Origin of the sequence: Dysgonomonas sp. UBA7710, from assembly GCF_002482385.1 — a bacterium.
In the GTDB taxonomy this organism is placed as follows: domain Bacteria; phylum Bacteroidota; class Bacteroidia; order Bacteroidales; family Dysgonomonadaceae; genus Dysgonomonas.
In genome coordinates this window covers 97,780-155,450 of sequence record NZ_DLFW01000045.1, presented here as the reverse complement: position 1 = coordinate 155,450, position 57,671 = coordinate 97,780, and the positions used below count along the sequence as shown (strand labels likewise).

General features: G+C 41.0%; 38 protein-coding genes and 1 tRNA gene (1 of these 39 running past the window's edge). 17 read left to right on the top strand and 22 right to left on the bottom strand.

Annotated features, from left to right (window positions below):
* From B3317_RS15290 to B3317_RS15275, 4 genes are all read right to left on the bottom strand, one after another.
* Positions 1-3,264: the 5' portion of a SusC/RagA family TonB-linked outer membrane protein gene (locus B3317_RS15290; RefSeq protein ID WP_291113156.1), read on the bottom strand. 42 nt of this gene lie to the left of the window's left edge; the window shows 3,264 of its 3,306 coding nt (coding positions 1-3,264); the start codon lies at positions 3,262-3,264; the stop codon falls past the left edge of the window.
* A 568-nt stretch (positions 3,265-3,832) separates the two neighbouring features.
* Complete coding sequence (locus B3317_RS15285) at positions 3,833-5,089, bottom strand: DUF2264 domain-containing protein (protein ID WP_291113154.1); 1,257 nt, start codon at positions 5,087-5,089, stop codon at positions 3,833-3,835.
* An 11-nt stretch (positions 5,090-5,100) separates the two neighbouring features.
* Entirely contained in the window at positions 5,101-6,255 is a 1,155-nt protein-coding gene (locus B3317_RS15280) for a glycoside hydrolase family 88 protein (protein WP_414647513.1), read from the bottom strand.
* A 188-nt stretch (positions 6,256-6,443) separates the two neighbouring features.
* Entirely contained in the window at positions 6,444-9,545 is a 3,102-nt protein-coding gene (locus B3317_RS15275; RefSeq protein WP_291113152.1) for a glycoside hydrolase family 2 TIM barrel-domain containing protein, read from the bottom strand.
* 341 nt (positions 9,546-9,886) lie between these two features.
* Between B3317_RS15275 and B3317_RS15270 the strand changes: the two genes are divergently transcribed.
* Complete coding sequence (locus B3317_RS15270; protein WP_291113150.1) at positions 9,887-13,897, top strand: hybrid sensor histidine kinase/response regulator transcription factor; 4,011 nt, start codon at positions 9,887-9,889, stop codon at positions 13,895-13,897.
* A gap of 171 nt (positions 13,898-14,068) precedes the next feature.
* Here the strand turns inward: B3317_RS15270 and B3317_RS15265 are convergent, their stop codons facing one another.
* Positions 14,069-15,970: a family 43 glycosylhydrolase gene (locus B3317_RS15265; RefSeq protein WP_291113148.1), complete on the bottom strand. Its 1,902-nt coding sequence runs from the start codon at positions 15,968-15,970 to the stop codon at positions 14,069-14,071.
* Positions 15,971-16,637: 667 nt separating this feature from the next.
* On the opposite strand from B3317_RS15265, the gene B3317_RS15260 reads away from it, so the two are divergent.
* The 11 genes from B3317_RS15260 (at position 16,638) to B3317_RS15210 (ending at position 28,153) form a co-directional block, all read left to right on the top strand.
* Positions 16,638-17,717 (top strand): substrate-binding domain-containing protein, encoded by a 1,080-nt coding sequence (locus B3317_RS15260; RefSeq protein ID WP_291113146.1) that lies wholly within the window; start codon positions 16,638-16,640, stop codon positions 17,715-17,717.
* Between the two features lie 107 nt (positions 17,718-17,824).
* Positions 17,825-18,640: an SDR family oxidoreductase gene (locus B3317_RS15255; protein WP_291113144.1), complete on the top strand. Its 816-nt coding sequence runs from the start codon at positions 17,825-17,827 to the stop codon at positions 18,638-18,640.
* Positions 18,641-18,729: 89 nt separating this feature from the next.
* Entirely contained in the window at positions 18,730-19,905 is a 1,176-nt protein-coding gene (uxuA, locus tag B3317_RS15250; protein WP_291113142.1) for a mannonate dehydratase, read from the top strand.
* A gap of 93 nt (positions 19,906-19,998) precedes the next feature.
* Positions 19,999-21,405, top strand: a complete 1,407-nt coding sequence (gene uxaC, locus B3317_RS15245) for a glucuronate isomerase (RefSeq protein ID WP_291113140.1) — start codon at positions 19,999-20,001, stop codon at positions 21,403-21,405.
* Positions 21,406-21,516: 111 nt separating this feature from the next.
* Positions 21,517-22,359, top strand: a complete 843-nt coding sequence (gene kduI / locus B3317_RS15240) for a 5-dehydro-4-deoxy-D-glucuronate isomerase (protein ID WP_291113138.1) — start codon at positions 21,517-21,519, stop codon at positions 22,357-22,359.
* 62 nt (positions 22,360-22,421) lie between these two features.
* Positions 22,422-23,576 carry a DUF4861 domain-containing protein gene (locus B3317_RS15235; RefSeq protein ID WP_291113136.1) on the top strand — a complete coding sequence of 385 codons (1,155 nt, stop codon included), beginning with the start codon at positions 22,422-22,424 and terminating at the stop codon, positions 23,574-23,576.
* A gap of 18 nt (positions 23,577-23,594) precedes the next feature.
* Complete coding sequence (locus tag B3317_RS15230) at positions 23,595-24,632, top strand: sugar kinase (RefSeq protein ID WP_291113134.1); 1,038 nt, start codon at positions 23,595-23,597, stop codon at positions 24,630-24,632.
* 97 nt (positions 24,633-24,729) lie between these two features.
* Complete coding sequence (locus tag B3317_RS15225) at positions 24,730-25,524, top strand: gluconate 5-dehydrogenase (protein WP_291113132.1); 795 nt, start codon at positions 24,730-24,732, stop codon at positions 25,522-25,524.
* A 76-nt stretch (positions 25,525-25,600) separates the two neighbouring features.
* Entirely contained in the window at positions 25,601-25,990 is a 390-nt protein-coding gene (locus B3317_RS15220; protein ID WP_291113130.1) for a four helix bundle protein, read from the top strand.
* 45 nt (positions 25,991-26,035) lie between these two features.
* Positions 26,036-26,701 carry a bifunctional 4-hydroxy-2-oxoglutarate aldolase/2-dehydro-3-deoxy-phosphogluconate aldolase gene (locus tag B3317_RS15215; protein ID WP_291113128.1) on the top strand — a complete coding sequence of 222 codons (666 nt, stop codon included), beginning with the start codon at positions 26,036-26,038 and terminating at the stop codon, positions 26,699-26,701.
* 21 nt (positions 26,702-26,722) lie between these two features.
* Positions 26,723-28,153: an MFS transporter gene (locus B3317_RS15210; RefSeq protein ID WP_291113126.1), complete on the top strand. Its 1,431-nt coding sequence runs from the start codon at positions 26,723-26,725 to the stop codon at positions 28,151-28,153.
* 93 nt (positions 28,154-28,246) lie between these two features.
* On the opposite strand, the gene xylE is transcribed toward B3317_RS15210, so the two are convergent.
* From xylE to proS, 8 genes are all read right to left on the bottom strand, one after another.
* Positions 28,247-29,803, bottom strand: coding sequence for a D-xylose transporter XylE (xylE, locus tag B3317_RS15205; RefSeq protein ID WP_291113124.1), 1,557 nt, complete (start codon positions 29,801-29,803; stop codon positions 28,247-28,249).
* Positions 29,804-29,889: 86 nt separating this feature from the next.
* Positions 29,890-31,218: a xylose isomerase gene (gene xylA / locus B3317_RS15200; RefSeq protein WP_291113122.1), complete on the bottom strand. Its 1,329-nt coding sequence runs from the start codon at positions 31,216-31,218 to the stop codon at positions 29,890-29,892.
* Between the two features lie 33 nt (positions 31,219-31,251).
* Complete coding sequence (locus B3317_RS15195) at positions 31,252-32,730, bottom strand: xylulokinase (RefSeq protein ID WP_291113120.1); 1,479 nt, start codon at positions 32,728-32,730, stop codon at positions 31,252-31,254.
* Between the two features lie 57 nt (positions 32,731-32,787).
* Positions 32,788-33,504 (bottom strand): NUDIX hydrolase, encoded by a 717-nt coding sequence (locus B3317_RS15190; protein ID WP_291113118.1) that lies wholly within the window; start codon positions 33,502-33,504, stop codon positions 32,788-32,790.
* A gap of 248 nt (positions 33,505-33,752) precedes the next feature.
* On the bottom strand, positions 33,753-34,595 hold the full coding sequence (locus tag B3317_RS15185) for a patatin-like phospholipase family protein (RefSeq protein WP_291113116.1): 843 nt from the start codon (positions 34,593-34,595) through the stop codon (positions 33,753-33,755).
* A 127-nt stretch (positions 34,596-34,722) separates the two neighbouring features.
* Positions 34,723-35,169, bottom strand: coding sequence for a DUF3836 domain-containing protein (locus B3317_RS15180; RefSeq protein ID WP_291113114.1), 447 nt, complete (start codon positions 35,167-35,169; stop codon positions 34,723-34,725).
* A gap of 302 nt (positions 35,170-35,471) precedes the next feature.
* Positions 35,472-35,876, bottom strand: coding sequence for a DUF3836 domain-containing protein (locus B3317_RS15175; protein ID WP_291113201.1), 405 nt, complete (start codon positions 35,874-35,876; stop codon positions 35,472-35,474).
* 245 nt (positions 35,877-36,121) lie between these two features.
* Positions 36,122-37,603 carry a proline--tRNA ligase gene (gene proS / locus B3317_RS15170; protein WP_291113112.1) on the bottom strand — a complete coding sequence of 494 codons (1,482 nt, stop codon included), beginning with the start codon at positions 37,601-37,603 and terminating at the stop codon, positions 36,122-36,124.
* 735 nt (positions 37,604-38,338) lie between these two features.
* Here proS and B3317_RS15165 point away from each other — a divergent pair.
* Entirely contained in the window at positions 38,339-40,201 is a 1,863-nt protein-coding gene (locus B3317_RS15165; RefSeq protein ID WP_291113110.1) for an alpha-L-fucosidase, read from the top strand.
* 346 nt (positions 40,202-40,547) lie between these two features.
* On the opposite strand, the gene B3317_RS15160 is transcribed toward B3317_RS15165, so the two are convergent.
* Positions 40,548-40,622: transfer RNA gene (locus B3317_RS15160), tRNA-Pro, on the bottom strand.
* A gap of 226 nt (positions 40,623-40,848) precedes the next feature.
* Between B3317_RS15160 and B3317_RS15155 the strand changes: the two genes are divergently transcribed.
* From B3317_RS15155 to B3317_RS15145, 3 genes are all read left to right on the top strand, one after another.
* Entirely contained in the window at positions 40,849-41,562 is a 714-nt protein-coding gene (locus B3317_RS15155; RefSeq protein WP_291113108.1) for a DUF5020 family protein, read from the top strand.
* 13 nt (positions 41,563-41,575) lie between these two features.
* Entirely contained in the window at positions 41,576-42,910 is a 1,335-nt protein-coding gene (locus tag B3317_RS15150) for an NCS2 family permease (protein ID WP_291113106.1), read from the top strand.
* 120 nt (positions 42,911-43,030) lie between these two features.
* Entirely contained in the window at positions 43,031-43,723 is a 693-nt protein-coding gene (locus B3317_RS15145; RefSeq protein ID WP_291113104.1) for a YjjG family noncanonical pyrimidine nucleotidase, read from the top strand.
* A gap of 153 nt (positions 43,724-43,876) precedes the next feature.
* Here B3317_RS15145 and B3317_RS15140 read toward each other — a convergent pair whose 3' ends face one another.
* The 3 genes from B3317_RS15140 to B3317_RS15130 all read right to left on the bottom strand — a co-directional run bounded on the left by B3317_RS15140 (position 43,877) and on the right by B3317_RS15130 (position 46,651).
* A complete protein-coding gene (locus B3317_RS15140; RefSeq protein WP_291113102.1) occupies positions 43,877-44,374 on the bottom strand; it encodes a flavodoxin in 498 nt (165 codons plus the stop codon).
* Between the two features lie 34 nt (positions 44,375-44,408).
* The gene (locus B3317_RS15135) at positions 44,409-45,704 is read right to left on the bottom strand and encodes an MATE family efflux transporter (RefSeq protein ID WP_291113100.1); all 1,296 of its coding nucleotides are present in this window, start codon (positions 45,702-45,704) and stop codon (positions 44,409-44,411) included.
* A 287-nt stretch (positions 45,705-45,991) separates the two neighbouring features.
* On the bottom strand, positions 45,992-46,651 hold the full coding sequence (locus tag B3317_RS15130; protein ID WP_291113098.1) for a hypothetical protein: 660 nt from the start codon (positions 46,649-46,651) through the stop codon (positions 45,992-45,994).
* A gap of 602 nt (positions 46,652-47,253) precedes the next feature.
* Between B3317_RS15130 and ung the strand changes: the two genes are divergently transcribed.
* Positions 47,254-47,916, top strand: coding sequence for a uracil-DNA glycosylase (gene ung, locus B3317_RS15125; protein ID WP_291113096.1), 663 nt, complete (start codon positions 47,254-47,256; stop codon positions 47,914-47,916).
* 122 nt (positions 47,917-48,038) lie between these two features.
* Here ung and B3317_RS15120 read toward each other — a convergent pair whose 3' ends face one another.
* The 5 genes from B3317_RS15120 to B3317_RS15100 all read right to left on the bottom strand — a co-directional run bounded on the left by B3317_RS15120 (position 48,039) and on the right by B3317_RS15100 (position 57,532).
* The gene (locus tag B3317_RS15120) at positions 48,039-50,306 is read right to left on the bottom strand and encodes a GH92 family glycosyl hydrolase (protein ID WP_291113094.1); all 2,268 of its coding nucleotides are present in this window, start codon (positions 50,304-50,306) and stop codon (positions 48,039-48,041) included.
* A gap of 334 nt (positions 50,307-50,640) precedes the next feature.
* Positions 50,641-52,203 (bottom strand): RagB/SusD family nutrient uptake outer membrane protein, encoded by a 1,563-nt coding sequence (locus B3317_RS15115; RefSeq protein ID WP_291113092.1) that lies wholly within the window; start codon positions 52,201-52,203, stop codon positions 50,641-50,643.
* 22 nt (positions 52,204-52,225) lie between these two features.
* Positions 52,226-55,558, bottom strand: a complete 3,333-nt coding sequence (locus B3317_RS15110; protein WP_291113090.1) for a TonB-dependent receptor — start codon at positions 55,556-55,558, stop codon at positions 52,226-52,228.
* Between the two features lie 365 nt (positions 55,559-55,923).
* Positions 55,924-56,889 (bottom strand): FecR family protein, encoded by a 966-nt coding sequence (locus B3317_RS15105; protein WP_291113088.1) that lies wholly within the window; start codon positions 56,887-56,889, stop codon positions 55,924-55,926.
* Between the two features lie 79 nt (positions 56,890-56,968).
* On the bottom strand, positions 56,969-57,532 hold the full coding sequence (locus B3317_RS15100) for an RNA polymerase sigma-70 factor (protein ID WP_291113086.1): 564 nt from the start codon (positions 57,530-57,532) through the stop codon (positions 56,969-56,971).
* Between the last annotated feature and the right edge of the window lie 139 nt (positions 57,533-57,671).

Sequence of the window (57,671 nt, the reverse complement as noted above, 5' to 3'; positions counted from 1 at the left end):
CAAACCTCCATTGTTGTTGGCTCCTGTTTCAGGATCACCATATTCCCAGTCTTTTTTCCATACGGCAACATTACGTACCGAACCAAAGATTTTCACATTTTGCACATCAAATCTTTGCAACCACGCTTTAGGCAATGTATAACCTACCGATATATTTTCGAGACGTATAAAGGAGCGGTCGTGAAGTCTACCGGCAGTAACTGCACCTGTAGGCCCTTGAGCATTTAAGCGCCCATATTTATTAGTCGGATTATCTATTGTCCAGTATTCTTTAGCATATGTATTCAATCCATTAGTTATCAACGAACCCGCATTGTCCTGATTCAAGTAATATGTTTCAAGCGATTTATGACCCATATAAGAATAGATGCTAAATGACAGGCTCAGGTTCTTCCATAAAGTAAAATCATTACGGATTGACCAATGAATAGGAGGAGATGTTTTTCCTAGGAATTGCTTATCGTTATCATTATACACCGGTGTAATAGAGCCATCTGCATTTACCTTATCATCGGCAGTATAGGAATTTTCCACTTTAGGATCGCCGGGTTTTTGTCCGTATCTGGCTGCTTCTTCAACTTCATCCGCCTGCCAGATTCCGGTTACTTTATAATCCCAGATTGTACCGATAGCCTGCCCGATAAACCAACCGTTTGTTTTATCGTCCATTTCTTTTGTTCCTACAACTTTTCCTGAAGCATCAAGAACATCTTCATATTGATAATAGAGATGTTTGATTTCATTCTTATTATAAGAAAAACCAAAAGTTGTGCTCCATTCAAAATTGTCATTCTTCATATTAAGTGAATTAATAGCAAGCTCTATACCACGGTTTTGCACCTCCCCTAAATTAGTCGCTATGGAAGAGAATCCGGTAAAGCCGGGCAAGCGCTGACTCATAATCATGTCATGAGTATTTATCGTATAATATTCAATATTACCTGTGATGCGGTCGTTAAGGAAGCCATAATCCAGCCCAAAGTTCCACGCTTCTGTTTTTTCCCATTGCAGTCCCGGATTTGCCATACGGTCGATTCGCAGGTAATTCATATTTACCAAATTACCGGAAGCATCGAGATAGCCTTGTTTTTTGTCTGTCACAAGATTCGCGATTGACACGTACGGATTTTCAAGCGAACGGTTACCGTTTTTACCCCACGATACACGCAATTTTCCTGTACTCATTGGGTGCCATTTGAAAAAGTCTTCATTTACAAATGACCATGCTAGTGCTACCGACGGGAAAGTAGCATGAGGATTGTTTTGTCCGAATGCAGAATATCCATCACGGCGAACCGAAGTAGTCAGCATATATTTATCGTCATACGAGTAGAATAAACGAGCTAAGAGAGCATCTGCCGTATAATGTGTATCTTCAGACGAATAAGAACTCTTCGTTTTATCGCCGTCCTTTGTATTATGGAAGCCCAATGCATCTGATGGTAAGATATTACGGGCTTCGATCCTGTCTTTCCAGTATCTTTGCTCTTCAGCTTCCTGCACCAAAGTAAGATTTACTTTATGTTTTTGGGCAAAAGTATAATCCCAATTGATTGTATTGTTTATAGACCAGTCGAAGCGTTTTGCCTGCTCACGGTTCACTAATCCGCCGGTACTTACCCAGTCCGGATGTTTCGAAGATTCGAAATAACGGTCAAAGAAATATTGATAGCGGGGAGCAGCATTAAAGGAATAAGTAATATTGAAAGGTAATTTCACTTTAGCAGTAAAAATACTGTTCAACACCTGGTAGCCTTTTTCCAGATCCATATACTGACGGTTATAATCATAGTTCCATCCATAATTCTGGCTGGCGCCCATCGGACGATACACTAAGTTTCCATCGCTATCGCGGTAGGAAGCATACGGACTAAGACGCACCTGATTGGCATCCCAGTAGTTATGTCCTAATCCGGGCTGAATATCTCCATCACTACGATCCTGGAAATTTACATTAGCGCTTATTTCAAGCCATTTGGTTACAGTTCCTGTAAGTTTCAGATTGGCACGGACAGATTGATATTCATTACCAACAACCGCACCCTCATTTTTAAGGTAACCAAGAGACATATAATAGTTCATCCGGTCGCTGGCTCCCGATACGCTGGCATTATAATCCTGATTGATACCTGTACGGAAAGTATGGTCGTACCAGTCGAAAGAATTACCATCGATATAGTTCTGAAGCACAATATCACTCAGGTTTAAACGCCTTCCATATATACTGGCATCGGATTCGCCCGTTGCATTGGTGGTATATCCCCGCCAGGTATCAAGCGAAACTCCGTATTGGGATAAATTATTTGGATTGTCATAATAACCGTATTTACCTTTAGTAGTACCTGACTGATAGGCTTCATATTTACCTGTTTCGGAGTTTACTCCGTAAGTACCCGTTTTGTACCAGTCTTCACGATATTGCATATAGCCATCGGGGCTGAAAACTTTCCGGTAATCGCTTTTTGTAGTGACACCGAAGTTCGCACTTACGTTTACTACCGGCTTGCCCATCTGCCCTTTTTTGGTAGTGATGATAATAACTCCACTCGCCGCTCTTGCTCCATAAACGGAAGCGGCTGAAGCATCTTTCAATACATCAATCTGCCCTATATCATCGGGGTTGATTTCCGACAATTCACCATAGAACATCATTCCATCAAGGATAATCAACGGATCGTTGTGTCCTCCTCCTGTACTAACCGAGCGCTGACCGCGTATCTGCATAGAACCTCCCCCTTTGGCATCTGCGCTATATCCGACTGATAAACCGGGCGTTCCACGAAGAATGTCCTGAACTGTCTTTGGATTTTCGTTCGCTAACCTGTCAGGACGAACCTGTACTATAGATCCTGTCAGGTCTTTCTTACGCATTGTGCCGTAACCGATAACTACGACCTCATCCAACATCCTGGAATCTTCTTCCAGCTTTATTAGAAAATTCGTTTGATTTTCAACTTTTACTTCCTGTTTGATATATCCTACATAAGATATTACAAGTGTAGAATTAGCCGCTGCCGACAATGAGAATTTTCCATCGATATCAGTTACAGTACCTACAGTTGTACCTTTCACTACAACGGATACACCGATAAGGGCTTCACCGGTATTTGCATCAGAAACCGTACCTTGCACCGTTCTGCCTTGCGCAAATATACCCGACGAAAAGGTTGTGAATACAAACAATAAGAAAAATGAGAAGAAAGATTTTGGTACTGCCTTTCCGCATACCTCACTTTGCTTTTTTAAATAAGTATATTTTCCCATAGTAATTAAGTAATTAAATAAGTAATAGGTTAGTTTTTTTGCTTACGATTTACGTGATATAGAATTCATTATGAGCCCTGTATGCTTAAATACAAATACAGGAAACTCTTATCCCGGATATTTTTCCCTATCCGGAATAAGAGTTTCCTGTATCGAATAATATAATAAGGTGTAATAATCCCGAGAAGAATTGTATCTCCGGATATAAATTCGTTTATTTTTATTATATTCTCTCTCTCTCTCTCTCTCTAGCAAAACACGGCTAATATCCAAATTTTCAGAAGAAAAAATGGAATAATTTGTTGTTATATTTTTTGTTTTATAATACATAAAATCAAAATTGTGTTTTACATAAAGAGTATTAATTAATTTATGGTATTTTCTGGATTCTAAACAGAGGTATCGCAATTCATCCGGTTTTAATCAGACAGGACTTTTGTTGTGAATTATTTTTCCCATGGTGATCTAGATAATAGTTAAGTAAGCAATAGCAAAATTGATAATTAATAAAGGTTTCTATAAGGGTAATTTCATTCAAAAAGGATGAAATTTGATTCTTTTCCACATTTTAATCCCTTATTGCATGGTCTTTAGGAAATGATTGCCCGCTCCAGGCTTTCTTTTCTGTCCAGTCCTGAGCAGGGGAAGTCCAGAAAGAATGGCTGGCAGGTAAACCTAAAGGAAGAAATACTTCAGCCGTCAGATATAAGCTTCCATTATTTGTGTACCAATCGGCCAAATCGGGTTGATGTCCCGCAAATCCCAATTGCAAAAAGCCGCCCTTATTAAAGTTTCCCTCCATAGAGAACATACGCTTCATAACACATGTTAACGCATTACGCACTTGCCCCTCCGGCAACTCTTCCGGTAAATATTCTTTCCACGATAATAAGGCCAGTGGTTGAAACGCGCCCATACGGTAAGTCATAGAACGTCCAAATACAGGGAATGTAGCCTCAGGCGAGATGAAACGTTCAAGTATGATACCAAAGCGTTGCATACGTTTTTTTGCTGTGTCAAGATTCTTTTGCACTACAGCCAGATTCTTGTCGCGCAACCTGATCTGCCGGTCAACAAGTACTTCCAATACCTGCACATACATAGGCTGAATAACAAAACTGTTATAATAGTCGAATGCAAAGTGTGAGCCATCCGAATACCAGCCATCTCCCACATACCATTCCTCAATCTTTCGAATAGCGCTGTGAATACGGTACATATCGCATTGCGCATCTACAGAGAGCAAAAATGACTCCACCATTGCCGAAAACAAAAGCCAGTTTGTATATGGAGGATCGATACGGCGCAATTGCTGAAATTCCTCAATATATCTTTTCTTCGTCAAGTCATCCAACGGTTCCCATAATTGCTTAGGCGCACGCAGGAAACTGGAAGCTATATAAGCGGCATCTACCAATGGCTGCCCCTCGTTCCGCCACAACAAATAATCGGGGCTGGCAGGATCAACAGCCTGCACATAACTTTTGAGAGCCCATTCCCGTAACTGTTTCCGTTGTTTACCTTCGGCAGTATCATCATCCGGTAAACTAAGCCATGGTGCCAATCCGGACATCAGACGGCCAAAGCATTCCATGTATGAAACACGTTTGTCACGTCCATCCCATGTCGGGCTTAATTCCAGTTCCATATTCTTGGACAACTCACCCTTGCTCATATTGCTAAGGACAGGTGAGGCTATTTTGTAAAGCAGATTTGTCCAGTAAGTACGATCATTTGGTTCTTCGTCTTTCTTATTCATATTTGCATATGATGGTAAAGAAAGGAGAACTGTAAGTGTCAGTAGTGTATATAATTTGTTTTTCATAAGTATAAAATTTATTTTAAGTACTTGGCCATTTCTGTAGCTGCCAGAAGAAAAGCACCCACTCCGAAATCGGCAGTTGTGTCCGGTCCAACATTTTTATGCTGATCGGCTCTTTCACCTATCGGCTGCACATATCCTATCGAGCCATCAGGTTGCAAAGCTGTTTCTGTCAGATACTTCCAGCTCTTGTCAATTACCGGTTTATAAGTATCCTTATCCAATATGTTATTATTCACTCCCCATAGAAAACCATAAGCAAAAAATGCCGTCCCACTGGTTTCTGCACCCGGCGCCTGTTCCAGATCGAGCATGCTACGGCTCCAGAAGCCTTCTTCCTGCTGACAGTCAGCTATAGCCTTCGCCATATCTTGATAGATTTGTATATATTCAGATCTGTGCGGATTGTCCTCCGGTAAATCTGCCAGCACTCTGGGGATAGCGGCGAAAACCCATCCGTTGCCCCTGGCCCAAAAGTCCTTCAGCCCTTTGTTTGTCTTATGCTTTGGATAGATATATTTAGCATCGCGGTAAAACAAGCTGCTTTCTTTATCATACATTAAGTCACGGGCATAGGCAAAATACTCGTATAACTTATCCAGATATTGCCGGTCTCCCGTAATCTTATACAGCCGTGTCATCACAGGCATCACCATATACAATCCGTCGGCCCACCACCAGTAATCTACATGAGGGGTAGACATCTGATATTTCATTACTTCTTTAGCGCGGGCTATTTTCGTTTCGTCTTTCCCTTCATCGAGATTGTATAAGTCTATGTACACCTGAAAACAGGTCTGAAAGTCTCCGAACAGCACATACTCATCTGTTTCTCCGTAAGAGTATTTCCATTCCGGTTTATTATCGGATTTTGCACCCTTCCATTCATTTATTTCCGACCATGCTTCTGAATATGCCTTATATTCTTCTATGCCGGTGACTTCATAGGCAACCATATTTCCTGTATGGTATGCAGCCCTGTGCCAAAAGGAATTTTCGTGCCCGGGGTGAGTAGACTGCCAGTGGCTGTTCACTTTCTTTATTAATTCTACTACTTCCGTTTCAGTCATTATATTGTCCGAGGTACTCTCATTTATTTTATTGGCATTCCCGATACATGATGCATATATAAAGAAGAATGGTAACAAGAGGTATAATTTTCTTTTCATGGTGTAATTATATACTTAGATTTTTCACACGTTTCATTAGTACAAAAGTGCCTAAGAATATTCTAACTAACAGGATTCAATTAGGTCAAAAAGGGGGGAGATTTAATTCAGAATTAAAATTCACCTATAAAAAAACCTTGCCTGAAAAGAATTTCGGGCAAGGTCGGTTATTTATTATTCCAATCCGTTTATTTTATAACGCTAATTGTGTAACCATATGTATATTCTTTTCCAAAGAACCTGTATGGTGCGAGCGGACTTGCGCCCCATGAATTCAATCCGGCTACTCCACGCTGGAATAAATCGACACACAACACAGTCTCGTTACGTGGCAGAATATCGGAAGCATGCTGCTGTTTCTTGGTCATGCCCGGGTCAAGATCTTCCGGCCTGTTATTGGTCGCGCTTACCGATAAAGGCTGTACTCCCGTAACTTTAATACCTTTACCGTCTTTATTCTTCAATGTCAGCCACCGAACATCTGTCTTATTACCTGTCTCTTGCGGACGATAATAAGCAAAAGCCTGCTCTTCTACTTTACCATTCCAGATACCCATAAATGTATCGTGATTACGGTCAATATAGTTCTCCCACGGGCCACGTCCATACCAGGTGAAGTCATCCATTTGTTTCGGAAGAGCCATAATCATACCGAAATGTACCATCTCAGGAAGATCGTCTGCCAAGGCTTTGTAATTAGCCATAGTAGTGAGGCTTCCGTCTTTATTCACAGTATAGGCCAAATCAACTTTGGCTTCAATACCTTTCAACTTGGCTTCGTAATTAACCGTAATGCCTCCATTAGCCTCTTGCAAACCCTTGAATATATATATAATATTATGTCCGGCAGCATCCCATAAACGAAGGTTATACTGAACCCATTCACCGAAGTCATTATCGGTAGGAGCACGCCAGAAGTTCAAACGAGGAAGTTCATTGAATACTTTCTTTCCGTCATTCGTCATAGAGAGTAAGCTACGACCATCCTTAGAAGAGAATTCATAAACCAGAGTTCCCGATGTCACGATGATCTTGTCGTCTTTTTTATCTATAGTCAAAGAACCCGATGCGTCCGATTGTGCAAAATAATTATTGGAAGCAAAAGCAAATTCACCTTTAGCTACTTCAAATCCGGCTTTGATAAACGGTGTATCTTCCTTGCTGTATGCAAACAATTGAAGATAATATTCTGTTCCGGCTTCTGCTTTTATCGCAGGGACGTTCAGTTTGATATCCTTTCGCGAGTCGGCGGGAATAGTAATATCGAATGTACCCTCGCCGGCATTCTCTCCGTTTCTCAGCAATACCCATTTATAAGTATAATTCTTATTGGTAAGGTCAGTAAACTTGAAGTCGTTGATTACAGTGATTATACCATTATTCAGATCTTTAGCTTCGAATAAGATATTCTGATATACCTTCTTCACTATGTGGGTATGTGGAATATAGTTCTGATCGGGACTTATAAGACCGTCGGCAACAAAGTTCCCGTCATTCATCTTATTATACCCTTTCAGGTCACCACCGTATGCCCAGTAGAAACGATCCTGTTCATCCTTAGCCGGGTATCCGTGATTGTACCATTCCCAGATGAAGCCGCCCTGCATATTTTTGCTTGAACGCATCAAATCCCAGTATTCCTGAAAATTACCCATACTATTACCCATTGCATGCGCATACTCGCACATGATATACGGACGTCCCAAATCTTTGGCTGCATCACGCTTCATATTTTCCCATGAAGGATACATGTGACAGATAATATCCGTGTTGCGGTCTTTCTGATAGGCCTGCTCATATTGTACCGGGCGGCTATTATCCCGGGCTTTAGCCCAATCGTACATATCGAAGAACGCTTTGCCGTTGCTGGCCTCATTACCCAGCGACCAGAAGATAACCGAAGCATGATTCTTATCACGTTCTACCGCACGGATAATGCGATCCATATGCGCGGCATGCCATTCAGGAAAGTTCGATACATTATCGGGGCCATAGCCCAGACCATGCGATTCAAGATTTGCTTCGTCTACCAGATAAATGCCATACTCGTCACAAAGCTTGTACCAAAGCGGTTGTTGCGGATAGTGGGATGTACGCACAGCATTTATATTCAGTTCTTTCATCAGTTGCAGGTTACGCATCATTTCTTTGCGGGTAACTACCTGTCCTGTATTTGTGTTGAACTCATGCAGGTTCACTCCTTTAAAGAACACTTTTTTACCGTTGACAAAAAGTTGCCCGTCTTTTATTTCAATCTTACGGAATCCTATTTTATGCGAAGTCGCCTCCACCACATTGCCTTTACTATCCTTCAATGTAATCAGCATAATATAAAGGTTCGGTGTTTCAGCCGTCCATTTCAACGGGTTCGATATATTTCCTGAAAATGACAAATCACTGGTATTCTCTGCCGGAATAGATGTTTTCTGAGACTTGCCGAATACTTTCTTTCCTGTATTATCTATTATCGCTACATCTACAGTCTGAACTTGCGCTGCATTCGTATAGTTCTTCAATTTTACATCCACACTGAATACCCCGTTCTTGTAATTCCTATCCAGATCGGGATGGGCAAAGAAATCCCAGATACGTGTTTGCGCGGTACTATATAAATATACGCTCCTGTTTATACCTCCAAGACGCCACATATCCTGATCTTCAAGGTATGAGCCGTCGCTGAATTTATGCACTTCGCAAGCCAGTATATTTTTTCCCTTGCGTATATATTTTGTAATATCGAATTCTGCCGGACTTTTGGCATTTTCGGTATAACCTACTTTCTGACCGTTTACCCATACATACATCGAATTCGTACCTCCGTCGAAATGAATGAATACCTTACGTCCGTCCCAATTATCTGGAATATTGAATTCGTGACGGTACGCCCCTGTAGGCGAATCTTCCCTATCGATATACGGTGGATTCTTCTTAAAGCCGAAGCCAGTATTTACATACATCGGAATACCGTAACCGTTGAATTCCCAATTGCCCGGTACAGGCATGTTCACCCACTTGCTCGCATCATAGTTTTCCTCATAAAATCCGTCCGGAACGTCCGCGATCTTAGGCACCCAGTGGAATTTCCACATTCCATCGAGTAATTGATAATAAGGAGAAGCCGCATAATCATCAGTCAATGCCAATTGATCGGATGGATAAGGCAATGATGTTGCACGGGTTTCTTCCTTATTTACTGCAAAAACTCCCGGATTTTCCCAATCAGGGACGTTATTCTGGGCAAAAAGACCTGAGCACAGAAACACAGAAAGTAAAAAGAGTGTTTTTTTCATGTTTTAGCTTTTGATTGTTATATATAAGAGATTATCTTACAATGTCACAAATTATAGTGAAAGCCGGAGGCAGAGGCAAAGTTTACTTTGAGCTATGCCGAAGCACATCCTATATTCTACAAATATAATGAAAACAGAACCGCACGAGGGTATACAAATCATTCATATAGGGTAAAAATAGTTCCATTTTCTTTAAAAAAGCACTTTTAACTATTTATTGGTGTAAAAATAACAATTATTATTTTTAATATTGTATTTCCTAAAACCTAATACCGAAATTAAATATGTTTTACTGCTTAAAACGATACCGGCTATACTTATTATTATTTGTTTTTGCGTTTATGAACATTGAGGCAAAACAAATATCCGTAAAGCCAATTCCTCTAATAAGTCAATTGCCATCAAATTCTGTCCGCAGAATACATCAGGACAAAGAGGGCTTTATGTGGTTCGGTACTTTAGACGGGCTGTGCAGATACGATGGATATCGCATACTGACCTTCCGTTCCAATCTTAACAACCCTGATTTAATCGCGAGCAATGATATTTCCTGCCTGGCTGAAGATAAAAACAACCGCTTATGGATCGGCACGCGAAGCGGAATAAATATTCTGGATAAAAAGACATATATAATCACGCCTCTGGAAGATAAGGAAGTCCTGAATCAAAATATTGAAACGATTCTGGTTGCATCCGACGGCAATATATGGGTAGGAACGCGAAGCACTGTTTTATGCTATAATCCGGATTTAACACTAAAGAAGAAATACAACAATGAACTCCCTTCCACAAATATCAATTCTATCTACGAAGCCCCCGACGGCAGTCTATGGATAGCATTATGGAGGAATGGTATATACAGGTACAATCCTAAAGATGATACATTCAAACATTATCCCCAGATTGGAAGCGGGAACAACCCCTTCAGAATATATCAGGACAACAGGAAACAATATTGGGTTTGTACATGGGGCAATGGATTGTATTTGTTCAATCCGGACAAAGAAGGAGATCAGATGTATGTCCGGCAAGAGGTCTTCAATAAGGAAAGACAACTGGCAGAAGATACATTTTTCAGTATTGTGCAGGACGATAAATACGGATACGTCTGGGTAATGTCGATCTCAGGCCTGCATGCTTTCGAATATGATAAGGATGGCAAGCTAACAAACATCGATGTATCTTACCTGTTCAAGGAATCTAATAATATATACAGCGAGATAATAAAAGATCGGACTGGCAACTTATGGATAGCAACGTTCAGTGAAGGCGTGCTTACAATCAATTTCGACCGTCCAGTCATTAAAAATTACTCTATCTTATCTATCAAGGAACGAACCGGAATAACTCCGAATATAACGGCTATCAGCGTAGACCGGGACGGGGATATCTGGGTAAATCAGAACCGATGGGGTTTAGGCATCTTCAATCCTGACAAAAACAGTATACGCTTCCATTCTGATTACCCACAATTAAGGAAGCTTCCGATGTTAAGTACAGTCAGTTGCATTTCTCAATTCCGTTCTATTCCGGATGAAATATGGGTGGGGCCTGAAAATGAGACAAGGATTTACTGTATGAAGAAGGATAAAGATAATATCGTCGTTTCCAGAAGTATCGACTTATCAACCATTGCTTCAGATGCAGGCAATCCACGCATATTCTTTGAAGACCGGAATAACAATATCTGGATAGTAACCACTACCGGGCTTCTCATTAAACCATATAATAAGGACAATATTGAAGCGGTCAGCTTTTCGCTCGGTACCATTTCCGGTATAACCGAAGACACAAGAGGTACGATCTGGATCAGTAGTAAAACATCCGGGATATCTCAAGTACCTATGACGGGAAACTATCAGGCCGGGAAACTCCAGATAAAGAATTTCAACAAAGAAGAAAACAATCTGCCGAGCAATAACATAGAGTCCATCTGTGCCGATATAAACGGTAAAGTATGGCTGGGTACTAAAGAAGGCAGCATCATAGCCTATGATCTCATCAGCCGGCAATTCAAAGATGTATCCGAATCGCTGAAGATGACCGGAGAAGCTATACTTAATATTGTCACGGACAACTTCGGCCACGTATGGGTATCTACCAATAAACGTATTACAGAGTACAATCCGGAAAACGGAGCCTCTAAGAATTATTCCGGTACCGACGGGGTTATAGTCAATTCATTCCTCATCAATTCTTATTTCAAGAATAAAGATGGTAAAATATTCTTTGGAGGCAATAAGGGTATATCAGTGTTTACGCCATCCGAAACTTTATCCGAACAGGCAAAACAAACACGGACTTTCATTACTGATATAAAGATCAACAACTCTTCTGTTTTTCAGGGCAATAAAAATCAGCGGTTCGATATAACTTCGCAATCCCTGACTTTCGAGCCTGACGACAAGAATATCGAGATTGACTTTTCTTCTCTCGATTACACATTCCCTTCCAAGATACAGTATGCCTATAAGATGGAAGGTGTAGACGACGACTGGGTATATACGGAGAACGACCGCCAGTTTGCAATATATAATCAATTAAGCAAAGGCTCCCACATATTTTACATCAAAGCCACCGACGAAAACAGGCTATGGAGCAGCGAGATTACCAAACTTATGATATATAAACGCCCCGCATTCTATGAAACATGGTGGGCATATGCCATCTATCTTGTGTTATTGCTCGCCGCAATCTACTGGACATACAGAATTATCAAGAACAGGATAAAACTTCGCAACGAACTGAAAATAGCGCAGATAGAGAAAGACAAGTCTGAAGAGCTCACACAAACCAAGCTCCGTTACTTTACCAACATCTCACATGACTTTCTTACGCCGTTGACCATTATATCCTGCCTGATCGATGATGCGGAAATCACATACAAAAGCAAGATTACCCAGTTCGACACCATGCGCTCGAGTGTAAACCGCCTGAAACGTTTGTTACAACAGGTTTTAGACTTCCGGAAAGTAGAAAGCGGGAATATGAAGCTCAAAATATCGCAAGGCGAAGCGGTTACATTCATCCGCGATATATGCTATACCAATTTCCTTCCACTGATGAAGAAAAAAGATATCGGGTTTTCTTTCAGCTCCCAGCCAAACCACATACAGGGATACTTCGATGCGGATAAAATAGATAAAGTAGTATTCAATATGTTATCCAATGCATATAAATACACACCCCGGAACGGAAAGGTGGAGATAAGCCTGAACAAATACCTGAGCAACAACCACCCGCACCTGCAAATCAGGATAAGTGATACCGGAGTAGGAATAGCCAAAGAAGACCAGGCCGATATCTTCACACGCTTCTATACCAACAAGATGACCGAAGCCAGCGACACAAACGGCATAGGGCTATCTCTTACAAAAGACCTTGTAGACCTCCATCACGGTACTATCAGTGTGGAAAGTGAAGTGGATGCCGGCACTACATTCACAATAGATATCCCGATAGATAAAGAGAGCTACAACGATTCGGAAATGGGCAGATCGGATCAGGTCATCGTATACGAAAAGAATATAGACCTGATGTCATTGGATGAACCTTCCGGCGAAGATATGAATGCAAACAAGCAGGAAATCAAAGAACGTACGGCCGTATTACTGGTCGAGGATAACGAAGAGTTACTGACCCTTATCGGCAATATACTGTCGAAACACTACCATGTACTCACAGCCCCCAACGGAGTGGAAGCATTGGACCGTGTGAAAGACAACGATATAGATATCGTAATCAGTGACGTTATGATGCCCCGAATGGACGGGCTGGAACTTTGCCGCAGACTGAAGAAAGACCTCGAAACCAGCCATATCCCGGTAATATTGCTAACTGCCAAAAACAGCACCGATGACCGTATAGAATGTTATAATGCCGGTGCTGACGGATATATATCTAAACCTTTTGACCTTAAAGTATTGGAAGCCCGTATCAACAATTTCCTGGCAAACAAGAAGGACAAGCAAAAAGAATTCAAGACGGATATAGAGATAAACATCTCTACGCTCGAATACCCTTCTATTGATGAACAGTTCCTCAATAATGCCATAAAGATAATAGAGGTGCATCTGTCCGAACCCGAGTTCGATGTCAATACATTTGCCGAGCATCTGAACATGTCCAAGTCTTCCCTGTACCGTAAGATAAAGACCATGACAGGACTTGCACCTATCGAGTTTATCCGCAATATCAGGCTGAAACATGCCTGCCAGATGTTGAAGGACAAGTCCATATCCATATCCGAGGTCGCCTATTCGGTAGGCTTCTCAGATCCGAAGTACTTCACATCATGCTTCAAACTGGAATTCAATGTAACCCCCAGCGATTTCCAACGAAATGCAGGGTAATAAACCAAAAGGCCGGAATAACACGTAACCCAATCATGCTATCCGGCCTTTACCTTAAAAGCCTGATAACCAGAAAAACCTATATTATATGATTTCAAGATTTCAAGTTTAAAGATTTAAAGATTTAAAGTCATAGATTTCGATAATTTTGAAATCTTGAAACTTGAAATCTTATAACGTCGGCACTACCGCTTCGATACTGCCGTCCGCCTTAAACTCCATTTTATCGATACATACTTCCCTGTGAAAACCTGCCGCATCACCCATCTTTATCCCGTTGGGACGGTTGAAACGATGATATACGATATACCATTCATCCTTACCCGGTATTTGCAGTACCGAATTATGACCCGTTCCGTAAATACCTTTAGCAGCGTCTTTTGCCAGAATCAGATTGTTTTCGGGAATCGTGATAACCCCTGCAGGTGATGTAGAAGTACCATACCTTACCCGGTAATTTTCGCTCCGTGTATCGTCCTCCGACCAAAGGAAGTAATACGTCCCTTTCCTATAAAAGACCGAAATAGCCTCACGGAATGTCTTATCCGGAGTGCGTACCTTAACCGTTTCCTTCTTTATAGACACCATGTCTTTATTCAGTTCAGCCACAGCCATATATCCGTTACCCCAATAGAGATAACTCTTGCCCGTTTCCGGGTCGGTAAATACATCGGGGTCTATCTCCTGACCGCCCTTTATACCTTCCGGCCTGAAATCGATCAGGGCTTTACCCGAATCTACGAACGGGCCTGCCGGATCATCGGCGACAGCCACCCCGATCTTCTGCGCGGCAGTGAAATAATAGTAATATTTATATTTACCATTTACTTTCTTCTCTTCGATACACGGAGCCCATGCATTCCTGTTGGCCCACGAAACATCTTTTTTCAGGTCGAGTATCACCCCTTCATCCGTCCAGTCTTCCAGGTTGTCCGATGAGAAGGTCTTGAAGTAGTAACCGCCCCAGCCATCAAACCCGTCGCTGGTAGGATAGATATAATATTTCTTTGTTTTATTGGAATATATAATATCAGGGTCGGCATAATAGCCCGTAAGCAAGGGATTATTCCCTACCGGGGGAAAACCTTCCGGCAAACCCCATTTAGCCGTCAATGCCTTCAACTCCTGACGTGTCACCGGAATAACCGAACCATGGCGGGGATGGAAATCCATCGATATCTCGTGGTCTATAACACGGAAATTCTCCAGATCGCTACTTTCGCAAAATTGATACTTACCTTTCATATACACATCATACATCAGTATATAAGTATCGGTATTTATCAGCCTGAATACGCCGGAACCCTCCACTGCCTCCGTTGTCTGCTGTTTATAACCTTCATGCTCCATCCATTTGCCCGAAGTCAGCGAGTTGGTCGTAGCCAGCTTTATACCATTGCCATGTCCTTCGGTTTTGTAAAACATATAGAAAGTGCCGTCTTCCAGGATAATATCCCCGTCGATACACGATTTTCCGTTCTCAGGAAAGAACAACTGTTCCGGTTCTCCCTCAAAGTCCGTAAAGTCTGCATTCGCATAGGCATAATATATAATATCCTGACCGCCGCCATGCTTCATCGACCAGTAAACCATGTATTTCTTTGCTTCGGGATCATAAATGGTTTGCGGGGCCCATACCCGTTTCAGGTCTTCCTGCCCTGTATATTTATGTTGAATATTTATGATACTCGACGACCAGTTTACCAGATCCGTCGACTTCAACAGGATCATTGCCCGGTTCGAATCCCAGCCTTTCGACGATGTCATATCCGTCACCACCATATAAAAGGTTTTTCCGTCCTCACATCTCAATATATGCGGATCGCGGACACCTCCTGTCGAACTGATTAGTTTGGGATCAATTACCGGCTTATTGCCATTCAATGATTTATAATTATATCCATCCGCGCTGATGGCAAAATGGATTGCCTCTTCTTCCACCTTATTTCCTGTAAAATAAGCAAACAGATAAGCTACATAGTCTTTTTCCACAGCTCCCGATTTGTACTCCTGAGCATAAGAGGGTACGGACAGGACTAAGATAAAAAGACAAATTAAAAATTTAGATTTCATGGTTTTCATTCGTGTAAATAAAATGATGTTTTAATTCAAGTTCAAATATCTGTAATATATCCCGTAATCAGGGGTGAAAAATCGTTCAATTAGAGACTGTAAATAAGCTAACGTTAAAAAAAGTAACAGATATATCAGTGAACAGTTAGCAGTCAACAACTCGTATCTCGTATCTTGTCTACTCGTATCTAAAAAAAGTAACACTATTACTTTTTACCCTCTCTGTAAGTCCCCCTTGGGACAGGGCTGTTAAGTTCTCCACTTTGGTTTGTTATTTTCTGCTGTCATCCTGAGTGGAATGAAGGATCTCATTCTATTTAAGAGATGTTTCACTTCGTTCAACATGACAAAGAGGATATAAGAATCCAGAACTTAACAGCCCTGCCCCAAGGGGAGGTTGGAGGGGGCCCATCAATACGTCAAAGAACTATTGGCTACATACATAGATAAAGTTTTTCTCCTTTAATGACCTACTTAAATCTACACATTCTCTATAAAAACATGCCCTACAACATATTCTCATCTCCACAAGCAATACAACACACTATAAAACAATACATTATATAAACAACACAAAAATATGTGTGCGCACACGCATTGTATAATTAATAAAAATAGTTACTTTTGCAGAAAGGTGTGTGCGCACACAAACAGTTTACTCTGAAATATGAAAAAAGATAACAGTAATATACGGATTGTAGATATTGCCAAACTGGCGGGTGTTTCTACGGGCACAGTAGACAGGGTACTCCACAACCGTGGACGGGTATCGGAAGAAAAGCGCGTCAAAGTAGAAGCTATTCTGAAAGAAATTAATTACGAGCCTAACCTCGTAGCACGTTTCCTTGCATCGAAACGCAGTTATAAGTTCGCCGTTATCGCGCCCACCTATTCGGAAGGCGATTATTGGGAGCTTGTTTGCGACGGGATAAATCGTGCCGGAGACGAAATGAGGAAATTCAATATAAGTGTCGAATATTTCCATTTCAACCAGTACGACCGTTTTTCTTTCCTGAAAGCTGCCGGTCAGTTTAAAGAAAAAGATTTTGATGGTGTGCTGCTGGCCACTCTTTTCGGTGAACTGGTTATAAACCTGTCCAAAGAACTGGATGAAAAAGGCATACCATATATATATATCGATTCGGACATTCAGAAACAAAAAGACCTGGCGTATTTTGGCGGCGATTCCTTAGGCAGCGGAAATATAGCCGCAAAACTACTCCTGAAGGAGATCGGTCTCAACGCCGATATTTTCATCGCGCATATACGGTTCAAGTATAAAGAGATATCGGTACAGATGAAGACCCGCGAACAGGGTTTTATGAAATGCCTTTCCCAGTCTGATTATAAAGGTAAGATACATCATGTGGAAATAGACCCGGACAACCATCCCGCCGGACTGGAAAAACTCGAAAATATCCTCTCGCAAAGCAATACCCTGGTAGGCGGCATAGTGTTAAATTCCCGGATATATGAACTGATCGCCCTTCTGGAAAAAGCGAAACCTGCTTTACGCGAAAGAGTCCGGTTGGTAGGACATGATGCTATAGAGCGTAACATAAGGGCGCTCAAAAGCGGCCGGATTTCATTTATCCTTTCCCAACGCCCCGAATTGCAGGGATATGATGCTATCAAGGCATTGGCAAATTATTTCCTGTTTAAACAAGAACCGGAAAAAACCAACTTTATGCCTATAGATATCCTGATAAAAGAAAACGTAGATTATTATAACAACTATAAATTATAGGAATCTAAGTGTAAAGTGAAAAACTAAAAACTAAAAATAACAATAAGTAACGGGTAAACTTGAACTCTGAAAACTTGTAACCCATAATTTGTAACTCGTAACTAAAAATGAAAAACAGCTTGTTCAATATCGACGGAAAAGTAGTCCTCATCACAGGAGGATATGGTATTTTAGGTTCGCAGATGGCAGAGTATCTGGCATCGGAAGGGGCTAAAGTAGTTATACTCGGACGTTCGGAAGAAAAAGGCGAGGCCTTGGCGACTAAGATTAAAGCCAAAGGTGACGAAGCGATGTTTCTCGTATCAGATGCCATGAATGAAGAAAATCTGACACAAAACAGAGAGGAGATACTTAAAGCATACGGCAAAATCGATGTACTTATAAATGCTGCCGGAGGAAACATGCCGGGAGCAACCATTCCACCGAATAAAACGATATTCGATGTCAAGGTAGATGCATTCAAAGATGTGATCGACCTCAACCTGTTCGGGACGGTCATACCTACCCTCGTATTTGCAAAAGCAATGGTAGACAATGGCAAAGGAAATATAATAAATATAGCATCCATGTCCTCTTTCCGCCCGTTGACCCGTGTTATGGGTTATGGTGTGGCAAAAGCAGCCGTGGCCAATTTCACCGAATATATGGCAGGGGAATTGTCTGCAAAATTCGGTGAAGGTTTCCGTGTAAATGCTTTGGCGCCCGGTTTCTTTATCACAGAACAAAACAGGAACCTGATGCTTAATCCGGACGGTTCGTATACCGAGCGTGCAAAATCGGTTATCGCACACACGCCGTTCCGCCGTTTTGGAGAATCGGAAGAACTTCTGGGGGCTATCCATTATCTGGTAAGCGATGCTTCCAGTTTTGTAAACGGCTCTATACTTGTAGTAGACGGAGGTTTCAATACATTCTCCATTTAATTGGCAAATTAGCATATTCGGAAATTTGATAATTATTTCTATAAGAATTTGTTAATCTGCATATTTACTAATTTACTAATTGTTTATATATGATATTAAGCGAACAAACATGGCGTTGGTACGGGCCAAACGACCCTGTATCATTAGCAGATATAAGACAAGCCGGAGCAACGGGAATTGTCACAGCCCTGCACCATATCAAAAATGGTGAAGTGTGGACTGTAGAAGAAATACAAAAACGCAAAGACATTATAGAAAAGGCCGGACTGACCTGGTCTGTGGTAGAAAGTATCCCTGTACACGAACATATCAAGACACAGGAAGGGAATTACAAAGAATATATTGAAAATTATAAGGAAAGTATCCGTAATCTGGCAAAGTGCGGAGTGAAGATCATCACATACAACTTTATGCCTGTATTGGACTGGACACGTACCGATCTGGCCTATACCATGCCCGACGGGTCTAAGGCCCTGCGTTTCGAACGTGCTGCATTTATGGCCTTCGAACTCTTTATCCTCAAACGTCCGGGTGCGGAAAAAGAATATTCAGCCGGAGATATTGCCAAAGCAAAAGCCCGCTACGAAAGCATGTCTCAGGAAGAAAAAGACCTTTTGGTACGCAATATGATAGCCGGGCTGCCCGGTGCGGAAGAGAGTTTTACACTTCAGGAATTTCAGGCTCAACTCGACAGATATAACGGTATAGATGCAGAGACATTAAGGAAAAACCTGATATACTTTGTTAGTCAAATCGCACCTGTAGCCGATGAAGTGGATGCCGTTCTGGCTATTCACCCCGACGACCCTCCCTACCCTATCCTCGGCCTTCCGCGTATCCTGAGTACCGAACCGGATTTCAATAAACTGGTAGAGGCCGTACCCAACAAATCGAACGGGCTGTGCTTCTGCACAGGCTCATTCGGAGTAAGAGCGGATAATGACCTGCCGAACATGATAAAACGTCTTGGCGACAGGATAAACTTTGTTCATCTGCGCTCTACCCAACGCGACAGGGAAGGAAATTTCTACGAAGCAAACCATCTGGAAGGCGATGTGGATATGTACAGCGTAATGAAAGGATTTCTGGAAGTACAGCAAAAACGCAATATTTCCATCCCTTTCCGCCCCGACCACGGACACCAGATGATCGACGACCTGAACAAAAAAACAAATCCGGGTTACTCATGCATCGGCCGCCTCAGGGGATTAGCCGAACTCAGAGGACTCGAACTGGGAATAGCAAAAACATTATATATAATATAAATAAGCTGTTAGCTGTCAGCTATTAACCGTTAGCAAATAACATTTCTTACAAACGGCTAAAAGCTTAAAGCTAAAGGCTAAAAGCTTAAAATTATGAAACAGTTTTTAGACGATAACTTCGTATTGCAAAACGAAACGGCAGAATACCTGTATCATCAGCATGCAAAACATCTGCCTATTATAGACTATCATTGCCATCTGGACCCGAAACTGATTGCGGAAGATTATCAGTTCGACAATCTGGGTGAAATATGGCTGGGCGGAGACCACTACAAATGGCGTGCAATGCGCACCAATGGTGTGGATGAACGCTACTGCACAGGAAAAGATACTACCGATTGGGAAAAGTTTGAGAAATGGGCAGAAACAGTCCCTTATACGATGCGTAACCCGCTCTATCACTGGACACATCTGGAGCTGAAAACAGCATTCGGAGTAACAAAAATATTAAAACCCGAAACAGCTAAAGAGATTTTTGACGAATGTACTGCAAAACTGCGCACTCCGCAATTCTCGGCTCGCGGGCTGATGAAGCATTACAACGTGGAGGCTGTTTGTACGACAGACGACCCTATCGATTCGCTTCAATATCATCTGGCTTTAAAAAATGAAGGATTCTCTGTCAAGGTGCTCCCTACATGGCGTCCCGACAAGGCTATGGCCGTTGAGATTCCGGACGCGTTCAGGGGATATGTGGAAAAATTATCGGAAGTGTCGGGTGTGGCTATCAGCAATTTCAGCGATCTTATCACCGCCCTGCGTAAACGTCACGATTTCTTTGCCGGTGCCGGCTGTAAACTATCCGACCACGGTATCGAAGAATTCTATGCCGAAGATTATACACAAAGTGAAATCGACGCCATCTTCAACAAAGTATATGGTGGTAAAGAACTTACACACGAAGAAATCATCAAATTCAAGTCGGCTATACTTGTCGAAGGCGCAATTATGGACTGGGAAAAAGGCTGGACACAGCAGTTCCACTATGGCGCTATCCGCAACAATAATACACGCCTGTTTAAAAAATTAGGGCCGGATACAGGTTTTGATTCTATCGGAGACTTCACAATAGCAAAAGCTATGTCGAAATTCCTCAACAGGCTGGATACAGACAATAAGTTGGCGAAAACAATCATTTACAACCTGAACCCGCGCGATAATGACCTGATCGCTACCATGATAGGAAACTTCCAGGATGGTTCGGTTGCCGGAAAGATACAATTCGGTTCGGGATGGTGGTTCCTCGATCAGAAAACGGGAATGGAAGCGCAGATGAACTCATTGTCTAATCTCGGCTTATTAAGCCGCTTTGTTGGTATGCTGACAGATTCGCGCAGCTTCCTGTCATATCCTCGTCACGAATATTTCCGCCGCATACTGTGTAATCTGATAGGAACGGATGTGGAACAAGGTCTGCTCCCTTCATCCGAACTGGATTTTCTGGGTAAACTGGTCGAAAACGTATCATATTACAACGCTAAGGAATTTTTTAAGTTTTAAACCAGTTGACAAGTTAACGAGATACGAGTAAACAAGTCTTGTTTTCAAGAAATCCATAACTTGTATCTTGTCTACTCGTTAACTTGTCAACTAAAAAAATATCAAAACAATATGAAAACAGTAATTGAAGAACGCTGGGGCACGCACCCCAACGATGTGAAAAATTACGACACCACACAATTGCGTAAAGAGTTTTTAGTAGAAAAATTATTTGAAGCCGACAGTGTGTTAATGACTTATACACACAACGACCGCCTGATTATCGGCGGTGCGCTTCCTGTAAAAGAGGCTCTGAAACTGGAAACGGTAGACCTTATCCGTTCGGAATATTTCTGTGAACGCCGCGAACTGGGTATCATCTGTATCGAAGGCGAAGGAGTAGTTACAGTAGACGGAAAAGATTACAGCATGGCATTCAAGGATGCTGTATATGTAGGCCGTGGCTCTAAAGAAGTTACCTTCAAAAGCAACGATGCTGCAAAACCTGCAAAATATTACTTTGCTTCTTCTCCGGCACATAAAGAATATCCCACGGCTCAGATCACATCTGCTATGCGCCGTACAAGGGACCTCGGTGTGCCTGCCACATCTAACGAGCGCTTATTGAATCAGATCATATTAAGCGAAATCGTACCCTGCTGCCAGTTACAGATGGGTATGACAGAAATCAAGGAAGGAAGCGTATGGAACACAATGCCTCCTCATACACACTCGCGCCGTATGGAAGCATATTTCTATTTCAAAGTTCCTGCACAGCAGGCTGTATGCCATTTTATGGGACAACCCCAGGAAACGCGCCATATCTTTATGGGTAACGAACAGGCTGTTATTTCCCTGTCATGGTCTATCCACTCGGCCGCGGGAACAAGCAACTATACATTTATCTGGGCTATGTGCGGCGAAAATCTCGATTATGACGATATGGACACCTTCACTGCTGATAAACTGCGTTAAGTAAAATTTAAAGATTTAATAGTTTAAAAAATTAAACCTTAAATAATTAAACAAACGAAAATATGAAGAAAATATTAAGTTTCTTTCTTTCCGTTATATTTCTGCTCTCTTGTTCTTCAAACAAGGAAATGAATATAACAGTAGAAAATACAAGCGACTTTGACCGTGTAGCCGATATGGTCGAAATCCCGTTAGACAGCATCAAAGCGAAAGTAAAATTGACCGATAGTGCTGTTTATGTAGTAAAAAACAGCGCCGGTGAAATCATCCCGTCTCAGGTAACATACGACAGAAAGCTTATTTTTCAGCCGGAACTGAAAGCCAAAGAATCGAAAAGCTTTATCATCACCACCGATACTGCGCAAACATATGCTGCAAAAACATACGGACGCTTTATCACCGAACGCAAAGATGACTTTGCATGGGAAAACGACCGTGTGGCGTTCCGTATCTACGGCCCTGCGCTGATAGAAACAGACGGTCCGAGCAACGGTATCGACGCATGGTACAAGCGTACAAACAACCTGATTATCGATAAATGGTACAAAGCCGACCTTGCCGGGGAAGCATCATACCACGAAGACCATGGTGAAGGGCAGGATGATTATAAAGTAGGACGCTCGCTGGGTGCCGGGGCAATGGCTCCGTATTTAAATAACAAGTTGTGGCTGAATGAAAATTTTGCTTCGGAAGAGTTGTTAGATAATGGTCCTCTCCGCACCACTTTCAAGCTGACTTATAAAAATCTGGATGTAGATGGAAAGTCTGTCGCAGAAAACCGTACTATATCAATCGATGCAGGTTCCCAATTGTCTAAGATCGTACAGGCTTATACCATAAAAGAACCTATGCCGGTAGCAGCAGGAATCGTAAAGAGAGAGAAAAACGACTCTATTATCTCTTCGGATAAATACGTAGTGTATGCCGAACCGAAGAGCGATATGGTAGACAATGTATATCTGGCTCTGGTTTTTCCTCAGGGTATAGATAAATCAATTGTAGACACATACACTATCGACAATCCTAAGACAAAGAAGAAAGACACATATTCGCATGTATTGGCGATAACTACCCAGCAACCGAATATTCCTGTAACTTATTACAGTGGTTACGGATGGTCTAAGTTCGGGTTTGCGACAGTTGCCGATTTCGAAAACTATGTAAAAGAATTTTCAGAAGGGTTGGACAATCCTCTGGTTGTAACATATAATAAATAATTCAGACTTAAGCACACTATGAAGAAAGTAGTAACATTCGGGGAAATCATGTTGCGCCTTGCAACTCCCGGATACCAGAGATTTATACAATCTAATAACTTGAACGCCACATTCGGCGGAGGTGAGGCTAATGTTGCCGTATCATTATCTAATTACGGGATTCCTACCGATTTTGTAACCCGCCTGCCTAAAAATGATATCGCGGAATGGTGTATTTCGGACCTCCGTAAATATAATGTAGGTGTAAACAATATCATCCGTGGCGGTGACCGCGTCGGTATCTATTTCCTCGAAACGGGAGCTGTTGCACGTGCATCGAAAGTAGTATACGACAGGGCCAACTCAGCTATTGCCGACATCAGGCCGGGGATGGTAGACTGGAAAGAAGTATTCAAAGACGCGCAATGGTTTCACTGGACAGGTATTACTCCGGCTATATCCCAAGGCGCGGCAGACGCATGTCTGGAAGCGATCAGAGTAGCGAACGAAATGGGAGTAACTGTTTCCACAGACCTCAACTATCGCAAAAATTTATGGAAATACGGCAAAAATGTATCGGAAGTTATGCCTGCCCTTGTAGAAGGTTGCGATATAATTTTGGGTAATGAAGAGGACGCAGAGAAAGTGTTCGGCATCAAACCGGAAGGCTTCGATGTAGCTCATACAGGCGGAGAAGTGAATGCCGACGAGTTTGAATCGGTATGTACGCAAATGATGAAACGCTTCCCACGCGCCAAAAAAGTAATCATTACGCTTCGTGGTTCTATCAATGCCAACCATAACACATGGGGAGGATGCTTATATTCGGATAAGTTGTATCAATCGAAACGTTACGACATCACGCATATCGTAGACCGTGTAGGTGGAGGTGATTCTTTTATGGGCGGGCTTATCTACGGGCTTATCTCTTATCCTAATGACGATCAGAAAGCTCTGGAATTTGCAGTAGCTGCTTCTTGTCTGAAACATACTGTATATGGAGATTTCAACCTTGTTACTGTTCCGGAAGTGGAAAACCTGATGAAAGGTGATGGTTCGGGCCGTGTATCGAGATAAATAAACAAATACGAGTAGACAAGATGCAAGTAAACGGGTTGAACTCGTATCTCGTATCTTGTCAACTTGTCAACTTGTCAACTAATAAAATAAAAATATGCAAAATCAATTCTCATTAAACGGAAAAATAGCTTTAGTTACCGGAGCTTCTTACGGTATCGGCTTTGCTATTGCTTCCGCACTGGCAAAAGCAGGCGCAACAATCGTTTTCAATGACCTGAAACAAGAGTTCGTTGATAAGGGCCTGGCCGCATACAAAGAAGCAGGAATCGCAGCCAAAGGTTATGTATGTGATGTAACCAGCGAAGAACAGGTAAATGCAATGGTTGCACAGATAGAAAAAGAAGTGGGCGTTATCGATATCCTCGTAAATAATGCAGGTATCATCAAACGCATCCCAATGATAGAAATGAGTGCTGCCGAATTCCGTCAGGTAATAGATGTGGATTTGAATGCTCCGTTTATCGTTGCAAAAACTGTTATACCGGGCATGATCAAAAAAGGTCATGGTAAGATTATCAATATATGTTCTATGATGAGCGAACTCGGTCGCGAAACTGTATCGGCATATGCTGCTGCCAAAGGTGGTCTGAAGATGCTTACCCGCAACATTGCATCCGAATATGGAGAATACAACATTCAATGTAATGGAATCGGACCGGGTTATATCGCAACACCTCAGACTGCTCCTCTACGTGAGAAACAGGCTGACGGTTCACGCCATCCGTTCGATTCATTTATCATCGCTAAAACTCCGGCTGCACGCTGGGGAACACCGGAAGATCTGGAAGGTCCGGCCGTATTCCTTGCATCACATGCTTCGGATTTCGTAAACGGACATGTATTGTATGTGGACGGAGGTATATTGGCTTATATTGGTAAGCAACCGTAAATGAATTAAAAGTGAAAAGTGAAAAACTAAAAATATGTATCAGTAGTTTTTTACTTTTCACTTCAAATTTTTAAAGATGGATAATAACGAAAATATAATCAGAAAAGAAAAATCAATACTTGTAGTAAAAAGTTATGTTTTTGCTATCAAGATAGTCAATCTTATTCAGTTTTTACAAAAAGAAAAATCTGAGTATGTATTATCAAAACAGGTCTTGCGTAGTGGTACAGCAGTCGGAGCTTTAATAAGAGAAGCTGAATTTGCCCAAAGCAAATCTGACTTTGTGCATAAATTAAGTATTGCTCTTAAAGAAGCGAATGAAACTGACTATTGGATTTGTCTTTTAAAAGATACAAACTATATATCAGTATCTGAATACGAAAGTTTAGCTTCTGATTGTTCCGAACTAATTTATATTTTGATATCATCTGTTAAAACTGTAAAAAATAAATTAAGTGAGAAATGAAGATTTCTTCCATTTTTCACTTTTCACTTTTAATTTTTCACTTATATGCGTTTCTCAAGAATAAAAGCCTGCCAGGTAATGGCAGAAACCGGAATGGTACCGGTATTTTACCATAGCGACCTCGAAACATCCAAGCAAGTACTGAAAGCTTGTTATGAAGGTGGAGTACGGGCTTTCGAATTCACTAACCGTGGAGATTTTGCTCACGAGATATTCGGCGAACTAAACAAATGGGCAGCAAAAGAATGTCCGGATATGATACTCGGTATCGGCTCAATTGTTGATGCAGGTACCGCTTCTTTATTTTTACAGCTCGGGGCTAACTTTGTGGTAGGTCCATTGCTCAATCCGGATATTTTTAAAGTATGTAACCGCCGTCAGGTGGCATATATACCCGGTTGTGGCTCCGTATCGGAGGTAGGTTATGCACAGGAACTGGGAGCGGAAGTTGTAAAAGTTTTTCCGGGCGATGTTGTAGGCCCCGCTTTTGTAAAAGGAATAAAAGCACCTATGCCATGGTCGAGCTTAATGGTAACAGGCGGCGTAACTCCCACCGAAGAGAATCTGAGTAAATGGTTCGGAGCCGGAGTGACCTGTGTAGGTATGGGATCTAACCTGTTTCCTAAAGATGTAATTGCAGCAAAAGACTGGAGCAAAATAACCGAAATGTGCAAAGAAGCATTAGCAATAATAGCTAAAATCAGGAAATAATATAAATCTTAAAACAATTCCATGAGTAATCAAAAAATGACAAATTACAGGTGGACCATCTGTGTAATGCTTTTCTTTGCCACGACGATTAATTATCTCGACAGACAAGTATTATCACTCACCTGGGATGAATTTATTAAACCGGAGTTCCATTGGGATGAATCTCATTATGGTACTATCACAGCAGTATTCTCCATCGTATACGCTGCATGCATGTTGTTTGCAGGGCGCTTTATAGACTGGATGGGTAGTAAAAAGGGATTCCTCTGGGCCATTGGTATATGGTCTGTGGGTGCATGTCTTCATGCAGTCTGCGGAATTATAACCGAATCTTATGTAGGATTGCATAGTGCGGCCGAACTGGCAGCAGCAACAGGGGATATAGCAGTTGTGATTGCAACTGTAAGTATGTATGCTTTCCTGTTTGCCCGTTGCGTGCTTGCATTGGGAGAAGCCGGAAACTTCCCCGCTGCCATAAAGGTTACGGCAGAGTACTTTCCTAAAAAGGACCGCGCTTATGCCACTTCAATATTCAATGCCGGAGCTTCGATCGGTGCATTAATTGCACCTTTAAGCATCCCTGTATTAGCTAAATTCTGGGGATGGGAAATGGCCTTTATTGTTATCGGTGCTCTTGGCTTTATCTGGATGGGATTCTGGGTATTCCTTTATGATGCTCCGGCGAGAAGCAAACATGTTAATAAAGCCGAACTTGAATACATCGAGCAAGACAAACATGAAAATGGTACAGTAGATACCGGGAAAGAGGAAGAAGAAAAAAAGATTCCTTTCTGGAAATGCTTCTCTTATAAGCAGACATGGTCTTTCGCTATCGGTAAATTCATGACCGATGGAGTATGGTGGTTCTTCCTCTTCTGGACTCCATCTTACCTGAATACACAGTTTGGCATCAAAACTTCCGAGGGACTGGGAATAGCGTTAATCTTTACACTGTATGCGATTACCATGTTATCCATTTTCGGTGGAAAATTGCCGACTATCATCATGAATAAAACAGGATTGAACCCATATGCCGCACGAATGAGGGCGATGTTAATATTCGCATTCTTCCCGCTAGTGGTCTTATTCGCACAACCGCTAGGCACAATTTCTCCATGGCTGCCTGTGATAATGATCGGTATCGGAGGCGCTGCGCACCAGTCATGGTCGGCCAACATCTTCTCTACCGTAGGCGATATGTTCCCTAAAGGGGCGATTGCATCCATTACGGGTATTGGAGGCATGGCCGGAGGTATCGGCTCCATGATATTGCAGAAATCGGCAGGTAATTTGTTTGTATATGCAGATGAAACTCAAATGACATTTATGGGATTTGAAGGAAAACCGGCAGGTTACTTTATTATTTTCTGTGTGTGTGCTGTTGCTTATCTTATAGGTTGGGTCATAATGAAATCATTAGTTCCTAAGTATAAACCAATCGATAATATTTAACCGGATACGATAATATATAAAACAAAAAGCAGAAGGATACGTTTGGGTTCCTTCTGCTTTTTTTATTAACTAAAAAGATTAAATCTTATATCCTTACTTCTTCCAGAGCTTCTCCATATCCTCCAATGTCTTTCCTTTTGTCTCCGGCAAACGCTTCCATACAAACAATGCTGCAAGAATCGCCAATGCCCCATAAACCCAGTATGAGAATCCGTGATTGAACAGACCCACCAATGTATCGTTCTTGTCCATGATAGGAAATGTCCACGAAATAAGGAAGTTCGATACCCATTGTGCAGCTACGGCAATAGACATTACACTGGAACGAACCGAGTTAGGGAATATCTCTGCCAGCATCACCCAGCAAACAGGCCCCCACGACATGGCAAACCCGGCTGTGTAAGTGAGCATGAATACAAGCTTAAGTCCTCCCGGAAGTCCCTGTGAGAAAGATGTTCCCAGACCGATCATAGATACAGCCATTACTAAAGCACCCGTTATCAGCAACGGTTTACGTCCGAATTTGTCTACTGTCAGGATAGCCAGTACAGTAAACGACAGGTTGATGATACCAACAATAATTGTCTGCAATAACGCCGAGTCGGTACCCGATCCCATACTCTTGAATATTTCAGGAGCGTAATACAACACTACGTTGATACCTACGAACTGCTGGAATGCGGACAGCAAGACACCAGTCATTATGATAAGGAACCCATACGATTTTACAGGAACATACAGTGCTATAAGGAAGCTTACAATCATAGATATTTCCAATGCGCTTGGAACTCCCGCCAGTGAAAGGGAAATGATACCGACAACAAACAGTATCAGCCATGTCATCATAAACCTGTAATATGGTTTAAGAGATACAGCCTCTTCTTTATCGAAGCTATGCCTGATATCTTCTATTTCCGTTTTAGCCATCGCACGGCCAACCAGTTTAGTCAGAATACCTTCTGCCTGTTGTATACGCCCTTTCATTACCAGCCAACGCGGAGTTTCAGGGGCAGCAAATAATAATACAAAAAAGATGGCGGAAGGAATTGCCAATGAGGCAAACATATATCTCCAGCCTGTAGTATGCAGCCATTCGGTATCGCCTTGTTTAGCGATAAAGTAATTGACAAAATACACGACTAGCATACCGAAAATGATAGCAAACTGATTGAGGCCGACAAGACTTCCCCGTTTATCCGGTGGAGCGATCTCGGCGATGTACATAGGCGACACCATTGAAGCTATACCTACTCCTACCCCGCCTATTATACGGTAAAATACAAAATGATATACAAATGAATGGTCGCTTTCGCTAGGCATACGGAAGCCTATTTCGGGCCATGCCGAACCAATAGCTGCTAATAAGAACAGGATGGCAGCCGCAAATAATGCTTTTCTACGGCCGAATGTCTGGCTTACCCAGCCTGCGACCGCCGCTCCAAAGATACAGCCTATCAGCGCACTGCTTATTACAAACCCCTCCATTGCATTTGCTTCGTTGAGAGGTAAGCCCATAGGGTCTATAAAAAAATGCCTCAACGACTCCACAGTACCCGATATTACCGCCGTATCGTATCCGAACAGCAGACCTCCAAGGGTGGCTATGAGGGTGAGTTTTATGGTATATGATTTACTTACTTCGTTATTCATTGGTTCTTTGTTAGTTAACAAGTTGACAAGACACGAGATACAAGCCTTACTTGTTTACTTGTATCTCGTTTACTTGTATCTGTATTTTAAATATACATGTTTACAATAGCTTCGTAAAGTTCCTGCTTGCCGCTTATTTGTTTCGGTTCGCCAACTTTATGGGCAATTGTGCGTAAGTCTTCAAGAGTCAGTTTACCATCTTCGAATGCTTTACCATCTCCATTGTCGAAAGAAGCATAACGAGTCTGACGAAGTTTCTTATAATCAGATTTTTCAAGGATATCAGCAGCGATCAAAAGGCCACGGGCAAATACATCCATACCCGAAATGTGCGCAATGAACAAATCGTCCCTGTCTGTTGAATTACGACGGATTTTAGCATCGAAGTTAACACCGCCATTACCAAGACCTCCTGCCGGAAGCAATACCAGCCAGGCCTGAGCCAGATCGTACAGGTCGATAGGGAACTGGTCTGTATCCCACCCATTCTGATGGTCGCCACGATTAGCGTCGATACTACCCAGAAGCCCGGCATCAACGGCAGCCTGTAATTCATGTTCGAATGTGTGACCTGCCAGTGTAGCATGGTTAACCTCGATATTTACTTTGAAATCTTTTTCCAAACCATAGTTGCGAAGGAATCCGATAACAGTCTCTGTATCGAAGTCATACTGGTGTTTAGTTGGTTCCATCGGTTTAGGTTCAATCAGGAATGTACCGGTAAATCCTTGTTTGCGGGCATAGTCACGAGACATTGACAGGAAGCGTGCAAGGTGCTCCTTTTCACGTTTCATATCTGTATTCAATAAGCTCATATAACCTTCACGGCCACCCCAGAACACATAGTTAGAACCACCCAAAGCAATAGTAGCGTCAATCGCGTTCTTTACCTGAGTCGCGGCACATGCAACAACATTAAAGTCAGGATTTGTAGAAGCACCGTTCATATAACGTTCATGGCTGAATACATTCGCTGTACCCCACAACAGTTTAATACCTGAAGCCGCTTGCTTTTCTTTAGCATAATCTACGATAGTTTGCAGATTCTTTTCATACTCTGTCCAGGAATTACCTGCGTCTACCAAGTCTACATCATGGAAGCAATAGTATGGTATTCCCATTTTAGTCATAAATTCGAAAGCCGCATCCATTTTGTATTTGGCATTGCTGATAGCATCATTGCCGATATTCCACGGATGATGGATAGTTGCCCCGCCGAACGGATCGCCGCCGTTAGCGCACAATGTATGCCAGTATGCCATAGCAAAACGCATCCAGTCTTTCATGCTCTTACCCATTACTACTTTATTCTCATCGTAGAAACGATAAGCCAACGGGTTTTTGCTCTCTTTTCCTTCAAATTTGATTTTTCCGATTCCCGGAAAGAATTCTTTTGTTCCTTTTAAAATTTCCATAATTAAAGATGTTATTTAAGTAAATAATAATGTTTATTTTGCCACAAGACTTTTCCAACGTTCATAAGCTTCCCTGTATTCCGCCTTATGAACTGCATCCGGTTCTATCACCGACAATTTTTCGAGCGAAGCGAAAGCCTCTTTATTCGATGCGTACAGCCCGATACCGATACCCGCGCCTTTTGCAGCTCCGGCAGCACCGTCCGTATTGTAGAGTTCTATGGTTGCTCCACTCACACTGGCAAGCGTTTGCGCGAAAACAGGACTGAGGAACATATTGGCATAACCGGCTTTTATCGTATGGATATCCATCCCCATTTCGCGCATTATCTCCATTCCGTATTCGTATGAGAACACGATGCCTTCCTGAGCGGCACGAAGTACATCCCTCTTGTCATGTATATTGAAATTGATACCGTGTACAGAACAATTTACATCCTGATTCTCGAGAACACGCTCTGCCCCGTTGCCAAACGGAATTATACTTAGCCCTTTGGCTCCGACCGGTGATTGAGCAGCCAGATTGTTCATATCTGTATACGAAAGGCCTTCCAATGCCAGATTACGCTTCAGCCACGAATTGAGGATACCTGTACCGTTAATGCATAGCAAAACTCCCAGGCGGATCATATCCGTAGTATAATTAACATGCGCGAATGTATTTACACGCGAAAGCTTATCGTAATTGAGTTGATCCAATACACCATATACAACACCCGATGTACCCGCCGTAGATGCAATTTCTCCCGGTTCGAATACGTTCAGAGACAGGGCATTGTTAGGCTGGTCGCCTGCACGGTAAGAAACGGGGGTACCTTCCTTCAGTCCCAGTTCTCTGGCAGCCTCAGCCGACACATTTCCCTGTACACCGAATATTGGTTTTATCTCCGGGAAAAAGCTTTTCGGTATTCCATAATAGTTGAGTACGTCTTCCGACAATGCATTTGTTTTGAAATCCCAGAAAATACCTTCCGACATACCCTCGATAGTTACAACTATATCTCCTGTAAGTTTCATGCCGATATAGTCGCCGGGAAGCATCAGTTTATCTATTTTTTCAAATACTTGTGGTTCGTTTTCTTTTACCCATGCCAATTTGGAAGCGGTAAAATTACCCGGAGAGTTCAGCAAATGAGAAAGGCATTTTTCTTCACCTATCGACTTAAAGGCTTTTTCGCCATACGGCACGGCACGGCTATCGCACCAGATAATGGAAGGACGCAGCACATTTTTGTCCTTATCTACCAATACCAATCCATGCATCTGCCAGGTAATACCTATGGCCTGAATATCCTCTCCCTTAGCCCCGGCTTTCTGCATTACCGATTGATGGGCCAGTTTCAGGTTTTTCCACCAGTCGGCAGGGTCTTGTTCCGCCCAACCTGATTTTACCGCGGTGATTTTCATTTCTTCTTTCGGGAAAAAATCCGATGCAACAATCTTGCCTGTATCGGCTTTTACCAGACAGGCTTTTACAGACGAACTGCCTATGTCGTAACCTAATAAATACATGTTTTTCAAAATTATTAGCCCCCTGTTCCCCAGATGGGGAATAGCCAGAGAGGCAGATTATATACTAGTCTTTCTTTTATTATACTCCTTTTTGTCGAATTTATAGAAGCGGGCAGCCCGGTGAGAAACATCTTTCTGCCTCTCCTCCAATGCCATAACATACGGCATTGCAGCTACCTTTTTATGAAAATTGCGTATATCGATCGCTTTATTGTAGATTGCCTCATACAATTTATGTAACTGGCTTATTGTAAATTTCTGAGGGAGTAGTTCGAAAACAATTGCGGGATCAAATTCTATCCATTGGCGGATCTCGGTGAGGGATTCCTTCACAATCTGATTATGATCGAACGGCATTTGCGGCAGCTTGTTGATAGGACACCACTCTGTCAGCTTATACTTGGATATATTGTTGAGTTTCCGGTCTACCTTGCAAAGAGAGAGATAAGCAACGGTTATCAATCTGTTTATATTGGGCTGATAGGCTACATCGAGCCATTTTACATCGTCCGGATTCTTTGTACGATCGGGCGAGGCGAAACAGCGGAATTGCTTCAATGACATCCGTTTGATTCCCGTCAATTCAAAAAGAACCCTGTGAGCGGCATCATCTACATCTTCTTCGTTATATATAAGGCTTCCGGGTAATTTCAGATCCTTCACCCCCTTTTTATCAGCACCACGCTGAACAAGGAGAATGTTTAGCTGATCGTCTTCAAAGCCAAAGACAACACAGTCTACTGATACATATGTATGGATAAAATTTGCTTTCATGGTATCTTAATCATAGAATGTGATGCACGAAAGTACGAATAATATTTTCATATTAGAATATTTCAGAATAAAATATTATCGTAAATATTTGTAATACTGACATTTAAATATCATACATCAGACAATAAGAATACCATCCATATTGTACTAAATACATTAAGTATTCTTTTGTACAAAAGAAGTTACAAGTAACAATGCGATTTGTAGATATATGTTAAAAAAAACAATAAGGTAAGCGTATTTTTTATTTAAAGATTCATAGTATAGATATCCTTTCCGCATCCATACCCTTGCTCATATAAAGAAGTCAGCTTATCCACATCCTTTTCGATGCGGTCTACCAATATGGGTTCTTTCGGACGGATGACGAATATTTGCCCTTCTTCTTCCAGTTTATCAACTAAATCGAGCTGGGCGTTATACAAGCTATTCCGGTTACTTAATGCCTCACGCATAGCCGGATATTTACGATATATGAAAGAAGGTATTTTTATATCCTTGCCTTCCTTACGATAGCCTTTATTACGCGTAAGGACCACAACATTTTTGCTGTATCCCTGTTCCATTGCCCGGGCAACCGGTACAGAATCGCAGATACCTCCATCGAGCATCGGAATATCGTCTACATATGTGATGGGGCATAACAGAGGCAGGCTGCTCGAAGCCTTAACAATGTCTATAACACGTTCCTTATTGCTTTTCTCTTCGTAATATTCCGCTTTTCCCGTCAGGCAATTGGACGTCACCATTTCGAAACGGGCAGGAGAAGAAAAATAGGCTTCATAATCGTAAGGAATTATATTGTCGGGGAATTCATGGAATAATAAGTCAAAATCCATGATATTGCGCTTCTTGATATAATGCTTGAATCCTATATATTTATATTTGGCCAACAAATCGATATTGCTGTATTTGGCACGTCCCCGCTGTTTTGACATGTAAGACAGTCCGTTGCATGCACCCGCAGATACCCCGATTGCATATGGAAACGTTATGTTATTATCCATAAAATAGTCGAGCACACCACAAGTAAAAACCCCGCGCATACCACCGCCTTCCAATACTAGTCCTATATTCGTTGTGTCAGTCATCAGTTATAACATTGATATAATCCTTAAAATTACATATTTTTTCGGACAACGGAAAGGGGAAAGCCCCGTCCCCCGTTATTCATCCGGGGAACAGGGCTTTTATATATAGAGAAAGAGTGTAGACCGCTTATTTTTGCGACATGAGATAATTTGTATCGTTATTTATATGGATTTGCTTTGTAGCAAGCAACTCTCCTTCACTGTCGTATATATGAACCAGCTGTTCCGAACGGCAAGACCAGGTATTCAATTTATCATTCCACTCTGTATAGATAAGATTTATAATCTTTCCGTCACCATTACATTCATAATCATATTTCTGACTACCTATCCAGCCGGTATTACCATCCCATTTATAAAGGGCTTTTTTCTGAAGAAGGCCGTCTTGATTATAATAATATATGGTCTTATCTAACGGGCTGCCCATTTCCATATCGTAAGAGATAAGTTCTTTAACGACTCCTGTTGCAGAGATTTCTTCATTGCTATAAACTCTTGTTTTAGGTTCACCTGCATAAAGACTTGTTACTGATAAAAAAGCTGTAAGGACTGAAGTTAAAATAATTGTTTTCATGATTGTATCTTTTATAGTTATTGTTATTTATTTCTTTTCGATTTTTAATCGTTTTCTATTAATATGACGCAACCGGCATGATAATAGTTACAGATTATTTCAATAAAATATTTCATTTAACAATATTTAAATCACTAATAATCAAATGTAATATACAATACATAATAAAATACATATAACAATACTATGTTATACATACTACATAAAATAAAAAATATATTCTGAACAGATAATCACCGGAAAATCAAAACCTTTGACAGCATGTTACCATTACTGCCAAAGGCTGTGACTTCTCTTTATTATCATTTTATGGCAATTAATTCGCCTGCGGAGTTATAGGTATGAATAAATTCTTTGACATTAGCTGACCAGCTCTTTGATTTTTTATTCCAGTCGGCACGAACTATTTTAGCCACCAGCCCATTATTGTTGTATTCGTAAGTATATTGCTGAAAGTTTGTCCATCCGGAATCACCATCCCACTTATAAATTGTCTTATTGAATAGCTTATCTGATTTATCATAACTGCAAACTTCCTTCTTAACAGCTTGCAGACCGCTATCATCAAAGTAAGTATATTCTTTCAATGTACCCCATCCGGTAGGTTCTACATTGGTAAAAACTTTAGGTTCCGGCTCGCCGGCATATAGATTTGTTACAGAGAACAACACAGCTAATATAATGGATAAAAATATTGTTTTCATGATTACACTCTTTTTGGTTTAAAATTTCCTTTTACTGAATTTTATCGAAGCGCTTTCTATTATATATGACGTATATAAAAATAAAACGTTACAGGTTTTCGAAAAAAATAAGGAAATCTAAAAAAAAGCACGTAATTCAATCCGCATTGCTTAATGTTTGATTGCGTATTTCATGAAAACAGATAAAACAAAAGCCTTTGAAATTCTGCTATCAGAATCTCAAAGGCTTAAATAAGTTATATAATTGCTTAATATGCGCGTGCAAATACAACCCGCTGAGCCGATGGCTTACCTGTCACCATACACTTGCCCGGAGTCTTATCCCCTTCGAGTGGAATACAGCGAATCGTCGCCTTTGTTTCGGCTTTCACCTTTTCTTCTGTTTCGGCTGTTCCATCCCAATGAGCAAGAATAAAGACACCTTCTTCTATCTTTTCTTTGAATTCGTCATAAGAATCGACAGTGATGGTCTGCGCAGCTCTAAGGTCGAAAGCCTTTCTATATATATTCGCCTGAATCTCGTCCAGCAGATTTTTAATATATGCGTCCAATCCGTCGCACGACACAGTCTCCTTTGTCAATGTGTCGCGGCGGGCAACTTCTACGGTATTGTTTTCCATATCGCGCGCACCCATTGCCAGACGTACCGGCACACCTTTTAGTTCATATTCCGAAAATTTCCACCCCGGTTTCTTATTATCGGCATTGTCATATTTAACACTGATACCTAATGCTTTCAGCGATTTTACAAGACCATCCACTTTTTCATTGATAAGGGCTAATTGTTCTTCTCCTTTATAGATAGGAACAATTACAACCTGAAACGGAGCCAGCTTTGGAGGAAGCACCAGACCGTTATCATCTGAATGCGCCATTATCAGAGCACCTATCAGACGGGTAGAAACTCCCCACGATGTAGCCCATACATGTTCCATTTTGCCTTCCTTATCTGCAAACCTCACATCGAAAGCTTTGGCAAAATTCTGCCCTAAAAAGTGTGAAGTACCTGATTGCAGAGCCTTACCATCCTGCATCATAGCTTCGATAGTATATGTATCTACTGCTCCTGCAAAACGTTCCGAAGCCGATTTTACACCCTTAATAACAGGCATTGCCATATATTCTTCGGCAAATTGCGCATACACATTCAGCATCTGTACAGTTTCCGCCTCAGCTTCTTCTCTTGTTGCATGAGCGGTATGCCCTTCCTGCCACAAAAATTCGGCTGTACGAAGAAACAGGCGTGTACGCATTTCCCAACGGACAACATTCGCCCACTGGTTTACCAGAATAGGCAAATCACGATAAGACTGTATCCAGTTGCGATAAGTATTCCATATAATAGTCTCTGATGTAGGACGTACAATGAGTTCCTCTTCCAGTTTTGCTTCAGGGTCTACGATTACACCCTTCCCGTCCGGATCGTTCTTCAGGCGGTAATGAGTTACTACTGCACACTCTTTGGCAAAACCTTCCACATGGTCGGCCTCCTTGCTTAAAAATGACTTGGGGATGAAAAGAGGGAAGTAAGCATTCACATGCCCTGTTTCTTTAAACATATCGTCCAGTTGTCTCTGAATCTTTTCCCAAATAGCATAACCATATGGTTTAATTACCATACAACCACGCACAGCGGAGTTTTCCGCAAGGTCTGCTTTCAATACCAAATCGAGGTACCACTGACTGTAATCCTTACTTCTTGGTGTAAGTTCTTTTAGTTCTTTTGCCATAAAATTTATTGAATTTCTCAAAATCGCTACAAAGTTAACAAAAGGCATTAATTAAACTATATGCAGCAAACAGATTTATCAAACTAATAGGTGAACTCATAATGGTTATATAAAGGATAAAGCATAATTGTTTTATTTTATCATTATCTTTATAAAGTTTAGAGAATTTAAAAACTTTATCTATATATGTAGCCGATAGCCTTTCGCTGTTAGCTTGTAGCTCTTTGAAGTATTGGATTTAGGATTTAAAAATTTAATGTTTAAGGATTCAATAATTAAAATGCGTAAAAGCTGTCACCTTTGTTACCTTTTTCAAAGTAGTAAGTATTGAGTAGTAAGTTGAAAGTTATATGAGATACGAGTAGACAAGACACGAGATACAAGCTGTTGACTGTTAACTGATATTTCTGTTACTTTTGTTACCTTCTTTGAATAGAGTTACAAGTTGCTCGCATTTTATTTTGTTTCACGCAAAGACGCAAAGGCGCAAAGTTTTTATATCTTACCAGTTGTTGACTGATGACTGTTTACTGTTAACTGAAAAAAGTGTTACCTTTGTTACTTTTCTTAATTTGCAGGATATAAAATCAGTAAAAACTGTCAACTTTGTCAAGTTTTTTATTCTGCTTACTGTTAAAATTTTGTTGCTTTGTACCACTGGCTTATAAACTTAAGAACTCATTGAAAAACGATATTATTATAAACTTTATTCATGTCCATTAAAAACACACAAAAATGAAAAAAAAGACCGGATTAATAAGCATCATGCTCGTATTGATTACTTTATTTTCGTGTAAAACCGGAGTTAAAGAACCAATGGCCTATGGGGCATTGCCTACCGAACAACAACTAAAATGGCAAGAGTTGGAATATTATATGTTTATCCACTTTGGCCCGAATACTTTTACAGATGTGGAATGGGGAGATGGGAAGGAAAACCCTGAAGTGTTTAATCCGACCGACCTAAATACAGACCAGTGGGCTGCGACAGCTAAAGCGGCCGGAATGAAAGCAATCATAATAACGGCCAAACACCATGATGGTTTTTGCTTATGGCCAAGCGAATACAGCACTCATACTGTGCGTGAAAGCAAATGGAAAGACGGAAAAGGAGACATATTGAAGGATTTAGCCGAATCGTGCAAAAAATACGGATTGCTTTTGGGAGTTTACCTTTCTCCGTGGGATCAGAACCATCCTGCATATAATACACCTGAGTACAACCAGATATTTGCAAACACCCTCAACGAAGTACATTCCAATTATGGTGATATATTCGAACAATGGTTTGACGGGGCCAATGATGGAACATCTAAGCAAGTATATGATTGGGACTTGTTCCACAAAGCAGTTTTCGAAAAGCATCCGCATGCCATAATATTCAGTGATGTGGGTCCCGGATGCCGTTGGTGCGGAAACGAGAGAGGATATGCCGGTGAAACAAACTGGTCGATGATAAATGCGGAGGGATACACTCCGGGTGCAAATGCTCCGGATATAAAAACACTGAACGAAGGTTTGCCTGACGGTAAAGAATGGATTCCGGCCGAAGTAGACGTATCTGTCCGTCCCGGATGGTTCTACAGTCCGGCAACAGATGACAAAGTCAAGTCTGTATCGCACCTGATGGATATATATTACTCCTCGGTAGGAAGGAACGCCAACCTGCTCCTTAATGTTCCACCTGACAGAAGGGGGCAAATACATCCAAACGATTCCATTCGCCTCATGGAATTTAAAGAAGCCCGGGAGAAGGCACTTCAAACAAATCTTGCTAAAGACGTAAAAGCCACAGCAAGTAATATCCGAGGAAATTCGGATAAGTATTCAACCTCCAAGCTATTCGATGGAGATAAAAGTACATATTGGGCTACTGATGATGGTATAAAAACAGCCTCGATAGAAGTTGACTTCGGAAAAACAGTTATGTTTAATAGAATATTACTGCAAGAATATATTGCCTTGGGACAAAGAATTGCTCAATTTGACGTAAAATACTGGAACGACAAGGAACAAGCATGGAATGATCTTGCCAGCGCCACAACGATAGGATATAAACGAATCTTGTGCACCCCTCAGGTTTCGTCTTCAAAGATAAAGATCGACATTACCAAATCTTTAGCCGAACCATTACTGAATAATCTGGAGGTATACAATGCCCCTGAAAATCTTTCATCTACAGCCGAAGGAGAAAGGCTGACAAATAGAAAAAATGTAAAATTCAACATCAAGCCATCCAAGGATATCGTTACTACAAAGAAAAAAGACGGGACAATACTTTACACAGAAAAGAAGGGGAATCCCATAATTATCGAAATGGATAAAGAGAACTTAATCAGGGGATTTAAGTTTACTCCGGATATCTCAGGAGAAAAAAGTACAATTCAAAGATACAATTGTTACTATAGTTTCAACGGGATGGAATGGAAAACTGTTATTTCCAACGGTGTATTTAATAATATTAAGAACAATCCAATGATGCAGGAGATTTTGTTTCCAACAGCGGTCCGTGGAAAATTTCTAAAAATAGAACCTATAGTATTAACAGAAAGTAATGACAATGAATATACTTATTGCACAATTGATGTTATTCTCTAGTTGGATTTAATGAGATTTTCAGAATATGATTTTATCTCTCTTACAATAATTATTATCTTACAGACTAATATTTTATCATTTTCTTTTATCTATTCCATTTTGTTCAGCGGAACAGATACTATATGCTATAGAAAACAATCCGGCTTATAATAATTCAAGAGCTGGATTGTTACTTTAGCAAACAAAAAAGAGTCATAATATCAATAAACTCAATAAAGGATGAATAATAGATAATAAAAAGCAAGGTAATTCCGGGGAATAATTCGTCTAAAAAAGAATATGCTATACAAAATTATAATATGTACAAAAAAATAAGCTAATAATCAATGATTACTAGCCTATCTTGTCGGGATACCAGGATTCGAACCTGGGACCCCCTGCTCCCAAAGCAGGTGCGCTAACCGGACTGCGCTACATCCCGTTTTTTGCGTATAGCGGTGCAAAGGTATGACATTTTTTTATATTTCAAAACAAATAAACAAAAAATTACAAAACATATTTTTCACCTCTTTTTAATTCTTTTATAAATAAGCATTTTAACACCATATAAAATAGTATCGATAAATTTATTCTGTTAAATAGTAAAGGAAATATCAACAGGTGCTTTTTTTGTTTATTTTTGCATCTAAATCTCAAATCTTATAATTATGGTTAAAAAGGTATTCTTCTCTTTAGGGCTATTAATGCTTTCATTTTCAGCGTACGCGCAAAACCTTCAATTGCATTTCGATCCGCGTCATGCATTACATGGAGACAAAATCTCAGATAAAAACTATTTCACAGCAACATTTGAAATGTTCAAACCTGATAAATGGGGTTCGACATTTATGTTTGTGGATTTGGATTTTAACCAAAGCCGGGGAAACATTGGTACTATGTATCTCGAAATTGCCCGCGACATTAAACTAGGCAAAAGTCCCGTTATGGCTCATGTCGAGTTTAATGGTGGTGTAGGAAAGGCCGAAAACTTTGGGTTCTCAATAGCAAATGCGTACATGGCCGGTGCATCATACTCTACAATGGTAGGCAAAGCCGTTTTAGGAACATATGTTGTATATAAATACAATGCTTTTGAAAAAGTAAGCAATGACGTACAATGGACCGTTACATGGGGTGTCGACTTATGCGACAACAAATTCAGAGTTTGCGGCTTCATGGATGTCTGGACACAAAACAAGGCTAAATCCCATGCGGATACCCAAAGCGGTAAAGAAATCGTATTCCTGACCGAACCTCAGTTCTGGTATAATGTTACCCCTAACCTGGCTTTAGGTAGTGAAATAGAAATCAGCAATAATTTCCTCACGAAGAAAGACAAGGCCTATATCAACCCTACAATAGCCGCTAAGTGGAACTTCTAAGATTTGAAAAACAATGAAAAACCTCCTCGAAAAAACGTTCAAACTAACAGAGAATAAGACCTCCATTCGCAAGGAACTTCTTGCCGGGCTTATTACTTTTTTGACCATGTCATACATACTGATAGTCAATCCTAGTATATTATCGACTACCGGTATGGACAAAGACGCCCTGTTCACTGCAACAGCTCTGGCTACAATCTTCGCGACCCTGATGATGGCTCTCTACGCCAAACTTCCGATAGCACAAGCACCGGGAATGGGCTTGAATGCTTTCTTTGCATTCACCATTTGCGGCGTAATGGGATATTCCTGGCAGTTTGCCCTGACTGCTGTATTCATCGAAGGTATCATCTTTATACTCCTCACATTCTTCAATGTACGGGAGTTGATAGTAAAGAGCATACCGAAGGTATTGAAAGACGCTATACCTGTCGGGATAGGTCTCTTTATCACTCTGATCGGACTAAAGAATGCCGGAATAGTGGTTTCAAGTCCGGCCACACTGGTCGCACTGGGTGACTTTTCCCAACATAGCGTATGGATCGCCTTCTTAGGTCTGATTGTTACTGCTGTACTATTCGTAAGGAACATAAACGGTTCCATCCTTATAGGAATAGTTGTGGCAACTATCTTCGGTATCATTCTGGGCGATGTAACACTACCAGACTCCAGTATCATCAGTACACCGCCATCTATCGCACCTATCTTTGCCCAATTCGAATGGGACCATATCTTATCGTTCAATATGCTAGTGGTAGTGTTCACCCTCCTGTTCGTTAACCTCTTCGACACTGTAGGTACATTGATCGGTGTTGTTTCCAAAGCAGGGCTGGCCGATGAAGACGGCAACTTCCCTCAAATGAAAAAAGCTCTGTTCTCCGATGCATTAGGAACTACAGTAGGCTCTATCTTAGGTACAAGCACCATTACCGCATATGTGGAAAGCGCATCAGGCGTAGCATCGGGCGGACGTACCGGACTAACCTCTGTTAGTACCGCTATGATGTTTATACTAGCCCTGTTCTTTGCTCCGTTATTCCTGATGGTTCCGGCAGCAGCTACATCTCCGGCTCTTATTATTGTCGGGCTGTTTATGATCTCTTCTGTAGCCAAGATTAACTTCAGCGACATGAGCGAGGGACTTCCCGCATTCCTTACCATCGTATTTATGCCTTTCACTTATAGCATTGCCGAAGGTATTGTATTTGGTATGCTAAGCTTCGCTTTCATTAAGGTATGCGCCGGAAAATACAAAGATGTATCAGCCACAGTATATGTAATCGCCATATTATTCCTGTTAAAGATAATTCTGGATGCATCTCATATAATGAGTAATGCCGCCGGTTAAACACAAGATGATGATATAGCTCTCAGTCCCTCCCCTCTTAACCGACCGGAGGGACTTCTGTTTTTTACATCTGCAACTTGCCGCTAAAATGCTTATCTTTGCGTAAAAGATAATCCCTATATGAAATACAGCGACATACTTCTCGATTTAGACGACACACTGATAGACACCATAGAGAATACCCGCCTCACATTAACAGAAATATATGATGACTATGCATTCAACCGCTACTTCCCGTCCTTCCATGACTTCTATACCATCTATTACGCAAATGTAAGCCATTTGTGGGAACTCTACGGCAGAGGACAGATCACCAAGCAGACACTGCAACGCGAGCGCTTTATAGGCCCTCTGAACAACATAGAAGAAGTCTCCGAAGAACAGGCTCTGGCTATCAACGACGACTTCATAGCCCGGATAATGAAAAAAGGCGTATTGGTCGAAGGCGCAAAAGAACTGCTGGATTACCTGCATCCCCGTTACAGGATACATATCCTCTCCAACGGCTTCACCGAAATGCAATACATAAAGATGGAAAGCGCCGGTATTTCATCTTACTTCGATAAGGTTATCCTGTCCGACAAAGTCGGGGTGAACAAGCCGCATCCGGATATATTCACTTATGCCCTGACAGAAATCGGGGTTAAACCCGAAAACATCATAATGGTTGGTGACAACCTGTTTACAGACATTGGCGGGGCCTACAACAGCGGACTGGACCAGATATGGTATAACCCCAAAAACAAGTCCTCCGAAGATTTCGAGCCGACCCACACAGTCGCCAGACTGGAAGAGATCAGGGACATTCTGTAAAGACAGAAACCGGATATTGGATATTATCCGGCTTCTTACTATATACACAAACTAAATAACAGTAAATATCAATACTATATTTATTAGCTCTAACTGACTTAAGCTATTTTACCAGTCAAAGTAATAAAAAGGTCTGTAACCTTAAATAATATATCAGTCCAGATATTTCTTCAAATCTTCCACCCACGCAGCAAGACGTGCATCGGTTTCGTTGTACTCGTTATCTTCATCTAATGCCAGACCGACAAAGCGGCCGTCGATAACAGCATCTGAGTCGTCGAATGTATAACCGTCGGTAGATACCGAACCCACGATTTCAACTTTTCCTTTCAGCGCTTTATATATGTAATACATTGCTCCCGCAAAACTTGTGGAGAATGAAGCACTGTCTCCCAGTGAGAATAGAGCAACTTTTTTTCCGGTAAAATCCATCTTTTCAACCTTAGGCAGAAGAACTTCCCAATCGTCCTGTAAATCGCCTACTCCTGTTGTAGATGCCCCGAAAATCAAAAAGTCATAAGGTTTCAAATCATCAACGCTTACACTCTCCGCATTGAAAAGTGCAGCATCGTCAAACAATGCCTGAATTTTTTCTGCTACCGCTTCTGTGGCCCCGGTAGATGAACCGTAAACTATTGCAATTTTGCTCATAACAAGTTAAGTAATTTATTAAATTGATTATCAACTATCTGGAATCATTCAAAATAGCAGAAGCCATAAAACTCTGCACTATCCCTCTCAAAGCCAGATACACAATAAACGCAATCCACAGGATATTGTTCGCATAAATATCTGAAAAAGCAAAATACAATACAAAAAATCCGGCAACTGCTATCAGCATGGAATTGCGCATCTGATGGGAAGCCGTTGCTCCCACAAACACTCCGTCCCAAAGAAAAGCAGAGAAGCCCGCAAGGGGAATCATATACACCCAGATATGAAATTGCCTGCTGAATTCGACAATATTCTGCTTATCGGTCAAAATACCCAATATCTGATCCAGAAAGAGGACATAGATAAGAGTAAAGAACGAAGCGATAACAATACCCCAGACAAACAGCCGTCTGACAAGAAACTTCAGCTTAATCCTGTCTTTTGCCCCTATAAATCTGCCTGTCAACGCTTCAGCAGCATAGGCAAACCCATCCATCATATATGAGAACAGAATAAACAACTGCATCAACAAGGCATTGGCTGCCAGTACATCTTTACCCGACTTCGCAGAGGCAGACATAAAGAAGGTAGTAACAGCTACAAGGGCCATTGTACGGATAAAAATATCACTGTTGACCTTAAAAAACGGAATATAAGACGATAAATCTTTCAGCACCTCCGGATTGGCATATTGTTTCAGCCAGCCATATTTTATATTCCAGATAAGAAGGAACGAAAGAAAGCCCGTATACTGTGCGCATACGGAAGCCAATGCCACCCCTTCTATCTTCATTCCAAAGCCATAGACAAAGACAAAACTCAATCCGATATTGACTATATTAACCCCAATGGCTACAACCATCGGCATTTTGGCATTCTGCATCCCCACATACCAGCCGTTAAAAGTGTACATACCCAGAATAGCCGGAGCTGCCCAGATGTATATATAAAAATAGTCGAGAGCATATCCTTTTACCGTAGGCTCTCCATTCAGCAGATAAAAGCCCACATGGGCAATAAAATATTGCAACAGAATAATAACTACGCCCGCTCCCGTTGCTACAGCGAGCGAACGAAGCAGGATATTGGTTTGCTCTTGTTGGTTACCCGCACCATATGCCTGGGCCGTAAATCCGCTTGTACCCATGCGCAGGAAAGAGAAACTCCAATAAATAAAATTGAAAATCATCGTCGCAAGCGCAATTGCCCCGATATAATCCTCCGAATCGAGATGGCCTACTATATACATATCCACCATACCCAAAAGCGGCACAGTAATATTGGATATAATATTCGGAATTGCCAGACGCAGGATGCTTTTATTCATAATGGTTACAAAAATAACAGGAATCGGTTAATAATAAAGAATGAAAAATTGATAATCAGGCATTCTTTATTTTATCGTCTAATTTCAGCTCATTAAAAAGTTGACAAACTTGACACTTTTTTCAATATATTTCATTATTAAGTAGTAAAAAGAATTTATTAATATATTCTTGTCATCCTGAGGAACGAAGGATCTCTTTCCTTCTTTCCCTGACAAATGGGTCGGGATGCTTCCTTCGTCAGCATGACAAGAGAAAGAAAAGTATATCATTAATATTTATGGAATACTTAATTACCTCTTCGCTTTTTCTTTCTTTTCTTTCCCTTATTATATACCGGCCTTCTGTTACTCACTATCACGGCCGTGCCTGTTCCTTGCCGCTGCCCGGCGCAGGCCTTATCCGGTTTTTCTATCATCTCCGCAGCCTCTGCATCTTCATTCTCCTCAATCACTTCCGAAACCTCTTTTTCTTCATCTTCAACAATATCCTTTTTTATGTTATCTATAACGGTCTCTTCCTCAATCACTCGATTATCTCTCGTCGTATACATCTCCTCCTCTTGGGGAGGCTGGGAGGGGCTGTTCCTATCCAGCAGCATTTTTATTGTCCGCAGATCGGGAGGACATTCTTTCTTTATTATCACTTTTGATTTGAAAACCAGTTTATCGGGATTCCTTTCATCAGGAACATATATATCCTTTTCCACTGTTGTCATATATCCCTCCAGTTTCTTTTTCAGCGCGGCCTGCATCATTGTCTGCATCGCTTCGCTACGGCGGCTGACAGCCATATCTACCTCTTTCCTGAATCCGGGTTTAGTATCCATCCAGCTATAATAAGCCTGTCTGCTAAAACCCAATGCCTTACATACCTGAGTCGTAGTATAAAACTCTTCTTCGATAAGAAAAACTACTTTATCCACTAATTCTTCACTATACTTTGCCATACTTTTTAAATAATTATGAGTGTGGAACAGATAATGATTATTTATTCTTTACCTGCTTTTTCAGTATAGATAAATGTATTTTGATTTCATAAAAAATTAACACAGCATATTATGAGAATCAGTAATTGGGTTTTAACGTTCAATTACATTAGTCGTTTTTCGTGACTCGGCATAATCAAAATAAATTTTGCTTCTGCTCTCGCTACTTAAAACGTTCTATTATTCTATGCATTTTTTTCTACGCGGAATTAAAATTCCTTGTGTTCCTTTTGGCCAAAGCCCCAAAAGGAACCAAAAGTGCTTTAGCGCATTAGTGACGCAGGCGGGCACCTGTTCGGTGCGCCCGCTCGCGCAAACGTCCCGTCTGTGTGTTGCGTAGCAAACATTTTTGCCCTGTCAACAAGACACGGGCTGGAAGTCCGCGCCAGCGAGGGGGTGTTAACGTCCTATTTTTAGTTACAAGTTAAACTACACTAAGAGCGGTTACCCTAATCCATGAATTATTTTTATCGGACTACATCACAAAAATTGTATCTTTATACCCGGCAATTTGTTAATTTGAACAGTTACTTAGTATCTAACATAAAACTAACTTACGAATTATGGATGTAAAAATAGAGGAAAGTTGGAAAGAACAGTTGAAAGATGAATTCGACAAAGACTATTTTGTAGAACTAACTGATTTTGTGAGACATGAATACCGTACAAAACAAATATTCCCTCCTGCGAAATTAATATTCAATGCTTTCGAACACACTCCATTCGACAAGGTAAAAGTGGTAATTCTCGGACAAGACCCATATCACAACGACGGTCAGGCGCACGGCTTGTCTTTCTCCGTACCTGATGGTATGCCCGCCCCTCCCTCTCTGGTAAATATCTTCAAAGAAATAAACCGCGACATGGGAATCCCTGTACCCGGATCAGGTAATCTGACGCGCTGGGCAAATCAGGGTGTATTGCTCCTCAACGCTACATTAACCGTACAGGCGCACATGGCCGGGTCTCACCAGAAAAAAGGCTGGGAAACATTTACCGATGCGGCTATACATAAATTAGCCGAAGGACGTGAAAATATTGTATTTATCCTCTGGGGTGCTTACGCCCAGAGAAAAGCAGCATTCATAGATACGAATAAACATCTGGTATTAAGATCAGTACATCCATCGCCATTATCCGCGCATAACGGATTTTTTGGAAACAATCATTTCAGCGAAGCAAATAAATATCTGAAATCGAAAGGGATTGAACCAATTGAGTGGTAGAGGAGCCTCACCCAACCACCCCAAAGGGGGATAGGGTACCAAAAATCAAAGCCGCGAGAATCACTTCTGGCGGCTTCACCCTTAATAAAAATCCCTATGATGTGTAAAAGGGATTCTATATCTTATATTTCACCTCTTGTACCCCAGGTTTCGGACGGCTTATCCCCCATCACAAATTCTAATGTACCTCCGGCTTCTATGTCTTTAAAGTCTATATAGAACTTATCGTAGTCTTTGCCGTTAAATGTTACACTCTGGATGTACTTATTAGCAGCACTATTATCTTTCGCTACAATTTTAAGAGTCTTTCCGTCCTTCACTTTTACAGTTGCTTCATTTATAACGGGACTTCCGAAAATATATTTACCTCCGGCCGGCTCAACCTGATAAAAGCCCAGAGCAGACAATACATACCATGCCGACATCTGACCGACATCCTCATTTCCCGAAAGTCCGGCCGGCTGGTCGTGGTAAAGTTCCGACATTACCTGACGTACCTTGTCGGCAGTCTTCCACGGTTGACCGATGTAAGGATATATATACAGGATATGATGGCTAGGCTCGTTTCCGTGAGCATATTGGCCTATCAGTCCACTGATATCGGGAGAGGCGTGCTCACCCAGCGAACCTTCCACGATAAACAGGGAATCCAGCTTCTGAACAAATGTCTCTTTACTTCCGAACAAGTCTACAAGTCCTTTTATATCGTGTGGTACCAGCCATGTATATTGCCATGCATTACCCTCTGTATAGTCATTATCGCGGTGGACGGATTCAAACGGATTAAACGGAGTCCTGAACTTACCGTCAGACGACAGGCCTCTCATAAATCCTACCGATTTATCGAAATAATGTGTATAAGATTTACTCCGTTTCAGGAAGTAATCATAATCTTCCGTTTTACCCATCTTTTGGGCCACCTGGGCTATACTCCAGTCGGCAATAGCATATTCCATACATTTCGACAAGCCTTCACTCTCTCCTTTGTCGTAAGGGATATAGCCATATTCTTTCAGGTATTTCAAGCCTCTTTCGTCCAGCATTGCCGAATTTTTCATTGCTTCGAACGCCAGTTCCTTATCAAATCCGTCATATCCTTTCAGGATGGCGTCTGCTACAACCGAAATACCCGGATTACCCACCATACAATCGGTTTCGCAACCCATCAGGTGCCATACAGGCAATTTGCCCTGCTGCTTATATATGGTGAGCATTGTGTTTACAATATCGCTCATCTTTTCTGGATGTATAATCGACATCAACGGATGAGCCGCGCGATAGGTATCCCACAACGAGAATGTTGTATAATTCTTAAATGTACCTTTCTCATGCATCTGTCCGTCAGAGCCTCTGTAATCGTTATTCACGTCACAGAATTCGGAAGGAGCTATCATTGTATGATAAAGCGCCGTATAGAATGTACGCTTAGTCTGATCGTTGTCCGCTGTAATAATGATTTTGTTCAGTTCTTCATTCCATGCTTTGTCAGCATCGGCGACAGTCTTCTCAAAATCCCAGCCTGAAAGTTCAGCCTGCATATTCAGTTTTGCATTATCGATACTTACCGGAGACAAGGCCACTTTTACAAATATATTCTCTTTATCCTGTGTATCGAACAATACCTGTCCGTAGGCCCTTGTTGCTTTTATAGTATTGCCTTCCTGTACAGCGGTAGTATCCGATACAACAAAACCTTTCATCGGCTTGGAGAAAACAGCTGTAAAGAAAATCTTCTGGTCATTAGCCCAGCCTTTCGAATAACGGTAACCTGATATCACAGAATCATTCTCCTGAGTCAGATAACCTTCCACGGGAGCATCCCAGCCTATACCATGTTGCAGGTCGATAATAACTTTCGACGAATCGGACTGAGGGAATGTATATTTATGGAAACCTACCCTCTTGGTTGCTGTCAGTTCCACATCGACATTAAACCTATCGAGATGTACAGCATAATAACCGGGTTTTACTTTTTCAGTTTCCCTTCTGAATAATGAGTAAATCCCCGACTTAGGATCTTTCAGATTTCCCCGTGTGAGCTTTACATCGCCGGTAGCCGGCATAAAGCCAATATCTCCCAGGTCACCTATTCCTGTACCACTCAGGTGCATATGTCCGAATCCGATAATTGTGGAATCGGTAATATGATAACCCGAACACCAGTCCCAGCCCTGAGAAAAGTTTGTAGGGCCTAACTGTACCAATCCGAACGGAACGTCGGCTCCTACAAATACATGCCCATGATCGCCGGTCCCTATATAAGGATCGACGTACTGGGTAAGATTTACAAGTTCCGCGCCTTTCTCCGCTTCATTACACGAATAAAACAATGTGCCTGAGATAATACTCAAACAGATTGTTTTTGCAATGCGATTAAAATTCGATCTCATTGTCTGTTTTTTAATTATATATTTAATTTTGCTTATATTCGATTTATAGTTTTCAAGCCCACTCTATGATATCTGAAGGCATTATTATATTCAGAATTAATTAGAATTTTACAGGCAACAATTACAATTATGACAAATTTACATAATAAACTGAGACAAAAAGACATTTGTTAATCATTTAATAATTTATAACAGATAAAGAACAGGGTTGCCTTCCCAGGCAACCCCTTCTTTGCCTTTTCTGAAAACCTAATACCTCTCAGAAATGAATTCAAATACAGAAATCATAAAGGCGTATATCTTATGATTAAAAAGTTATCAAACTTTTTTAAAATTAGTTATACCCCGGATTCTGAATGAGCTGCGGATTACGTTGCATTTCATCGTGAGAGATTGGCCACAACAAATCCGACTCTTTAAATTTCGCACCCGAACCATTGGTTGCTCCTACAAGGCTCACATATTCAACCTTGCCGGGTTCAGTTTCAGAGATCACAGGGAACATGCCCGTACGAACGCAGTCATCCCAGATTTTAAATTCCAATGGGAACTCCCGTAAACGCTCAGTCCAGCACTCCTGTACAAAAGCTTCTTTAGCCATAGCCTGAAGCTCTGTTTTATACTGGTCGGCAGTCTTTCCGTGAATATCCGCACGAGCTTTAATCTGAGCCAGATAGCCGGCAGCCTCAGCTGTAACACCTTCGCTTTGAGCAATGGCTTCCGCAGCAACCAGTAATGCCTCTGCCGCACGAAAGAAATTCCAGTCTTTAGTAGCCTTACCTGTAGTTAATAAAGCATTTTCATCGTAGTAATACCAACAGCCGGCTACTGTAGTAGATGTCCATACCGCACCTGTAGCCGGATTGGTATAATTCCAATGGAAAAATTGATTTGGCTGAATACGCAGGTCATCTGCTTTATATACATTAAGGAAACGATTGGTAGGACCGAACACTCTTTCAAAAATAGAATAAGTACCGAATACGGATACAGCTGATGAACTGAATGCATATGTCGGCCACCAGCCACCGTTATTTATTGTCGCATCATATTCCTGAGCATATATTACTTCATCTAAATCGTCTGTGCTACGAAGCTTATTATAAGCACTACCTAATGCCAGATTATCGTTTGTTGTCAATTTATGAGGAGAATCAATTACGATTCTAGCCATAGTAGCGGCATCTCCATATTTATTCTGACGTAAATACACATTGGAAAGTAACATTGCCGCGGCATATTTTGTTATACGGTGGTTGTTACCGGCAAATTTAACAGATGGCAGAACTTCTACCGCCTCTTTCAGGTCCGCCTCCATTAGTCCATAGACAGAAGCCTTGTCTGTTCTTGCCAAATAGAGATTCTCCAATGATTCATAAGGCTCGGTAGACATCGGGACGTCACCGAATGTTTTCACTAAATAATAATAATTGAATGCACGGAAGAATTTAGCTTCAGCTATCAGCTGAGATGCTGTCGTTGAAGACATACTTATATCCGGAATATATTTAATCGCGCCATTAGCAACGTTAATTGCCCTGTAACAGTTGTCCCAGATATCATTCATTGTACTGGATATTGTACTCGTATTTTGCTGACGTGTAAGCAGACGCGCGTACATACAAATAGCCTCTTGCCCTTCATAGCTGTTGGTGAAATATCCTGTCAACATAGGATCAATGGAAGCATTGGGGCCAAGATATGCACTACCGGCATTGGAAATACGACCGGGAGCTCCGTTCCTGTATAGGTAATTCACATTCGCCAAGGCTTGTGCCTCTGTTTTATAATAGGCAGCAGAAGTGGTAGATGATCTAGGCTCCTCGTCCAAAAAGTCATTACATGCTGTCATCACCAACAGACTTACGCACGCAAGTATATATATTAATTTTTTCATTTCATTCATTTTTTTAGATTAATCAAAATGTTAAATTAAGACCCAGTGTGAATGTTTTTGCCCTCGGATATGAGAAGAAAGTCATATTTTGTCCAAACTTGTTGGTATCTCCCTGAGAAGTACTTTCCGGATCATATCCCTTAAAGTCGCTTGAACAAATCAGGAATAAGTTATTTGCACTTCCATAAACCCGTAACGCTGAAACACCTAAGGTTTTACATAATTTCGGAGCGAATGTATACCCTAATTGCACCATATTGCAACGGATATAAGAACCGTCTACCACCCAAGAAGAATCAACAGTAGTATCCTGACCTGCATGACCGGAGTTACATAAGTAAATAGCCTGTTGCATAGTATTCGGGTTTGATCCGTTATAGGCATCGTATAGAATACTACTCAAGCCGTTAGTAATACCAAAACGGTCGTATGTGGAGTGATAGAATTGCTGCATGGTTTCTACCCCCCACACAAACTGCATATCAACAGTCAGGTCAAAATTCTTATATGAGAAATTATTGATAAAACTACCAGTCCAGTCAGGAGTACCCTTTCCCAGAATTTCCTTATCTGTAGATCGTTTAGCACGGCCTACCTGATTCAGTTCGCATTCTCCGGCAGCGTAATCTTCCTCAGTATAAACACCATATCTTCTGTAACCATAAAAACTATTCATGTTTTCACCTACACGGATAATACTTTCATAGCCTCCTACCCAGCTATTCAATAAGATGTCTTCATCGTTTTCACCCAGAGAAAGTACTTTGTTCTTATTGTAGTTCATGTTTAATGTCGTATTCCAGTTGAAAGTGTTAGTCTTTACCGGAGTTGCGTTAATCATAAGATCCAATCCCTGGTTTCTTACCGAACCGATGTTCTTAAATACAGTACTATAACCGGTAGAAGTCGGAATCGGACAATCCAGCAGCAAGTCTGTTGTCTTTTTATTATAGAAAGCGACGTCAAAATTCAAGCGTTGTTTGAACAAGCCCAAATCAATACCTATATCCCATTGTGCAGTTTTCTCCCATTTCAGATCGGGATTAGCCATTGAACTGATATAAGAATAAGGCGCGCGCGAACCATCGAGCAAGAAAGTTCCTGCCGAAACAGAAGCTAAAGACTTATAAGGATCTATTTCAGAATTACCGGTAAGCCCGTAACTGGTATGTAGCTTCAAATTGCTTATAGCGGGATTATTTGCAAGAAATTCTTCATTGGAGATGTTCCATGCTAAACCGGCAGATGGGAAGAATGCATATTTATTATTTTTACCAAACTTGGAAGATCCATCGTAACGACCGGTTACTGTGGCAGAATAACGATCTTTATATGTGTACGCCAAGCGCAAGAAATAAGAGTTCATAGAGCGCTTATTCCAGTCGGATTGAGGCGAAGATGGGGTAGTGCCGACCGACATATTGTTATACTCGTAAAAGTCGTCAGCAAATCCTTCTGTATACATATAATCGTAATCGTAGGTAGTCTGGCTCCACGAAAGTCCGGCCATAGCGTTAATACGATGATTTTCCAATACCTTATTATATGTCAGATAGGTTTCTTCCTGCCAATAAAGCTCATTTGTATGGCTTCTGTAAGCCCATCCGTTCGGCATGGAAATATTATTAAGGCTTACTGAAGAATATCCTTTAGTCGATTGTTGCTTGCTATCAATACCCAATTGAGTCTTCAAATCCAGACCGTCCATCAGGTGGAATGTCAAGGCTGCATTACCGAATATTTTGGTATTGTATTTCATGCGCTTTTGCAAATCCAATATCATTACAGGATTAGACATACCTTCGAAACCAAATGTTTCATTCATCGTAGAAGATGCGGACGTAGTGTATTCACCATTCGCATCACGCACCGGCAACCATGGCACCATCTCTATCATAGTACGACGGGCATCTTGTCCACCTCCTGTTTCCGGTGTATATCGCCCCCATGTATGGTTAACCAAGAGATTGACAGCTGTTGACAACCATGGCAGAGGTTTCGCATCGTATGTTATTTTAGTATTCAACCGTTTAGCGTAAGTATTATTTACGACACCTTGTTGATCTGTATAATTAAGGAATGCCCCTATTGAAGAATTCTTTCCTCCTTGTTGGATATTAAACTGGTGATTATGAGAAACGGCTGTACGCGTCGCCTCTTTTTGCCAGTTAGTATCATATAAAGGATTACCGTTTGCATCAAAGTAATTCCTGTCCGTAAACCAATCTGCACGATTTAAAGACCAGTTTGTTCCCTGATATTTATTTTCATTTTCTAAGCCGATCATAAAAGCATCTGTCCATTCCTGGGCATTCATAGTATCCATATAACGGGCAACAGAACTAAAGCTAAGCGATCCCTGATAGCTAACGACCGTACCTTCGCCTTTATTTCCGCGCTTAGTAGTTACCAGAATTACACCATTTGCACCTCTGGCTCCATAAATAGCCGCAGCAGACGCATCTTTCAATACTTCTATACTTTCTATATCATTGGGATTCAGCAAATAAAAATCAGACATGACCACACCGTCCACAACATACAATGGGTCCGAAGACGAGTTAATTGTAGACATACCACGTATCACCACCCTATTTGAATACGCTCCGGGTTGGCTGGAATTAGAAAAAATATTAACTCCCGATGCCTTACCTCGCAGATTTTCAACAGCACTAAAATTCTGGGCTTTTACCATATCGTCTCCTTTAGCGACAGCGATCGAACCTGTAACATCAGATTTTCTCATAGTTCCATAACCTACTACCACTATTTCGTCCAGCATCTTCACATCTTCTGTCAATGTTATATTTACAAGGCTTTGTCCTTTCAATTCCACTTCCTGGGCAAGAAAGCCGATAAACGAAAAAACCAGTGTAGCATTCGGGTTTGTTACTTTGAGTGTATATGCTCCATCCATGTCGGTTACAGTTCCGGTGGTAGTTCCTTTTACCGCGACACTTACTCCGACCAAAGGCTCTCCCTGTTCATCCTGAACTTTACCGGTTATTGTTTTACCTTCCTGCAAAGGAGTATTTACAGAAGATTCCCCCTGTTCGTTTCTATTCGATAGAATGATATGTGAACCCTCCATCGAATAGCTGACATTCGTTTCTTTAAACAAATCGTTCAACACCTGGTAAACAGGCTTTGTATTAGCCTTTACCGACACGTTCTGATCTGTTTCTACTTTATCATTATAAATGAAAAGATAATCGGTCTGCTTCTCTATTTCCGTCAGCACTTTTTCGAGCCGGATATTTTTTTCATTGATAGTAACTCTTGCTTTTTGTGAATAAGAGTCTTCAGCATAAATAGAGAGGATGCCGACGAATAATAATAACGTCGTGATTTTCATGATTCTAAAAAAATGTTTAATTTTTTCATTTTTCAACAAAAAGCGGTCGTGAAAAACTTTATTTTCCATAGATTTACGATGTTTTTGATTAATATGGTCTAAAAATTGTATTAATTTTCCTAGCCAATAGGTGTTGCCGCACTTATTGGCTTTTTCGTTTACACGATAAAAGCGTTTTTTTCAGATGTTTCCCATAGGCGGTCATTTTTTATAAGGTTAAACGATTGATTGTATCTACTTATCTTATTATTAAATCACAGAAAACAATTTATAATACCAGATTCCCTCTTCTGTTGCAGTTATACTTCTATCCAGGAATAGTCCTGTACTTACACATCTGTCTTTGTCCACACATCTATCAATATCTATTTTATATACACGATATGCTTTTCGGTATCCCTTTCATATTTGAATTTAACGTCTTTCTGCAATACTCGTAAAGCATAGTCTACACCATCAATGACACGGAATTTACCTGTATATATAAGATTGCCGACCCGAGAATTTTCGATTACGATTTTTATATCATATACCTTCTCAAATGATTTCATTATTTGGGCAAAAGGTTCATTTTTGAAGCTAATCAGGCCATCTTTCCATTCATAAGCACTAAAGTCCTCTACATATACGGTCTCTAATTTTCCGTTTTTCAGATATGCCTTATTGTTAGGCGTCAATATTATTGACTGCAAAGAATCACATGCAGCTCTTACTTTTACCTTACCTTCCATCAGCACAGTTTCGAAACTGCGACTGTCCGAATAAGCCATTACGTCAAACTTTGTTCCCAACGCCTGAACTACCCCATCCCGTGTTTTAACAAAAAAAGGTATGTCTTTATTCTTTGCCACATTAAAATAAGCTTGTCCGTCCAACGATATCAATCGTTCCTTTTCATTAAAGGATACCGGGTATTTTATTGTTGTTTTGGCATTCAGCCACACATCCGTACCATCAGGCAATATTATGTTCAAACGCTGTCCGGCAGGCACCGAAATCGTTTGAGTAGCCACTCGTCGGTCTTTCTTATTTATATGAAGGAAATAATACCAACTGCCGAATAAAGTAATAGCTACAATTGCCGCTATCTTTATAAATTCTCTAAAATAGGCAGATATACGACGACGATTCCCGGAAGGGACAGACAATAGTTCTGTATTCTCATTGATATCCGGCTCCTTACTATTAAGAAGTATAGCGTCAAACATTTTCCGTTCTTCGAAAAAGCGTTTCTCATTGTCGGGAGAATCCATTATCCACTGCCTTATAATCTCATCTTCAGCCTGAGTCGTAAGACCTTCAAAAAATTTATATAATAGTTTAAAATCCATTTTTCATTAACCTCTATATAAACAACAGATGAGCGGCAAATATCCCTAGTAGAAAAATATTTTTTCTTAGAAATGGTTTCTAAACCGAGAAGAATGCTAAGAATACGGACATATAATCTTTAAGACTGGAACGAAGCTGCGACAAGGCTTTTGTAATGTGAAACTCAACGCCTTTCGTTGTAATATTCAACGCCTCTGCTATTTCCTTATGTGATTTATTCTCGTAACGGCTCATTTTAAATACTTCTACTGTTCTTTCCGGCAGAGACGCCAGGGTTTGATCGATTATTCTTTCCACTTCTGCCGAAAAAAGTTCTTCCGGATTACATGCCGAAAGCGTTGTGATACGCATATTAAGTTCCCAGTGCGCCAGAGTCTGAATATTATCGAGCGTCTTATTTTGCAAACTTTTATGTTCGAGATAGTTAAGACACTTATTTTTTATGATAGTCAATACATACGCTTTAACATTAGACCCTGGTGCCAGATTTTGCCTGTTCTCCCAGTACGACATAAAGGCTTCGGTTGTAATATCCTCTGCAATGGAAATATCCCTTACATATGTATTTGCAAAACGTATAAAGCGAGGATAATAATCTGTATAAAATTTATTAAATAATTTCAGGTCAAAAGGTTCTGTCATATTATTACTGTTTTATACATGTAGGAGACGTTCTATATATCGTAGCCTTAAGCATATGTATGCCCGTTGTTTTCTTGTTATTTCTATATTCTTTTCAGTATTACGCATAAAAACTTTATTCTGATTTATAAATCAGAAT

Bases quoted from the DNA above. Each gene is read 5' to 3' on its own strand.
- ung (WP_291113096.1), top strand. From the start codon at position 47,254: ATGGATGTAAAAATAGAGGAAAGTTGGAAAGAACAGTTGAAAGATGAA.
- B3317_RS15150 (WP_291113106.1), top strand. From the start codon at position 41,576: ATGAAAAACCTCCTCGAAAAAACGTTCAAACTAACAGAGAATAAGACC.
- B3317_RS15285 (WP_291113154.1), bottom strand. From the start codon at position 5,089: ATGAAAAACAAATTATATACACTACTGACACTTACAGTTCTCCTTTCT.
- B3317_RS15230 (WP_291113134.1), top strand. From the start codon at position 23,595: ATGAAGAAAGTAGTAACATTCGGGGAAATCATGTTGCGCCTTGCAACT.
- B3317_RS15110 (WP_291113090.1), bottom strand. From the start codon at position 55,558: ATGAAAATCACGACGTTATTATTATTCGTCGGCATCCTCTCTATTTAT.
- B3317_RS15280 (WP_414647513.1), bottom strand. From the start codon at position 6,255: ATGAAAAGAAAATTATACCTCTTGTTACCATTCTTCTTTATATATGCA.
- B3317_RS15165 (WP_291113110.1), top strand. From the start codon at position 38,339: ATGAAAAAAAAGACCGGATTAATAAGCATCATGCTCGTATTGATTACT.
- uxuA (WP_291113142.1), top strand. From the start codon at position 18,730: ATGATATTAAGCGAACAAACATGGCGTTGGTACGGGCCAAACGACCCT.
- B3317_RS15220 (WP_291113130.1), top strand. From the start codon at position 25,601: ATGGATAATAACGAAAATATAATCAGAAAAGAAAAATCAATACTTGTA.
- xylA (WP_291113122.1), bottom strand. From the start codon at position 31,218: ATGGAAATTTTAAAAGGAACAAAAGAATTCTTTCCGGGAATCGGAAAA.
- proS (WP_291113112.1), bottom strand. From the start codon at position 37,603: ATGGCAAAAGAACTAAAAGAACTTACACCAAGAAGTAAGGATTACAGT.
- B3317_RS15225 (WP_291113132.1), top strand. From the start codon at position 24,730: ATGCAAAATCAATTCTCATTAAACGGAAAAATAGCTTTAGTTACCGGA.
- B3317_RS15135 (WP_291113100.1), bottom strand. From the start codon at position 45,704: ATGAATAAAAGCATCCTGCGTCTGGCAATTCCGAATATTATATCCAAT.
- B3317_RS15190 (WP_291113118.1), bottom strand. From the start codon at position 33,504: ATGAAAGCAAATTTTATCCATACATATGTATCAGTAGACTGTGTTGTC.
- B3317_RS15260 (WP_291113146.1), top strand. From the start codon at position 16,638: ATGAAAAAAGATAACAGTAATATACGGATTGTAGATATTGCCAAACTG.
- B3317_RS15145 (WP_291113104.1), top strand. From the start codon at position 43,031: ATGAAATACAGCGACATACTTCTCGATTTAGACGACACACTGATAGAC.
- B3317_RS15265 (WP_291113148.1), bottom strand. From the start codon at position 15,970: ATGAAATCTAAATTTTTAATTTGTCTTTTTATCTTAGTCCTGTCCGTA.
- B3317_RS15130 (WP_291113098.1), bottom strand. From the start codon at position 46,651: ATGGCAAAGTATAGTGAAGAATTAGTGGATAAAGTAGTTTTTCTTATC.
- B3317_RS15215 (WP_291113128.1), top strand. From the start codon at position 26,036: ATGCGTTTCTCAAGAATAAAAGCCTGCCAGGTAATGGCAGAAACCGGA.
- B3317_RS15270 (WP_291113150.1), top strand. From the start codon at position 9,887: ATGAACATTGAGGCAAAACAAATATCCGTAAAGCCAATTCCTCTAATA.
- kduI (WP_291113138.1), top strand. From the start codon at position 21,517: ATGAAAACAGTAATTGAAGAACGCTGGGGCACGCACCCCAACGATGTG.
- B3317_RS15195 (WP_291113120.1), bottom strand. From the start codon at position 32,730: ATGTATTTATTAGGTTACGACATAGGCAGTTCGTCTGTAAAAGCCTGT.
- B3317_RS15255 (WP_291113144.1), top strand. From the start codon at position 17,825: ATGAAAAACAGCTTGTTCAATATCGACGGAAAAGTAGTCCTCATCACA.
- B3317_RS15180 (WP_291113114.1), bottom strand. From the start codon at position 35,169: ATGAAAACAATTATTTTAACTTCAGTCCTTACAGCTTTTTTATCAGTA.
- B3317_RS15105 (WP_291113088.1), bottom strand. From the start codon at position 56,889: ATGGATTTTAAACTATTATATAAATTTTTTGAAGGTCTTACGACTCAG.
- B3317_RS15185 (WP_291113116.1), bottom strand. From the start codon at position 34,595: ATGACTGACACAACGAATATAGGACTAGTATTGGAAGGCGGTGGTATG.
- B3317_RS15210 (WP_291113126.1), top strand. From the start codon at position 26,723: ATGAGTAATCAAAAAATGACAAATTACAGGTGGACCATCTGTGTAATG.
- B3317_RS15120 (WP_291113094.1), bottom strand. From the start codon at position 50,306: ATGAGATCGAATTTTAATCGCATTGCAAAAACAATCTGTTTGAGTATT.
- uxaC (WP_291113140.1), top strand. From the start codon at position 19,999: ATGAAACAGTTTTTAGACGATAACTTCGTATTGCAAAACGAAACGGCA.
- B3317_RS15235 (WP_291113136.1), top strand. From the start codon at position 22,422: ATGAAGAAAATATTAAGTTTCTTTCTTTCCGTTATATTTCTGCTCTCT.
- B3317_RS15275 (WP_291113152.1), bottom strand. From the start codon at position 9,545: ATGAAAAAAACACTCTTTTTACTTTCTGTGTTTCTGTGCTCAGGTCTT.
- B3317_RS15155 (WP_291113108.1), top strand. From the start codon at position 40,849: ATGGTTAAAAAGGTATTCTTCTCTTTAGGGCTATTAATGCTTTCATTT.
- B3317_RS15115 (WP_291113092.1), bottom strand. From the start codon at position 52,203: ATGAAAAAATTAATATATATACTTGCGTGCGTAAGTCTGTTGGTGATG.
- B3317_RS15140 (WP_291113102.1), bottom strand. From the start codon at position 44,374: ATGAGCAAAATTGCAATAGTTTACGGTTCATCTACCGGGGCCACAGAA.
- xylE (WP_291113124.1), bottom strand. From the start codon at position 29,803: ATGAATAACGAAGTAAGTAAATCATATACCATAAAACTCACCCTCATA.
- B3317_RS15100 (WP_291113086.1), bottom strand. From the start codon at position 57,532: ATGACAGAACCTTTTGACCTGAAATTATTTAATAAATTTTATACAGAT.